Source organism: Methylobacterium sp. ARG-1 (assembly GCF_001262595.1).
Classification (GTDB): Bacteria; Pseudomonadota; Alphaproteobacteria; order Rhizobiales; family Beijerinckiaceae; genus Methylobacterium; species Methylobacterium brachiatum.
Genome location: NZ_LHCD01000006.1, coordinates 55595 through 110546, shown reverse-complemented (window position 1 = coordinate 110546; position 54952 = coordinate 55595). Strand labels below are relative to the sequence as shown.

Here is a 54952-nt window from a genome sequence, read left to right as displayed (position 1 = left end):
GCTCGGCAACGATCGAGCAATAACGCTCGCTCTGAAGTCCTGCGCGCCGAAGACCCGCGCGCCTGGGCCGACGACCGGCGCGGGACTGGCCGCGCCGTCAGACCGAGCAGTCCTGACGGCCTCAATGGCGACCCTCTACCACTTCCCCTTCTGCGCGAATTCCCGGTTCATCCGTCTCGTCCTGGCCGAGATGGGCCTGGAACCGACGCTGTTCGAGGAGCGCCCCTGGGAGCGCCGGGACGACTTCCTGCTGATCAATCCGGCCGGGTCGACGCCCGTTCTGCTGGAGCAGACCGGTCTCGTCGTGCCGGGCGCCGGGGTGATTGCCGAATATCTCGACGAGACGCGCGGGCTCGGCCTGTCCGGGCGGCGGATGCTGCCGGACGACACGGTGGAGCGGGTCGAGGTCCGGCGCCTGCTCGACTGGTTCCTGATCAAGTTCGACTCGGAGGTGACCGGCTACCTGGTCAACGAGAAGATCTCGAAGCGCTTCATGTCGGCCCACGAGGGCGGCGGCCCGCCGGACATGAACGCGATCCGGGCGGCGCGGACCAACGTGCGCTACCACCTCAAATATATCGGCTACCTGATCGCCCGCCGCCGCTGGCTTGCGGGCGACAACCTGACCTATGCCGATCTCGCGGCGGCGGCCCATCTCTCATGCGCCGATTATCTCGGTGACGTCCCGTGGGACGAGGACGAGATGGCCCGCAACTGGTATGCTCGGGTCAAGTCGCGGCCCTCCTTCCGGGGGCTGCTGGCCGACCGGGTGGCCGGCATGCCGCCGGCTGCCCATTACGCGGATCTGGATTTCTGAGCCCACGACGGACCTATTTCGGCGCCGACCTGCGTCGCCTCGTCGAGGCGCGGGCGCAGCATCTCGGCTTCTGCGGGCTGCGAATCACCTGGCCCGACCGCCTGCCGGACCTGCCCGACCGGCTGTCGCGCTGGCTGGAGGAGGGCGCCCACGGCACGATGGACTGGATGGCGGAGCGCGCCGACCAGCGCGCCAGCCCCGTCGGCCTGTGGCCCGGCCTGCGCAGCATCCTGGTCCTCGCCATGAGCTACCGCCCGGAGGACGACCCGCTCGAGCTCGTGGCCCGGACGGATCGCGGCGCGGTCGCGGCCTATGCGCGGCGCCGGGACTATCACGAAGTTTTGAAGGGGCGGCTCAAAGAGCTCGGCGGCTACCTCTCCGCCAAGGGCGATGCCCGGGTGAAGGTGTTCTGCGACACCGCCCCGGTGATGGAGAAGACGCTGGCCGAGGCGGCCGGGCTCGGCTGGCAGGGCAAGCACACGGTCCTGCTGTCGCGCGAGCACGGCAACTGGCTGCTCCTCGGGGCGATCTACACCAGCGCGGAGTTCGAGCCCGACGCGCCCGGCCGCGGGCATTGCGGCTCCTGCCGGGCCTGCCTCGACATCTGCCCGACCGACGCGTTCCCGGCGCCCTACCGCCTCGATGCCAGGCGCTGCATCTCGTACCTGACGATCGAGCATGCCGGGCCGATCGCCGACGAATTCCGGACAGCGATCGGCAACCGGGTCTTCGGATGCGACGACTGCCTCGCCGTCTGCCCCTGGAACAAGTTCGCCCGCCAAGCCGCCGATGCCCGGCTGGCGGCCCGTGCGGATCTCGAAGCGCCAGCGCTGGCCGATCTCGCCGAACTGGACGACGCGTCCTTCCGCAAACTCTTCGCCGGAACCCCGGTGAAGCGCACCGGCCGGGACCGGTTTCTGCGGAACGTGATGATCGCGGTCGGCAATTCCGGCGACCCGCGCCTGGCAGATTCGGCAATCGCGCGGCTGGACGACGCCTCGCCGCTCGTGCGCGGCATGGCGGTCTGGGCCTGCGGTCGGCTGCTGGAGCCGGACGCCGTGCGGGCGCTGCACCGGCGGCATGGGCTCGCCGAGACGGATTCGCATGTGCGCGACGAGTGGAGCGCCGCCACCGCCTTGACGGAACTTCGCCTCGGCGAGACACCCCCGGCATGAACCTCTTCATCTTCGGGCTTGGCTTCACCGGCCGCCGCTTCGCCGAGCGGGCGCGCGACCGCTTCCAGACCGTGCAGGCGACCGTCACCGATCCGGCGGCCGCGGCGCGCATCGCCGCCGAGACCGGCTTCACCATGCGGGGCTTCGGCCCGGAAGCCGACGATCCCCGCATCGCCGACGACCTCGCCGATACCGACGCGCTCCTCGTCTCGGCGCCGCCCTCCGAGCAGGGCGACCCGGTGCTGCGGCGCTACGAGGAGGCGATTGCGGCGAGCCGGATCGGCTGGATCGGCTACCTCTCGACCATCGGGGTCTACGGCGACCAGGGCGGGGCCTGGATCGAAGAGACGACGCCCCCCGCGCCGCGCAGCGCCCGATCCCGCATTCGGCTCGACGCCGAGGCGGCCTGGTTCGAGCTGGGTGCGCGCACCGGAAAGGCCGTGCAGGTGTTCCGGCTGGCTGGCATCTACGGCCCCGGGCGCAACCCGATCGTGAAGCTGCGCGAGGGCCGCTCGCAGCGCATCGTGAAGGCCGGCCAGGTCTTCAACCGCATCCATGTCGACGATATCGCGACCACGCTGCTGGCCTCGCTGAACCGTCCCCGTCCGGGCGCGGTCTACAACGTCACCGATGACGAGCCGGCCCCGCCGCAGATCGTCACCGAGCACGCCGCCGCACTCACCGGCCTGCCGCTGCCGCCCGAGATCGACTTCGAGACTGCCGACCTGTCGCCGATGGCGCGCAGCTTCTACGGCGAGAACAAGCGCGTGCGGAACCGGCTGATCCGGGACGAGCTCGGCGTCGCGCTGGCCTATCCGACCTACCGCGCGGGCCTCGCCGCGCTGAAGGACGAGGCCTGATCAGGCTTCGAGGTGGCGCGGCCGGATCAGGCGGCGGAGCAGGCCGCCGCGCGGGCCGGCCAGCATCGAGACGAGGTAGAGCGCTCCGGCGGCCAGCACGATGGCCGGGCCGCTCGGCAGATCGAGCTGGTAGGACAGGCTGAGCCCCGACACGCTCGCCACCACGGCGATCAGCATCGAGATCGGGATCAGGCCGCCGAGGTCGCGCGCCCAGAACCGGGCGGCCACTGCCGGCAGCAGCATCAGCCCGACCGCCAGAAGGGTCCCGAGCGCCTGGAACCCGCCGACGAGATTGACCACCACCAGCGCCAGGAAGGCAAGATGCACCGGCCCGCCGCTGCGGCTGACCGTGCGCAGGAACAGCGGATCGACGCATTCCATCACCAGCGGCCTGTAGATCGCGGCCAGCGCCACCAGCGTCAGCGTGCTGATGCCGCCGAGCAGGATCAGGGCGGCGTCATCCAGCGCCAGGACCGAGCCGAACAGGAAATGCATCAGGTCGATCTGCGAGCCGCGCAACGACACCAGCAGCACGCCGCCGGCCAGCGAGATCAGGTAGAAGGCCGCGAGGTTGGCATCCTCGCGCACCACCGTCGCCCGGGTGACGGCGCCGGCGAGCAGCGCCACCGCCAGGCCGGCCACCAGCCCGCCGATGGTCATGGCCGGCAGCGACAGACCGGCTACCAGGAATCCCGCCGCGGCGCCGGGCAGGATCGCGTGGCTCATCGCGTCGCTCATCAGGCTCATGCGACGCAAGGTCAGGAACACCCCGACCGGCGGCGCTGAGACCGACAGGGCGAGGCAGCCCGCCAGCGCCCGGCGCATGAACCCGAACTCGACGAACGGCGCGAGGATCGGCCCGAACGGATCGATCACGCGGCGTCCTCGTGGTGGTGATGGCTGTCCGGGCCGTGGTCGTGGCCCGATGCGACGGCCGGCTTCGGCCCGACGCACACCGCGGCATCCTCGTCCCAGGCTTCGGAGAGATTGCGCGCGCGCGCCAGATTCTCCGGCGTGAGCACCCGCGCGGTCGGCCCCCAGGCCACGGCTTCGCGGGCGAGCAGGAGTGTCGTCGGAAAATGCTCGCGCACCTGGGTGAGGTCGTGCAGGGCTGCGACGACGGTGCGGCCCTGGCCGTGCCAGAGCCGGATCAGGGCCAGCAGATCCTCGACGGTGCGGTTGTCGATGCCGGTGAACGGCTCGTCGAGGAGCATCACCGGGCAATCCTGCAGGATCAGCCGGGCGAACAGGGCGCGCCGGAACTGGCCGCCCGAGAGCGTGCTGATCGGGCGCGCCTCGAAGCCGCCGAGCCCGACCGCGTCGAGGGCCGCCCCGATCTCCGGCCGCCAGCGCTCCAGGCCACGCCAGGATCCGGCCTTCCGCCACAGACCCATGCCGGCGAGGTCCATCACGCTCAGCGGGAAGCTGCGATCGATCTCGTCGGCCTGCGGCATGTAGGCGAGGGCGCCGGAGCGATCGATATGACCCTCCAGGCAGCGGATCTCGCCGGCCATCCCTTTGAGCAGGGTCGACTTGCCGGCGCCGTTCGGCCCGACCAGGGCCAGCAGGTCGCCGGCGCGAACGGTCCCGGAGAGGTGGTGGACCGCCGGATGCCGGTCGTAGCCGAGGGTGATGCCGACCAGGCGGATCGATTCTCGTGTGGCGGGCCGGATGCTCATGCCGCGAGCGCCCAGGCGATCACGAGCCAGACCAGGGTGGAGAGCACCACGGCAAGGGCGAGGCGCGGGCCGATACCGCTGCGGAACAGGGATCGTGGGGCCGCTCGGCGTGGGGTGGCGATGGTCGGCAAGACGTCCTCGTCGCGCGCTCGGGCCGGCGCGGGGACCGTTCGGCTACTGGTGCGGTCCGGGGCGGCAGTGATACACTGTAACAAACCCGCTGGACAACCGGCGGTTTTGCGGTTGGAGCGAACATGCACCGTCACGAGGGCCACGACGCGTGCCACGGCGATGTCGCCGACATGCTCGCGCGGGCTGAGGCCGTCTGCCGCGAGCGCGGACTGCAATTCACGCCCCTGCGCCGGGAGGTGATGGAGGCGGTGGCCGAGGCCGGCAAGGCGCAGGGCGCCTACGACATTGCCGAGAAGCTCAGCGCACCGGGCAAGCGCGTGGCGCCGGTCTCCGTGTACCGCGCCCTCGATTTCCTGATGCAGCAGGGTTTGGTCCACCGGATCGCGAGCCGCAACGCCTTCATCCCCTGCGCCCACGGGCACGCTCCGGGGGAGGGCGTGGTGTTCTTGATCTGCCGCACCTGCGGCGGCGTGGACGAGGCCTCCTCGGAGGAGCTGGAGGACGGTCTCGACCGCACCCTGAAACGGGCGGGCTTCACGCCGGCCCACAGCATCCTCGAAGTCGAGGGCGATTGCGGCGCCTGCCGGGAGCGGCAGCAGGCCGGCTGACACGTCAGCGCGCGTTCTTGTAGGCCCGGCGCGACACGATCGTGAGCAGCATGATCTGGATGTCGAACCAGATCGACCAGTTGTCGATGTAGTGCAGGTCGCAGGCGACGCGCCGCTCCATGTCGAGGTCGGTCAGGGTCTCGCCGCGATAGCCGTTGACCTGCGCCCAGCCTGTGATGCCGGGGCGGACGTTGTGCCGCCGCGCGTAGAGCGCGATCCGCCGCTCGAAGCTGCGGTCATGCGCCAGGGCGTGCGGCCGGGGACCGACCAGCGACATCTCGCCCCGCAGGACGTTCAGGAGCTGCGGCAGCTCGTCGAGATTCGTCCGCCGCAGGATCGCGCCGACCTGGGTGATGCGGCTGTCGTTGCGGGTCGCCTGCTTGAACACCGCGCTGGCATCCGCCCGCATCGACCGGAACTTGAACACGCCGAAGGGCTGTTGATTGAAGCCGTAGCGCTTCTGTCGGAAGAAGACCGGGCCCGGGCTGTCGAGCTTGATCGCCACGGCGATCGCCGCCAGCAGCGGCGACAGGGACACCAGGGCGATCGCCGCCACGACCAGGTCGAGGGCGCGCTTCAGCACGATCTCGGCGATGTTGAGCGGCCGGCGGCCGATATTGATGCCGGAGACACCGCCGACCCGGGCGACCTGCATGTCGGGGAACCGGTCGAGCACGCTGCCGGGCCGGAGATGCAGGGCGGAGGGCACCCGCAGGAAGGCGTCGATACACCGCTCGACCTCGGCGGTGTCGGTCCATGGGACCAGCACGAAGACATCGTCCGGCCGCAGGAACCGCACCACCGACACGGCGAGGTCGAGATCCTCCTGCAGCTGGTCGTGCCGCGACACCGTGTCGGCGCCCGGATCGACCCGGCGCAGGTAGCTCGTGCCGACGATCCGGGAGCCGAGCTGGTCAGCCTCGTGGCTGGCATAGAAACGGGCGATGTCCTCCTCGTAGCCGACCAGGTGCACGCGGCTGGCGGAGGTGGATCCGGACGCGAGGCTGCGGCGCACCAGCCGGGTCGCCACGGTCCGGGTCATCACCAGGACGGGCAGGCCGATGACGAAGGAGGCGATCGAGACGAGGCGCGAGTAATCGTTCGTGGTCTTGGTCAGGAAGCCGACCAGCAGCACCGCCGCCCAGGCGACCAACCAGAGCGAGGCCATGCGCTGGACGTTGAGCTTCTGCGCCATGATGCCGTCGAGGCTGTAATCCTCCCGCAGCACGTTGGTCGCCACGATGATGGCGCCGAGCAGGGCGGCCAGCCGCAGGCCGCGCAGGGCCGTCACCCAAACGCTCTCGCCCCCGAAGGCCACCTGATAGCCGAATTCGACGCCCAAAATGACCGCGACGATCGCCACGATGTCGGCCACCGCCATCGACGACGACATGGCGATGCGCGCCAGCGCGCGACCGCGGCGCGGCAGGAGCGCCGACCATACGCTGCGACGGCGCTCGGCCGAGGTCGGCAAGGCCTGGAACGTCTCCGGAACCCGCTCGTGAAACATTTGGCCCGCCACGTCCCGGTTTGATCGGACTTTGTACCGGTCTGAAACACGTAAGTTTTCAGCGCCGGCATCTGCCGATGACGGAGCAAGGGGTGAGCCGCCACGGTGAGCGTTTCGGCGGCAGAAACGTGGCCGTTCATGTAGGCCAACGTCCGACGGTCGGCAATACATGGTAAATGCTGAGTTACCGGAATACAGACACGTGCGGCCTGGCGCAGCTCAACATCCGGATACCAGCAGTTGCGTTGGAATGTCAGATCATTGCTGACCGGTTGAATCCCCCGCCGGCGTGAAGCTTGGCGGATCTTACTGCCTTCGCGGAAATTCCGTCGCAGCGATTGCCATGCGGGGATACGGCAACCCTAAATTAAAGGGCGCCCGCCGCCGATCCGGCAGCGAGCGCCCTGAATACCGTTATAGGTCCCGTCAGACGGCGTCGGCGTGCTGCTTGGCGCCGTCCGCGCCGCCGACCGTCTGGACCATCTCGAACCCCTCGAATTGCGGATGACCGAGATAGAGCGGCTTGGTCGAGGGCGCCCGGCTATGGGCCTTGCGGAACTGCTCTGAGCGCGTCCAGGCCTCGAAATCGGCGCGCGAGCGCCAGACGGTGTGCGAGGCGTAGAGGACGTGGTCCTCCTGTTCCGGACCGCGGAGCAGATGAAACTCAACGAAGCCTTCCATCTCCCCGAGGTGGCTGTCACGGCCGAGCCAGACGGCCTCGAAGTCCTCGGTCGCATCCTTAACGACCTTGAAGCGATTCATCGCGATAAACATGGTGATCTCCGTTGCAGCACCGAATTTAGGCCCCGAACCCCGTCCGGGCGAGCCCTGCTGCGGCGACGCGGCGCGCGCCAAGGACTGCGCAGTCTTAACCCGTCGACATTTCAGCAACAATGTTTCGAAGATACGTCAGGTTAAACCACAAGATGTGGTCTTAGACTTGCGGAGCTTAACATCTTGGTGTCCAATTGCGGTACGGTTCGTATTGTGGCGCAGTCGGGGTATCGACCGACTGCTATAGGGCTCGTCGCTGACGCGGAATCTTATTCCGCGTTCGATAGCCGGGGGCAATAAGGGCCTAGAGACGCGGCCATTTGCAATGCAGTCGGCTGCTGCTCTAGCGTGTGACACAACACGTTAGGTATAGGCGCGATATGAGATTGAGGGTGTGACGGTGAAGCGGCGCGATGGCGAGGCCAGAACACCGGATCCGCAAGGGGACGTTGTTCAGAGTGTGGACAAGGACACGAACGGTCAGATGATGCCGAAACAGACCACGGACGTGGACCGTCTGGTCGGTATCCGCATCACCGCGTTGCGGAAGGCGCGAGGTCTCAGCCAGACGGCGCTCGGCAACGCCGTCGGCGTGACGTTCCAGCAGGTTCAGAAATACGAGAAGGGCCAGAACCGGGTCGGGGCTGGCCGGCTGCGCGAGATCGCGCGCCTGCTCGAGGTGCCGGTTTCCGCCTTCTTCGAGGAGAGCGAGCCGCGCGAGAACGCCCAGGAGGACGTGTTCGGCTTCCTCAGCGCCCACGGGGCGATCGAACTGCTGCGCGCTTATGCGCAGATCGAGGACGAGCAGATGCGCCGGGATGTCCTGGCGCTCGTGCGCAGCGCCGCCCGCCTCGCGCAGGCCCGCACGGCGCTGCCTGCAGCGGATCCCGCCTGAACGGCATTCCTTGTCAGACTGGTAACGCGTCTCTTGGTCCGGCCGACCGTGGGTTGTTCCGACGTATTCCGGATGCCGGTCGAGCCGAGGACTACCCCTCGTCCGCCGCGATGAGGTGGAAGAAGCTCCCACCCACCGACCCGACCCGGTGGCCGGCGAGGCCATGGTCCGTCCCCTCCGCGTCGGTAACGCGGGCCAAAGCGTTCGCCTCCGCAGCGGCGGGCGACAATTCGCTGGCATAGTGGAATTCGTGACCCACGACTCGCGCCCCGCGCCGGCCCAGCGGGCCGTCGCTGCAGAGCCGCGCGACGCGGTAGCCGAGATGCAGCTTGCGCTTCCGGTACGACGTGGCGACCGGCAGCAATCCCGCCATGGCGTGGGTGGTGCCGTCCGCATCCTCCAGCGTCTGACCGAGGACCATGTAGCCGCCGCACTCGCCATGGACCGGGCGCGTTGCCGCGAAGGCGCGCAGGCCGTCGAGGAAACGACTGGCGGCGGCGAGCTGGCCTGCATGCAGCTCGGGGTAGCCGCCCGGCAGCCAGCAGGCGTCGCAGGAATCCGGCGGCGCCTCGTCCAGGAGCGGCGAGAATGGCACGATCTCGGCTCCGGCCAGGCGCCATCCGGTCTCGAGATGCGGATAGAGGAAGCTGAACCCCGCATCCCGGGCGATTGCGACGCGCTGCCCGGGCGGGCGCGGCAGCACGCCGGCCGATGCGGGGGCCCCGCCGGCCGCGCAGGCGATCACGGCGTCGAGGTCGATGCCGGCCTCGGCGAGGTCGGCCAGGTGGTCCAGGCGTGCCTCGAGGTCAGCGGTCTCCCCGGCCTGGACGAGGCCGAGATGGCGCTCGGGTAGGACCGACGCGGCGTCGCGCATCAGCACGCCGAGGACCGGCAGCCCGACGCGCTCCATGCCGGCCTCCACTAGACGGCGGTGACGGGCGCTCGCGACCTTGTTGAGGATCACTCCGGCGATCCGGATCCGCGGATCGTAGACCTTGCAGCCCAGCGCCACCGCGGCGGCCGATTGTGCCGCGCCGGAGACGTCGACCACCAGCACCACCGGCCAGCCGTAGCGGGCGGCGATGTCGGCATTCGCGCCGGTGCGGCTTTCCGCCGCCCGGACGCCGTCGAACAGACCCATCGAGCCCTCGGCGATGACGATGTCGGCCTGCGCCGCCGTCTCGCCGGCCAGCGCGTCGAGGAGGCCGGGCGCCATGGCGAAGCTGTCGAGATTGAAGCTCGGCTGGCCGGTGGCTGCCCGGTGGAAGGCCGGATCGATGTAGTCCGGCCCGCATTTCGCGCCGCGGACGCGCAGGCCCCGCCGCCTCAACGCCCGCATCAGCGCCAGCGTGACGGTGGTCTTGCCGGAGCTCGAGCGCGGCGCGGCGACCAGAAGGCCGGGGGCGCTCAAACGGCGCTCCCCACAGTGCCGCCCGGCCGGTAGCGCCGGTCGTAATCGGGGGCGTAGAGCGCGCTCTCGCGGAAATCTGCGGCACCGAGGGCCGGCCCGACGAGGATCAGGGCGGTGCGTTCGAGCCCGGCCTCGGCGACGAGGGCCGGCAACCCGGCGAGGTCGCCGATCAGCGCCCGCTCGTCCGGCCAGGAGGCGCGGAACACCGCGGCTGCCGGGCAGGCGGCGCCGTAGAACGGGATCAGCTCGGCCGCGACTGTCTCGACCACGTGGATCGAGAGGTGGATCGCCAGCGTCGCGCCGGTGGCCGCGAAGGCCGCCAGGGTCTCCCGCTCGGGCATCGCGCTCGCCCGGCCGGAGGTACGGGTCAGCACGACGGATTGCGACACGCCCGGCGCGGTCAGCTCCCGGCGCAGCATCGCGGCGGCCGCCGCGAAGGCCGGTACACCCGGCGTCACCGTGTAGGCGATGCCGAGCCGGTCGAGCCGGCGCATCTGCTCGGCCAGCGCGCTCCAGATCGACAGGTCGCCCGAATGCAACCGCGCGACGTCCTGCCCTCGCGCATCCGCAGCCGCGATCTCCGCCATGATCGCGTCGAGGTCGAGGGGCGCTGTGTCGATGATGTGCGCGCCCGGCGGGCACCAGCCGAGGATCTCGGGCGCGACCAGGGATCCGGCATAGAGGCAAACCGGACAGGCCGCGATGCGGTCGCGGCCGCGCACCGTGATGAGGTCGGCAGCGCCGGGGCCGGCGCCGATGAAGTGGACGGTCATGGGTGCCGAGCGGTGTCGTGCGGGATCGCGAGGGCGCAGGTGGCGCCGCCGCTGGCGATGCGGGGGAGGGCGAGCCGGCTCTCGGGACCCGCCGCCGCCAGGGCCGCCGCCTCGGCCAGCGAGCCGACCCCACGCAGGCGCTCGATCCGGGCGGAGCGCGTGACCACGCGGGCGTCGCAGGCTTCCAGGGCCGGTCCCTCGACCGGGCAGGGCCACAGGCCGAATGCCGCGGCCGCTTGGCAGATGGAGGGGTCCGCTGCCCGGTCGGCAGCCGTCGCGACGGCGGCGAGATCGGTACGGCCGGCGCCGATAGTGCCGAGGGCACGGGCGATGAGCGCGGCGATCTCCTCGGCGCCCGTGCCGCGACGGAACCCGATCCCGGCGACGATCCGGTCGCTCATGGCTTGGTCCACGTCCATTGAGTGACCGGCATCGCCGGCCGCCAGCCGTGCAGGCTGCCCACCGGGCTCGCCCGATCGACCGAGAACCGGCGCAGGCTGCCGCCGTGCTCGGCGAAGGCCGCGAGCAGCGCGGCTTCGCCCTGGAGCGTCACCGCGTTGGCGACGCAGCGCCCGCCCGGCTTCAAGGCCGCGAGCGAGGCGGCCAGAATGCCCGGCTCGGAGACGCCGCCGCCGATGAAGATCGCATCCGGCGCATCCAGGCCGGCGAGTGCGTCCGGAGCCGCTCCGGTCACCACCGCCAAGTCCGGAACCCCCAGCGATTGCGCGTTCCGGAGGATCCGCTCGGCCCGCTCGGGGCGCGCCTCAATGGCGGTGGCTCGCAGGCTCGGGTGGCGCAGCATCCACTCGATGGCGATGGAGCCCGCGCCGGCCCCGACATCCCAGAGGTGCTGATCCGGATGCGGGCGGAGCGCCGCGAGCGTCAGCGCCCGGATCTCGGCCTTGGTGAGCTGCCCGTCATTCTCGAACCGGTCGTCGTCGAGGCCCGGCGCCAGCGGCAGCGCGCGTCCTCCACCTGCGACCGCGATCGCCACGGTGTTGAGCGGGTCGATCGCCGCGGGGTCGAAAGCTTCAGCCTGCGCCGTACGGATCCGCTCGCGCGGTCCGCCCATCGCTTCGAGGACCGTGATGGTCGAGGCGCCGAAGCCCCGCGCGGTGAGTACGTCCGCTAGGGCCGCCGGCGTCGTGCCGTCCCAGGACAGGACGAGGAGGCGCGCGCCCGGCTGGATATGCGGGACGATCCGGGCGAGCGCCCGGCCGTGCAGGGTGACGAGGCCGCACTCGGCCATGGGCCAGCCCAGTCGCGCGCAGGCGAGGCTGAAGGCCGAGGGTTGCGGGAAGGCCCGGATCTCGGCGGGCGGCACCAGTCGGGCGATCTCGGCGCCGATGCCGTAATGGAACGGGTCGCCGGTGGCGAGGATGCAGGTCGGCTGGCCGCGCCGGGCCAGGATCTCCGGGTAGGCCTCGTGGATCGGGCTGGGCCAGGGCCGCGTTTCGGCGTCGAGGGGCTTGGCCAGGGCGAAATGGCGCCGGCCGCCGTAGACGACCCGCGCGGCATCGAGCGCGGCGGCAGCCGCGGGCGCGAGCCCGGCCCGTCCATCCTCGCCGATGCCGACGATCGACAACCACGGGCCGCTCGACAGGGGCTCAGCGCTCATGGACAAGGCCCCGATGAGCGGCGGCGCGATGCGAATCCTGATCCTCGGCGGCACCGGCGAGGCGAGCGCCCTGGCGCGGGCCTTGGCCGGTCGGAATGAATGCGCTGTGACGCTGTCGCTGGCCGGGCGCACCGCCGCGCCGGCGCCTGAGCCGGTGCCGACGCGAATTGGCGGGTTCGGCGGTGCCAAGGGTCTCGCCGATTATCTGCACAGCGAGCGTATCGATCGCCTGATCGATGCGACGCATCCCTTCGCGGCGACCATCTCGGGCAATGCCGCCCGCGCCGCGGAGGCCGTTGGCGTGACGCTGCTCGCGATCCGCCGGCCGGTCTGGTGCCGCGCGCCGGGCGATCTCTGGACCGAGGTGGATGGCATGGAAGGAGCGGTCGCCGCTCTCGGGCCGGCGCCCCGGCGCGTGTTCCTGACCATCGGCCGCCAGGAAGCCGGCGCCTTCGCGGCGGCGCCGCACCACACCTATCTGGCGCGCACGGTCGAGCCGCTGGGCGGGGTGCTGCCGGTTCCACATCTCACCGCCCTCGAGGCGCGTGGTCCGTTCGACGCCGAAGCCGAGGCGGATTTGATGCGCGCCACCGGCACCGAGATCCTGGTCAGCAAGAATTCCGGCGGGGCGGCGACCTACGGCAAGATCGCGGCGGCTCGCGCCCTCGCGATCCCCGTCATCATGGTGCGCCGGCCCAGAAAACCCGACGTGCCGAGCGTCCCCGATGCCGCTGGCGCGCTGCGCTGGCTCGATGCCGGCGCTCATGCCGGCCCCGCGACTTTGCGCGACGTGTAGACGAAGGGCAGGCCATCGGTCCGCGGGATCAGCCGCGTGGTCGAGGCGCCGAGGATCACCATCGTGGCCATGTCGGCCGGCACGTCGCGCGCCTCGGCGAGGGTCGAGACGCGGATCGCCTCGTCCGGCCGGCTGATCGCCCGGGCGAACATCACCGGCGTCTCCGGCGCCCGGATCCCGGCGGCGAGTTCGAGGGCCGCGCCGAGCTGCCAGGGCCGCGCGGTGGAGATCGGATTGTAGAGCGCGATGACGAGATCGGCGCGCAGCACCGCTTCCAGCCGAGCGGTCACCACGGGCCAGGGTTTCAGGTTGTCCGAGAGCGACAGGGCGCAGAAATCCCCGCCGAGCGGCGCACCGAGCCGGGCCGCGGCGGCCAGCATCGCGGTGATGCCCGGCTCGACCGTGATGGCGAGGTCCCGCCAGGCGGGTTCGCCGTGCTCCACCGCCTCGAACACCGCCGAGGCCATGGCGAACACGCCGGGATCGCCCCCCGACACCACCGCCACGCGTCGGCCGGCGGCGGCGAGCTGCAGAGCATGCCGGGCACGGTCGACCTCCACGCGGTTGTCGCTGGCATGCCGGATCAGGCCTGGACGCTCGGGGACGCGGGCCACGTAAGGAAAATACCCGACCAAATCGTCCGCGGCGTCGAGGGCCCGGCGTGCGGATTCGGTCAGCAACCCGGCATCCCCGGGGCCGAGGCCGACCACCGTGAGGCTGCCAGTCACGGCCGCCGCCCCTCGCCAGGCAGGAGAACCATGGAGAAATAGGGCGCGTCGTCATCCGCCTTGTCGGCGAGCATCACCACGCGCTCGCCCGCCATGGTGCCGCGCTCGACATAGACCGCCCGGTCGATGAGCCCGGCGGCGGTGAGCGCCGCCCGGACCTTCGGCAGGTGACGGCCGAGCTTCATCAGCACGGCGGCGTCGGTGCCGCGCAGGCGTTCGGTGAGCGCGTCGAGCGGCAGCGTCGCCGGCAGGACCGTGAGGATATCGTCGCCCCACGTGATCGGCGTGCCGGCCCGGGTCCAGCAGCCGGACATGCCGGTCACGCCCGGGACCACCTCTACGGGGAAGCGGTCCTTGAGGCGCCGCCACAGATGCATGAACGAGCCGTAGAAGAACGGGTCGCCCTCCGACAGGATCGCGACGTCGCGGCCCGCGCCGAGATGGTCGGCGAGCTGTCCGGCCGCGTCGTCATAGAAGGACGCAAGGGCCGCAACGTAATCCGGGTGCTCCGGATGGATCTCGGTCGTGTAGGGATAGGCCAGCGGCATCTCGCGGGCCGGGTCGCGCAGGATCGCGTCCGCGATGGTGCGGGCGTTGCCGCGCCGGCCGCGCTTGCAGAAATGCACCAGCACAGGTGCGCGCATCAGGATGCGCTGCGCTTTTACGGTGAGCAGCTCGGGATCGCCCGGGCCCATGCCGACCCCATAAAGGGTGCCGGTCACGGCAACCGCGGGAATCTCCTCGATGGGTGCCTCGACGCGCTCGAACCCGTCCATCACTCAACCTCGCTGGCCAGCGCGTTGACCGCTGCGGCGGTCATGGCGCTGCCGCCGCGGCGGCCGTGGACGACGACGAAGGGTACGCGGCCGTCCCGGGCCAGCGCGTCCTTGGACTCGGCGGCGCCGACGAAGCCGACCGGGATGCCGATCACCGCGGCCGGGGGCGGCACGCCGGAATCGAGCAGTTCCAGCAGACGGAACAGCGCCGTCGGGGCGTTGCCCACCGCCACGATGCTGCCCGGAAGGTGCTCGCGCCATAGCTCCATGGCGGCGGCCGAGCGCGTGGTGCCGAGGCTCTTGGCGAGATCCGGCACCCGCGGATCGCCGAGGGTGCAGACGACGGGATTGTTGGCAGGCAGCCGCGTTCGGGTGACGCCGTCGGCGACCATCCGGACATCGCACAGGATCGGGGCCCCGGCCTGGAGCGCCGCGACACCGGCCTCGGCGAAGCCGTCCGACATTTCCACGTCGGCGGGGAGATCGGTCATGCCGCAGGCATGGATCATCCGGACGACCACGCGCTCGGCCGCGCCCGACCAGCGCGCGAGGTCGGCCTCGGCCCGGATCATCGCGAAGGAACGCGCGTAGATCGCGGCGCCGTCGCGGATATACTCGTAGCGAGAGGTGGCCTCCGGCTCCGAACCTGCCTGGCGCAGGGCATTCTGGCTCGCGCTCATGCCGGTCTCCTGGTCCTCCCAATCTCGGTCCTGGCGCGATCCGGCGCGAAAGCGGCGGCGAGCCCGATTGTCTCGGCCCTTCCTAACCGCTCCAGCACCGCCTCGATAGGGAGATGCATCGCCGGCTCATCGCCAGGCGCGCCGCCGATTACGGCGCCGTAAAGGCCATCCCGGCCGACGAGGGTGAGGTCCGCCGGGCCCGGCCGGGCGCAGCCCTTGGCGCAGCCGGAGACGTGGGCCGCGCTCCCGCCCACGGCGAACGGCCGGAACGCCTCCGCGACACTGGCAGCGTCCGAAAGTGTCGGCGTCGATCCGGAGGCGCAGGCGGGCGCACCGGTGCAGGCGGCGACGCTGCGCCGCGGATCGTCGGGTGCGACGATGAAGTCATCGGCCAGAGCCGCCGGATCCACCTGAGGCGCTGCCGGGAGCAGCAGCACGAAGCCGCGGGCCGGGGACAGACGGATCTCCTCCGCGCCGAGGCGGGCGGCGAGATCCACGAGGCGATCGAGGGCATCCGCCGTGCAGCGGCCGAACGGCGCATCGACGGTGAGCACTATCTGACTCGCCGCCAGCGGCGCGATGCCGGCCGGTGGAGAGAAAGGCGCAACGTCCGGAGTGACGCCACCGTGCCCCCTCTCCCATGCGGAAGAGGGGTGGGGTGAGGGGGGCGCGCTTTCCGGAGAGGTCGCATCACTCACCTTATCCCTCTCCCGCACGGGAGAGGGGACCCGCGCCTGCAACTCTTCGCGCACGGCATCCGCCAATGTGCTGAACGCATCGGACGACAGATCGCGCATCCGCCGCAAGCCGCTTCTGGCAAAGGCCTCCAGCACCGCCGCTGTCGCGGCCGGCGCCTCGTCCTCGGCACAGGTGGCCAGATCGTGAAAACCCCGCTCCGCGGCGACCGCGATCCCGAAACCGCCGGAGGCGCGGGAGAAGACGCAGGCATCGGCATCCGGCATCTGCGCACCCGGGCGGCCTTCGACCACCACCAGCGTCTTGGCCGGCAGACCCGGCACCGCGAGCCCCGCCGCCTCGATCGCGCGGGCAAGGGCCGGGACGTCGAACGTCTCAGCGGGATCGTGGCCGGCCAGGGGGCTGGTGAGCGTCAGGCGCTGCGGGCCACCGTCCGCGCGCGTGTCGCCGAGGCCGGCGGCCTCCAGCAGGCGGGCGAGCGGCGCGCGCGTCGCCTCCGAGACGCCCCGGATCTGAAGGTTGGCGCGGGCGGTGAGGTCAAGATGGCCGTTGCCGAAGCGACGCGCGCCCTCGGCCACCGCGCGGGCCTGCGGCAGGGTCAGGATCCCCAGCGGCGGATGCACCCGGGCGAGCAGGCCGTCCCCAGTAGGCATCGGCCGGCTGAGACCGGGGCACCAGCCCCGGCGCGCCGGCGCCGCGGGAAGAACGCGGCGATGGGCGGCGACGCTCATTCGGCGGCCTCCGGCATCAGCGCGTCAGCTGGCAGCGCGTTGCGCCGGCTGTGCCACAGGCCGCGGTCGCGGGCCTCGTCGAACCGCTCCAGGATCGCCCGGGTCGCTGCTGGGTTCGCCGCGCGCAGCCGGTCGAATACGTCGGGATCGGCGATCCAGGCGGCGTAGAGCCGGTCGAAGCCGGCATCGGTCACGGCATCGCTCGCGGCGGCGAGGACGAACACGGCGTCGAGACCCTGGGCCAGTTCTTGCGCGCCGCGGTATCCGTGGCGAAGCTGGGCGGTGATCCAGCGCGGATCGGCCAGGCGCGCGCGGATCAGCCGGGCGGCATCCTCCCGGGCGGTGCGGGTCTTAGGACGCTCGGGAACCGAGACGTCCAGGCTGTAGAGGGCGGGGCTGACGCCCTGGAGGGTCGCCGCGGCCGCGAAGCCGCCCATGGCATCCACCGCGGCGTCGCCGTCGAACAGGTCGCGCTCGGCCACGTCGAAGGCGTGCAGATAGGCATCCGCCGCCGCGACCCGGGTGCCGAAGTCTGCATCCGGTCCCTCGCGGTCGCCATAGGCATGGCCGCTCGCGGCGAGATAGGCCCGGCCGAGATCGGCCCGGTCGTCCCAGGCGCCGCCGAGGGCGGTGGCGGCCGTGCCGGCGCCGTAGCGGCCGGGCGCCGCGCCGTAGACCCGGGCGATGTCCTCGCCGCGGCGCCGAGCGGCGGCCAGGGGATTTTCGGCATCCTCCTCGTCCCGCTCGGCCACGGCGCGGGCGGCGCGATCCATTAGGGCGAGCGTATCCGGGAAAGTGTCGCGGAACGCGCCCGAGATGCGGACGGTCACGTCGATGCGCGGCCGGTCGAGCATGGCGAGCGGCAATACCTCGAAACCGGTGACCCGGGTGCTGGCATGGTCCCAGACCGGCCGCACGCCCATCAGCGCCAAGGCGTGGGCCACATCCTCGCCGCCGGTGCGCAGGGTCGGGGAGGCCCAGAGATCCATGACGATCCGGGCCGGGTACTCGCCCTCATCCTGCAGGTAGCGGGTCACCACCGAGGCGGCGGCCCGCTCACCCAGCAGCGCAGCGGCGCGGCTCGGGATCGCCCGCGGGTCGAGGGTCGCGAGATTGCGCCCGGTGGGCAGCACGTCGGTCCGGCCGCGCGACGGCGAGCCGGCGGGGCCCGGCGGCACGAAGCGGCCGTCGAGCGCGGCGAGCAGGCCCGCCCGCTCGCCCGCGGCGCTCGCGACGACGGCGTCCAGCGCACCGTCGCGGGCGCGTCCGAAGACGTGCAGGCCGTCGCGGAAGGTGGTCTCGCCGAGGTCGCAGAGATGGGCGTCGAGCCGGGTCAGCGCCTCCTCCATCGGTGTGTCCGGGCCAATGCCGGCGCCGTCGAGCAGCCCGGCGGCGTCCGCATCCTCCAGGATCGCGCGTGCGATCAGGCCGGCCCGGCGCGGATCGAGCACGCTGGCGGCCGAATACTCCTCCACCAGCTCGCGCAGGCGCGCGGCCTCCGGCGGCAGGGCGTGGAGGGTCGTGTCGGGGGTGAGGTGCCCGAGCGCGATCCCGCCCAGGCGGCGCTTGAGCGGCGCGGCCTCGCCCGGGTCATCGACGATGAACGGGTAGATTACCGGCAGCCCGCCGACGCAGAGCGCCGGGACGCAGTAAGGGGACAGGGCCACCGCTTTGCCGGGGAGCCACTCGGTGGTGCCGTGCGTGCCGAGCTGCACCAGCGCGTCGAAACGCCGGCGCAGGCCGAGGTGAAAGGCCAGGTAGGCGTGGGTCGGGACGCGATCCGGGTCGTGATAGCCGGCCTTGCGGTCGGAATCGCGGCCGCGGTCGGGCTGGAGGAAGAGGGCGATTTCTCCGCACGCTCCCGCGTCCGCTTCGGCATCCCTACCTTGGCCTGGGGAAGATGAGACATGTCCTCTCTCTCGTGCGGGAGTGGGGACCGGCCCTCCATCCGGCACCGGCTGGATGTGGCCGTCCGCATGAAGGCGCTGGTGCGCGGCACACGATGCAACCATCCGAAACCGGAACAGACCGTCGCGACATATCGGGTCGTCAGCTGGCTCGCCCCAGGCAGTTGCCAGGGCGTCACGCGACGCCGCGGGCAATCCGGAAAGCCAAGCAGCATAATCCGCCAGCGGGACCGTGAAGTCCGCCGCGCCCTCGGTGAGCGCCTGCATCAGCGCGGCCGGCTCCAGCGGCTCGCCGGTCGCGTAACCCGCCACGGCAAGATCGGACAGGATCGCGCGGGCGCTCTCGGGGGTGTCGAGGCCGACCGCGAAGCCAGCCCGGCCGCCCCGGGCCGGATAATCGGACAGGACGACGGCCACCCGCCGCTCGGCCCGGGGGAGGGCGGCGAGGCGCAGCCAGCCCGCCGCGCGCTCGGCCAGGGCTTCGATGCCGGCGGGATAGGAGACGGCCCGGCGCTCGGCGAAGCCGGCGACTTCCGGGGCCTCCTCCTTGAACGAGATCGGAAAGCCGGAAAGCCGGCCATCGAATTCCGGCAGTGCGACCTGCATGGCGAGGTCGGCGGCGCCGAGACCCCGGGCCGAGCCCTCCCAGGCCGCCCGGGGGGCGCCGACCGTGAAGGCCTGGAGCACCGGGCAATCGGCGCCGTCGAGGACGAAATCGATCCCGTCCTCCCGTGCCGAGAAGGCGGTGGCGGCGATGACGAGATCCGGCTTGCGGGCACGCACGGCCTCGGCGACCGCCCGGGCGGCCACCGGCTCCTTGAGGCTTGAAACCGCCATCGGCAGGACGCCGATGCCGCGGGCGCGCAGGGACGCGGCCAGGGCGACGAACGGCGCGGTATCGCCACCGAGCACCGCGGAGCGGTAGACCAGAAGCAGGGCGAGCGGGGTCGCGGTCACACGCGGGTCCGAGAGCGGCACCGCCGTCTCGGCCGCCTCGATCGCCGTATCCAGCGCGAGCACGCCGCAACCGGGACACCAGGGGAAGCCCCGTGGCAGCGGCTGCGGCGGCTCGATGGCACCGCCCGCGCCGATCCGGGCGGCGAGCAGGCGCAGCATCCGCCGCAGATTCTCCGGGCCGCCGGCACGAAAATACGCGTCGAGCTGCTGCGCGAAATCCGGATCGGTGGAGAAGCCGGCCAGCCGCGGGTCCGGCCGGTCGTCGCCTGCTAGCACCGCCAGCACGACGCCGTGCGCCCGTGCCGCGGCGGCGCAGCTTTCGATCCCGTAGCGCCAGTAATCCAGGCCGCCGAGGCAGCGGATCACCACGAGCTTCGCCCGCGACACCACGCGCTCGACATAGAGATCGACCGACATCGGATGCCGGAGCTTGGCGAGCTTGGCGAGCCGCAGGCTCGGCAGACCCGGCTCGGCGGCCTGGGCCTGCCCGATCCCGGCGAGGTCGCTGTCGGTGAACGATAGCACGACGAGGTCCCCGGGCTCCTGCCCGAGATCCACGGCCGCCTCGCCGTCATCGAGGGAGACGGTATCGATGCGAACGAGATGCATGGCGCGCCTCCTAGGCCGCGCCGAAATGGGCGCGCGCGCAGCGTCTCGGCGAGGGACCGCGCGCGACCGGCTTCATCCCGCGAGCGCCGCGGCGACGGCGCCCTGATCGAACCCCTTCAAGCCGATCACCACGAGGCGCCCGTCACGGCTCTCGCCCGCCCGCCAGGGCCGATCGAAATGGTGGACGACGCGCCGGCCAACGCCCTGCACCACGAGGCGCATGGCCTTGCCCTCGACCTCGGCGAACCCCTTGATGCGCAGGACGCCCGGAGCTTCGGCGGCTTTCTCCACGCGGGCCGCCAGGTCGCCGGCGGTGATGGCCGGGCGCACCGGGAGGGCCACGGTCTCGAAATCGTCGTGGTCGTGATCCTCGCCGTCGCCGTGATGCGAGGGGCGGGCGTCGAGATCGTTCTCGGCGGCCGCGCCGAGCCCGAGCAGGACCAGCGGGTCGATGGCGCCGTTGGCGGTCTCGACCACCTTCACGGCCCGGGGCAGATGCGCCTCGACCTCGGCGCGCACCCGCGCCCGGGTCTCGGCATCGAGCAGGTCGGACTTGTTGAGCACGACGAGGTCGGCGCAGAGGAGCTGGTCCTCGAACACTTCCTCGAGCGGGTTGTCGTGATCGACCGCCGTGTCGGCAGCGCGCTGGGCGGCCAGCGCCTCGGGATCCTCCGCGAAGGCTCCGGCGGCCACGGCCGGCCCATCGACCACCGCCACCACGCCGTCCACAGTGACCCGCGAGCGGATCGCCGGCCACTGGAACGCCTGGACCAGGGGCTTCGGTAGGGCCAGGCCGGAGGTCTCGATCAGGATGTGCTCCGGCGGCTCGGCGCGGCCGAGCAGGGTCTCGAGAGCCGGCACGAAATCGTCGGCCACGGTGCAGCAGATGCAGCCATTCGGCAGCTCGACGATGGAGTCCTCGGTACAGCCCTCGACGCCGCAGGCGGCCAGGAACGACTTGTCGAAGCCGACATCGCCGAATTCGTTCACCAGGATCGCCAAGCGGCGGCCCTTCGCGTTCTCGACGACGTGGCGGACCAGCGTAGTCTTTCCGGCGCCGAGGAAGCCGGTAACGATGGTGCAGGGGATCTTGGCGACGATGGTCATTCCGCAGCCTCCAGGGTGCCGGCCGGAAGCGGGCGGGGATCGGGAAAGGGCGGGATCCGGGCGATCACGCCGGTCTTGAAGGCGGCGGGCCGTTCCCGCCACGGTACGATGCCGTCCTGCGTCGCCGCGTAGGACGCGAGGCCGCCGAGGATAATGGCGGCGGACTCGATCGGATCCATGTCGCCGTAGACGTAGGTCCAGCGGTTCGCGGAGGCGACCGCCACCGAGCAGGGCCGCTTGCAGACCGAGAGGCACTCGACCCCCTCGATCCGCAGGTCCGGCGCCGCGTTGCCCGCGCGCAAAGCGTCCAGCAGGCGCGCTCCGGCCCGCGGGCCGTCCGGGTCGTCGCCCGGGCGGCGGCAGGTGGTGCAGACGTAGAGGACGGTCTCAGGCATGGGCCGTCCCGCGTGCCGGGCCCCGGGCGAAAGCCTGCCAGGCCCAGCCGAAGCCGAGGCCGATCAGCAGCCAGAAGACGAAGCTGATCGCCAACGACCGGGCCGCAAACTGTGCCGCCAGCGCCGCCGGAAGCTCGGAGGCGGCCTCGGGGGCCTGCGGTGCGCCGGCCACGTGCGGGGCGATGATCAGAACGAGCCCACCCAGGATCGCGATCAGCGAGCGCCGGATCGTGATCAGGTACAGGCCCATGCCGGTGGCGGCGGCGGTCATCACCCACCAGGCTTGGCGCGTGGCGAGCGGTGCCGCCTCGCTGCCCGGCAGCTCCGGCGGCAGGCCGAGGCCCGGGGCGAGGGCGACGCTGGCGAAGCCCGCAATCGCAAAGGCGACGCCGACCTGGCGGGTCGGCTCGCGCCCGCAGGCGAGGATCGCCGCACCGAGCAGCAGGGCATAGCCCACCGCGCCCACGAGGGTCGCCAGGGCCGTGAACGCCATGCGTGGCAGGCCCTCACCGGGCTGCCATTCGAGCGCAGCATCCGGCGCGGCATGATCGTGCCCGGCATGCGCCAGGATGATCGGGAGGCCGCGCTCGGCCTGCTGCGTCTGATGATGTTCGTAACGCTCGGCCGCCACGATCAACGGCGAGGTCAGCGTCAGCTCGAGGCCTGTCACGACGACGGCCGCGAGGAAGCCGGCGGCCAGAGCCGCCGACAGAAGCCGGATGATCATCCCTGGCGCAGGGGCGTCAGTGGCAGGGGAAGTTCTGGGTGTGCCGGAAATCGTGCGCCGCGTTGTGCAGCGCGATCGCCGGCGAGAAGCCCGCCATGAACAGCAGGCCGAGGCCGAGGAAAGCCGCGATCGCGACGGCGATCGGGCGCTCAGCAGCGCGGGTGCCGGTTGCGACGGGTGCGAGGGTCGAGGTAATCATCAGCGTGTCTCCAGCCGCCCCACCGGCGGCATTGCGGGATCTCAGCGTGACGGCAGGTCTCCTGGCTCGCGGCTCGGCGCGCCTGCCGCCTTCCCGGATCGCTCCGGTGGCCTACTGGCAGACGCTCGCCGCTCACAGTTGCGGGGGCAGCCGCGGATTCGGAACTCGCGCTCCTCACCGCATTCCCTTTTCACCCCGTTGCCGGGGCACCGTCACGGGATCGTTGTAGACGCATGACAGCTCTCGCACAACGGAGGCGCGGCGGAATCATCTCCGACTCTTCGGGTACGACGTGGTTCAGTGGTGTGGTTGGTTGCTGTGAAGCTTTTGCCGCGTCCGGGCGACGATCTTCGCGGCCAAACCGTCTCGCTCCGACTTGCCGAACGCGACCAGCCCCGATCACCCGGACTGCCGGCGGACGGCTCCCGCAGCGGCCGCGCAGGCCGCCGCTTCCCGAGCATATTGAGTGTGATACCGATGCGAACCTTGTGGCTGGCCTGCGCCCTTGCGGCAACGGCGTCCTTGCCCGCCCGGGCGGATGACAGCAGCGCCGCGCTCGCCGCGGGCGGTCTGGTCCTCGAGAAGACCGACAAGATCGCGCTCGCCTCCGAGGAGCTGTACCTGTCCGAGAAGGCCGTGCGGATCGACTACCGGTTCCGCAACCTCACCGACGCCGATATCGAGACCACCATCGCGTTTCCGATGCCCGACATCACCGGGGATCGCGAGATGCTGACCGCGATTCCCGATCCGGCCCACGACAACTTCCTCAAGTTCGCGACCGAGGTCGATGGACGGCCGGTCGAATCGCAAGTCGAGCAAAGGGCGTTCCTGATCCGGAACGGTGCGCCGCCGGTCGAGATCACCGATCGCCTCAAGGGCCTGGGCATTCCCCTGATGCCGACCGTCGAGGCGACGGAAGAGGCCCTGCGCCGTCTGGGCGAGAGCCGACGCCTCGCTCTGGCCGCTGCCGGCATCCTGGAGCGGCAGGTGCACACGGATGGCACGATCGCGGATGTCCCGCTCTGGACGCTGAAATCGAAGTTCTGGCGCCGGCAGGTCTTCCCGGCCGGTCGGGAGATCACGGTCCGCCAGAGCTACGTGCCGAGCCTGGGCAGCCTGTCCTACGGCGCTCCGAACGTGGACCCGGCGCAGAAGGCGCAATACGCAACCCGCTACTGCACGGAGCCCGCGTTCGAGAAGGCGGCCAAGGCTCTGTACCGCCGGGCGAGCGCGGATGGCAGCCGGTCGTTCCAGGCCTATGAGCAGTACCTCTCCTACGTGATCACGTCCGGGGGGAACTGGGCGGGACCGATCGGCACGTTCAAGTTGGTCGTGGACAAGGGCGACCCCGCGACCCTCATTGCGTTCTGCGGTACCAACGTGAAGAAGACCGGGCCGACCACGTTCGAAATGGTCGTGAAGGATTACGTCCCCCAGAGCGACATCGACGTCCTCCTCCTGAAGTCCGGGACTAACGGCTGAGGCGGCGACTGGGCTCGATGGCTTCAGCGGGCGGGCTTGACGGGCCGGTGTCGATGCGGGCACCGCCGGTCGCGCCGTCCGGCTGCGCCCCGGCGCGACCGGCCCAGATCCGCCCCGGAGACATGATGGCCCCGGCAGACGACTCGAATCCCGCCCTCGTCGACCTCGCCGACGGCCGCACGCCGCAAGCGGTCGCGGATACGACCTGGCTGGAGATCGATCTCGGCGGCCGCTTCCCGATCCATTCCATCGTCGTCGTCTGGAATGGGGCGGATCCGGCACCCGTCGCGGATGTCGCGATCCTCGTGCTGCAGGACGGCGCGTCCTGGTCGGAGCCCGGCCTTGCGTCCCGGCAGAGCGAGGCGGGTTCCAGCGCCGCATTCATCGAGGCCGATGAGCGCGCCTGGACGCGGTCCGTGCGCATCGCGGTGCCGGATCCCGACCGGGTGGCCGCCGTGCAGGTCCGCGCCGAGGAGGCCGCGATCGACCTGATCGCACTGCGGGCAATGCTCGACCTCGACGTGACGCTCCTCAACGAGAAGCCGGGGGCCAACCGCTACCTCGCCTACAGCCTGGAGAGCGGACCGGATCGGGCGAGCCGCACCCTCGTCGGCCTGTCGCTGTTCGAGAACGGCGCGTTCGGCAATTGCCTGGTCCAGTACATCATCGCGCTCTCGGTCGCGAAGGCGCTGAACCTCAAATACGTCAAGGTCCCGAAGGTCGACCGCAGCAAGGTGATCTTCCTGACCGAGCGGCTCACCCGCGACGGCATCACCTTCATCCCGCCGGATGAGGCGCTGCCGGCGGACGGCTACTTCCTGTCCGGCCTGTATTTCGACCCGACGCAGTTCCAGCGTCTGGTGGGGCTCGAGACGCCGCCGGATTCGCGGGCGATCATCCAGGAGATCATCCGCCCGCTGTTCAACGGGCTGCCGGCGACGTTTCCCCCCAAGCCCGACGACCAGCTCCTGATCCATATCCGCTCGGGCGACATCTTCAGCACCTGGGTCGATCCGCACTACCCGCAGCCGCCCTTCGCCTTCTACCGCATGGTCATCGACCGGCTGCGCGGCGAGGGGCGGATCCGCTCGGTCAAGCTGGTCTTCGAGAACCGGCTGAACCCGGTGATCGCCGAGGTGGAGGCCTACGCGAAAGGTCTCGGCCTGCCGGTGGAGACGCAGAGCGAGTCGCTTGTGGCCGATGTCGCGGCCCTGGTGAACGGTCGCTACCTCGTCTTCGGCCTGGGCACTTTCGGTCCGGCGATCTGCCACCTGTCGGAGCGGGTCGAGCAGGTGTTCTACTTCGCGTCCAATTGGCCGCAGGCGTTCCAGGGCATCGAGACCATCCGCAAGCTGGTCGAGGTCAGGGACATCGCGGGAGGCTACATGAAGGTCGGCGAGTGGCAGAACACCGACGCCCAGCGCCGGATGATGATCGATTACCCGGCTGAGGCGCTCGCATTCGACGACGCGGCGTGACCGTCAGGGCGCGTCCTTGAGCCGTTCGGCCGGTGCCCCGGCCGAAGGCGCCGAGCCGCCATCGCGAGCCTTGAGGGCCTCCTGGTAGAGCCGCTGGACATCGCGCTTGAACGCGGCCCGGGAATCGTCGCGCGAATAGAACATGTGCCCCCCGGGATAGACCGCGAGGCTGAGACGCCCGGCGCCGTAGGCCGGGACCTGCGCCAGCAGCAACTTCGAGGCGTAATACGGGGTCACGAGATCGGTGAAGCCGTGGGCGACGAGCACGCGCAGCTGGCCATCGAGAGCCAGGACGCCCTTGAGGTTCGAGAGCACTTCCGGCGCCTGCCGGCCCGCGCCCCAGCTCCAGCCGCGATTCACCGCGTTGCTCAGAAGCTCGTAGCGCAGGTTCGGCACCGGCCATTTCAGGGTGCGCGCATAGAGATCGAGCATGGCGCTGGTCAGCGGCGCCTGGAGTGCGGTGAGCTGGGGATCCTCGAAGCTCGGCTGCGCGGCATCCGGGTTCGGGTCCCAGCCGGTGATGCCGGTGTCGTAGGCACTGGTGACGCGGCCCTCCGTCCGGTCGATTTCGCGCTGGATGCTGCGGGTGGAGAGACGCGCGGCCTGGGCGCGGACGAAGGCCGGGTCGAAGCCGGTGAGCGGCGCGACCTTTTCTGTCATGCGGGCGACCGCGGCGGTGTCGCTCGGGCCCTTGAGCAGGTCGGTCAGATACGGCCCCGCCGCGTAGGCCTCGGCGTCGCTTAGCAGCGCCGGATTCGGCATGGTGCCGGCCCGTTCCAAGGCGCCGGCCGCCAGAGAGGGCAGCTTCAGCACGTAGCCCCAAGGATTAGCCCGCGGCGTCTCGAGCCAGCCGAAATCGAGCACCGACGAGAGCAGCACCATCCCGGACAGGCCGATTCCGATCTCCTCCTGCAGCTTCTCGGTGATCAGCGGCCCGCGGAAGCCGCCGTAGCTCTCGCCGACATAGAATTTCGGGCTCGCCATCCGGTCGTTGACCCGCAGGTAGCGGGCGATGACGGCGGCGAGCGTCGCGGCATCGCTGTCGATGCTCCAGTAGGTCTTGCCGTTGCCGTCGCTGGCCCGGCTGTAGCCGGTGCCCACGGGATCGATGAAGACGAGGTCGGTGAAGTCGAGCCAGGTGCCGTCGTTGGGTGTGAGTGCCACCGCTTGCGACGGGCTGATGCTGGCGCCCCCCGTCGGCAGCCGCCAGGGACCGATCGCGCCGAGATTCAGGTAGGCCGAGGCCGCGCCCGGTCCGCCGTTGATCGCGAAGGTGACCGGCCGCTCGCGGCCGGCCTCCGGGGCCATCGTGTAGGCGACATAGGCGATCTCGGCCTGGAGCTTCCCGGCCTCGTCGACCAGCGGCAGGCTGCCGGCCGTGGCGGTGAAGTCGAGGCTGCGCCCGTCGGGGAGCTTGATGCTCTGGCGGGTGGTGGAATCCGGCGGCAGGCGTCGCCCTTCTGGGCCGCGCGGGGCCGGCTTCGCCTCGGCCTGAGGGCCGGGATGGTGGGCGTCCTGCGCGTGAATCGGCAGCGGCGCCGCCACGAGGGTGAGGGCGAGCGCGGCATGTGCGAGACGCTTGCTGAGGGGCACGGTCAAGCCTTCTTGTTCCAGCGGCCCGAATCGTCCTGCTGCCAGTAGGCGACGGCGTGACCCGCCTCCTTGGCCTGGCGCCACTGCTCGCGGGCGCGCAGCAGGGCGTCCTGGTCGGTCCCGTCGAAGAGGATGCAGATCCGCTCGTAGCTCTCTGCGTCCGGCGGCAGGTCGGCGCCCTCGACCAGGAACCGGATCGAGGCGGTGTTGGGGTTCACGTCGCGGAGCGTGAGCACCACCGGCTGGCCGGCCGCATCGGGGTCACGGTCGGTGCCGTGCGGCAGGAAGCTCTCGTCGGAATAGGTCCAGAGGTGGTCGTCGAGGGCCTGCAGCCGCTCCTCGGTGGCCGCTTGGATCGCGGCCTGCCAGCCCCGGCCGAGCGAGCGCTCGACGAGGTTCGGCAGCACCTTCTCGAGGGGCTGGCGCTGCATGTGGTAGAACAGGATCTCGGTCACGGTCAGACCGATATAGGGTTCGGGCGCCCGGAGCGAGCAGCGGCGCGCGGCCGCGGCTCCGGTGTTCTAGACCAGCCGGCTCTGCTCGATCGCCGCGCCGACGAAACCCTTGAACAGCGGGTGTGGCTCGAACGGGCGCGACTTCAGCTCCGGGTGGAACTGCACGCCGATGAAGAACGGGTGCCCGACATGCTCCACCGTCTCGGGCAGGAGCCCGTCCGGCGAGAGCCCGGAGAAGCGCAGGCCCTTGGCCTCCAGCCGCTCGCGATAGGCCATGTTGACCTCGTAGCGGTGGCGGTGGCGCTCGGAGATCCGGTCGGACCCGTAGATCTGGGCGATCTTCGAATCGGGGTCGAGCTGCGCGTCGTAGGCGCCGAGCCGCATCGTGCCGCCGAGATCGCCGACCGCGGCGCGCCGCTCTAGCTCGTTGCCGCGCAGCCACTCGGTGAGTAGGCCGACCACCGGCTCCGAGGTCTCCCCAAACTCGGTCGAGTTGGCATCCGGCACGCCGGCCAGGGACCGGGCAGCCTCGATCACCGCCATCTGCATGCCGAAGCAGATGCCGAGATAGGGAATGCGCTTCTCGCGGGCGTAGCGGGCCGCGCGGATCTTGCCCTCGGCGCCGCGCTGGCCGAAGCCGCCGGGCACCAGGATGCCGTTCAGGCCTTCGAGGAACGGCGCGGGGTCCTCGCGCTCGAACACCTCGGCCTCGATCCATTCGAGGTTGACCTTGACCCGGTGGCTGATGCCGCCGTGGATCAGCGCCTCGGTCAGCGACTTGTAGGCGTCCTTCAGCCCCGTGTACTTGCCCACGATGGCGATCGAGACCTCGCCCTCGGGGTTGCGCACCCGGTCGGAGATCGTCGTCCAGCGGCCGAGATCCGGCTCCTCGCCGTGCTCCAGGCCGAAATGGCCGAGCACCTCCCGGTCGAGCCCGGCCTTTCGGTAGGAGAGCGGCACCTCGTAGATCGAGGCGACGTCCAGCGCCTCGATCACCGCGGTCTCGCGGACGTTGCAGAACAGGGCGAGCTTGCGCCGCTCCTCGACTGGGATCGGCCGGTCGCAGCGGCAGAGCAGGATATCGGGCTGGATGCCGATCGAGCGCAGCTCCTTCACGGAGTGCTGGGTCGGCTTGGTCTTCAGCTCGCCCGCCGATGGAATGTAAGGCAGCAGCGTCAGGTGGACGTAGCAGCAGGTGCCGCGGGGCAGTTCCTGGCCGAGCTGGCGGATCGCCTCGAAGAACGGCAGACCCTCGATGTCGCCGACGGTGCCGCCGATCTCGACCAGCACGAAGTCGAACGTGTCGTTGCCGTCGAGGACGAAATCCTTGATCGCGTTGGTGACGTGCGGGATCACCTGGATCGTGGCGCCGAGATAGTCGCCCCGCCGCTCCTTGGCGATGATGTCCTGGTAGATCCGGCCGGTGGTGATGTTGTCGGCTCGGCTCGCCGGCACGCCGGTGAAGCGCTCGTAATGACCCAGATCCAAATCGGTCTCGGCGCCGTCGTCGGTGACGAACACCTCGCCGTGCTGGGTCGGGCTCATCGTGCCCGGATCGACGTTCAGGTAGGGGTCGAGCTTGCGCATCCGGACCCGATAGCCCCGTGCCTGAAGCACGGCGGCGAGCGCTGCGGAGGCGAGTCCCTTACCGAGAGAGGAAACCACGCCGCCGGTGATGAAAACGTACCGCGTCATGGGCCTCGGTCCATAAAGAAGGCGCTGGCATTTGCCAAACGGCAAGCCGGCCGGCGATGGAATGGCTGGGGATCGTGCAGGCGCGGGAAACGGCCTGGGCGTACGGGCCGGAGCCGAGCCGAATCGTCGGCCCCATGCTCATCCGCCGCCCGTCCTCTTGCGGCGCCCGGACCCGGATGTCACGCGCGCCCCGCGCAGACCCTGGATGCTTGACCCACGGCTCGCACTGGATTCCAGATCGGCATCCGTTCCGGCACTGCGCGCTCGATGCCGGTCAGGTGGGCGTCAGCGCGATTGCGGCGCCTCGGGCACGGCCGGCTGGGCCGGGGCGGTGGCGGGCGCCCGGTCCTGCTGCTGGCGGAGGGTGTCAAGCAGGTTGTCGGCGCCGGTGGGCTGCTTGGCCGGCTGGCCGGCAGGTGTCGACGCGCCCGTGTCGAGGATCGACTTCGGCGCCGCCGAACGGTGCGACATCACGGCGAGCAGCATGCTGGTGGTGAAGAACAGGGCGGCCAGGATCGCGGTCGCGCGCGTCAAGGCGTTGGCCTGGCCGCGGCCGGTCATGAAGCCCGCGACGCCACCACCACCACCACCGCCGAGGCCCAGCCCGCCTTCGGAGCGCTGGAGCAGCACGACGCCAATCAGCGCCAGCACGATGATGAGGTGGACGACGATCAGGACGGTCTGCATCGGTGTTCCGGAATCTGGTTCGGCCTTGCGCGCCGGTCCCGAGAGACCGGTCCGGCGGCGGGCGCGGCGACCGGTGCCAAACGTTAGACTTGGCGCGCCGGTCGCAAATCTGTGCCGGCCATACACCACTCGCCGGCCGCCGCCAACTTGACGATCGGCCTCGCGGTGTCGCCCGCAGCTCTCGCGCCGCGCCGGCCGTCGTGCTCTGTCGGGCAGGAAGGGCGGCTCACGCAACACGCCGCCCCGCCCGGGAGGCCCGCCATGACCCTATCTCGCCGTTCGGCGCTCGCTGTCGCGTTCGCCATCGCCGCCGCCGCGCCCATCCTGATCCACCCGACGCCGGGCTTCGCCGCCGGGACGACCAACGCCGCGCAGGCCGCCGAGGTCGAGGCGGCCGTGGATTCCCTGACCCAGGCCCTGCTCGCGGCGGACGGCGCCGCCCTCGACACCCTGACGCTCGACGGCTTGAGCTACGGCCATTCGAGCGGCGTGGTTCAGGACAAGGCGGCCTTCATCGCGGCGCTGACCAGCGGCGCTTCGCGCTTCCCGAGCATCACCCTGTCGGACCGTTCGGCCTCGCTGATCGGGGAGGACGCGATCGTCCGGCACGTCTTCTCCGGGGAGGCCGTCTCGAACGGCAAGACCGCCTCGGTCCATATCGGGGTCCTGCAGGTCTGGCGCCGGGACGGCGGCCGCTGGCGGCTGATGGCGCGCCAGGCGTTCAAGCTCTGACGCGCGTCGAGTCCGGTCAGTAGCGGGAGGGGACGAGCATCTCCGGCGGGGTCGGCGTGCGGAGGTAATCCGCGTGGCGTACCCGCTCGGGCAGGTGAACCGGCGGATGCTCGACGGTCTCGTAGGGGATCTGCTCGAGCAGGTGGCTGATGCAGTTCAGCCGCGCGCGCTTCTTGTCCACAGCCTCGACGACCCACCAGGGCGCCTCCGGGATGTGGGTGCGGGCCAGCATGTCCTCCTTGGCGCGGGTGTAATCCTCCCACCGCCGGCGGGATTCGACATCCATCGGCGAGAGCTTCCACTGCTTCAGCGGATCGGTGATGCGCATGTGGAAGCGCAGGGCCTGCTCCTCGTCGGTGATCGAGAACCAGTATTTCAACAGGATGATGCCCGAGCGTACGAGCATGCGCTCGAACTCGGGCACGGAGCGGAAGAACTCCTCCACCTCGGCCTCGGAGCAGAAGCCCATGACCCGCTCGACGCCGGCGCGGTTGTACCAGGACCGATCGAACAGCACGATCTCGCCGCCCGCGGGCAGGTGGGTGACGTAGCGCTGGAAGTACCATTGCGTGCGCTCGCGCTCGCTCGGCGCAGGCAGGGCCACGACGCGGCAGACGCGCGGGTTCAGGCGCTGGGTAATCCGCTTGATCACGCCGCCCTTGCCGGCCGAATCGCGTCCCTCGAACAGGACGACGACGCGCAGCTTCTTGTGCTGGACCCAGTCCTGGAGACGGACCAGCTCGTGCTGGAGGTGCAGGAGGTCGCGGAAGTAGCGCCTGCGGTCGAGGCCCGAATCCGATCCGCCTTCGAGGCTGTCGAGGCGGTCATCCTCGAAGCCGAGTTCCATCTCCTCGTCGTAGCTGTCGAGGATTTCGCGGCGGATCATCTCCACAATCGTGGGATCCGCGGAGGCATGGTCGATCGTCATGTCGGGCTTCTTGGTCGGATGTCGTCACGCCCCTCAAAGCAGGATCGTGTGACAGCTCCGAGAACCCCGGCGCCTCACGCGTAGGCGGCGCAAATCCCCAGGAAGTCCTCGGCCACGAGGCTCGCGCCGCCGACCAGGGCGCCGTCGACATTCTCCACCGCCATCAGCTCGCGGGCGTTGCTGGGCTTCACCGAGCCGCCGTAGAGGATGCGAATCCGTTGGGCCTCATCGCCGACGAGCTTGTCGAGCATCTCGCGGAGGGAGGCGTGGACCTCGGCGATGTCGCGCGGCGTCGGGGTGCGGCCGGAGCCGATCGCCCAGACCGGCTCGTAGGCGATCACCGTGTCGGCCGCGGTCGCGCCCTTCGGCAGCCCGATGGCGAGCTGGGCGCGAACGATGTCGAGGGCGCGACCCTGCTCGCGCTCCTCGATGGTCTCGCCGACGCAGATGATCCCGCACAGGCCGGCCCGGCGGGCGCCCAGTGCCTTGGCGTGGACGCCGTCATCGGTCTCGTGGTGGTAGGCCCGGCGCTCGGAATGGCCGACGATCACGTACTTGGCGCCGAGATCGGCGAGCATCTCCGCCGAGATCGAGCCGGTGAAGGCGCCGCTCGGCCGCGCATGCAGGTTCTGACCGCCGATGGCGATCGGCGATCCGGCGGTCGCCGCCACGCAGGAGCCGATCAGCGTCGCGGGCGGGCAGATCAAAACGTCGACCCGGGCGGCAAGCTCCGGCGTGATCCCGTCGCGGATCGCCTCGACCACTTTGATCGATGCCCGCGTCCCGTTCATCTTCCAGTTGCCGGCGACCAGCGGTTTCCGCCCCGTCTGCGTCATCCCTAGCCCTCGCCTCACCCCCGTGCCGCCTCGGCTTTTCCGGGGTCGGCGGGGCCTACCAGAGCGAGCTTGAGCGCGCAAACCGTCCGATAGGCTGAGCCTTTGCCTGTGGACGCGAATGGTCTATCGCGGACGCCTTTCAGGGATGGCACCGGCCCGGCGACGGGTCGAAGGCCGAAGGTATCCGATCACAGATCATGCTTCAGGGCATCCGCAACGCCAGCCAGCATTGGCTCGGCAAGATCGTCTTGACGATCATCTTCGCGCTGCTGATCGCGGGCGTGGGCATCTTCGGCGTGGAGGAGTTCTTCCGCGGCGGCTCGAGCAACAACGTCGCCACGGTGGGCAGCACGCCGATCACCGCCGAGCAGGTGCGCCAGGCCTACCAGAACCAGCTACAGCGCTATCAGGCCCAGCTGAAGCGCGCGCTCACCCCCGATCAGGCGCGCATGCTCGGCCTCGACCGGGCGGTGATGTCGCAGCTGGTCACCGAGGCGGCGCTCGACCAGAAGACGCATGATCTCGGCCTCGGCGTGCCGGACGCGTCTGTGATCCGGGCGATCCATGACGAGAAGAGCTTCCAGAACGCCCAGGGCCAATTCGACCCGACGCTGTTCTACCAGACCCTTCAGCGCGCCGGCCTGAACGAGAACCTGTTCGTGCGCGAGCAGCGCGCCGTCATCGCCCGTCTGCAGCTGGCCGAAGCCGTGTCGTCCGACCTTCATGTCCCGGCGGCGATGCGCGAGGCGGTCCACCGCTACTCGACCGAGCGCCGCTCGGCCGCCTATCTGATGCTGACGCCCTCCGTGGCCGGGGAGATCCCGGCCCCGACCGAGGACGAGCTGAAGACCTGGTACGATGCCAACAAGTCGGGCTTCCGGGCGCCGGAATTCCGCGCCGCCACCCTGCTGGTGGTCGATCCCGAGGCGATGGCGAAGCCCGAGTCGATTACCGATGCGGATGCCAAGGCCGCCTACGAGCTGAACAAGGGCCGGTACGGCAGCCCGGAGAAGCGCACGATCCAGCAGATCGTGTTCCCGGACGCCGCCGCCGCGGAGGCCGCCCGCAAGGCGATCGAGGACGGCTCGAAGACTTTCGAGGCCGTCGCCGAGGAGCGCCGCACCGGCGGCACCGACCTGACCCTGGGCACGCTGACCAAGGCCGAATTGTTCGACAAGGTCGTGGCCGATGCCGCCTTCGCGTTGCCCGAGGGCGGCGTGAGCCAGCCGGTCCAGGGCCGGTTCGGCACGGTGCTGCTGAGGGTGACCAAGATCGAGCCCGGCACGGTCAAGCCGCTTGAGGAGGTCGAGGGCGAGATCCGCAAGAACCTAGCACTCAGCCGCGCCCGGGACGCCATGGAGACGACCCGCGACGCGATCGAGGATCAGCGCGCCGGCGCCAAGCCGCTCGCCGACATCGCCACCGAGCGCGGGCTGAAGCTCGTGACCGTCAAGGCGGTCGATCCCCAGGGCAAGGGCCCGGACGGCCAGCGCGTCGCCGACATCCCGGACCCGGACACGACCCTGCCGGCCCTGTTCCGCGCCGAGATCGGCGGCGACAACGAGCCCCTGCGCACGAAGTCGGGCGGCTATGTCTGGTACGACGTCACCGGCATCGACGCCGCGCACGACAAGCCCCTCGACGAGGTCCGGGACGGCGTGAAGGCCGGCTGGACCGCCGCGGAGATCGCCAAGCGCCTCCAGGCCAAGGGGCGTGAGCTGGTCGAGAAGCTCAACGGCGGCGCGACCATCGAGGCGGTCGCCCAAGAGGTCGGGGTCAACACCCAGGAGGCGCAGGACCTCGCCCGCAACCAGGCCAAGGACATGCTCACAGCCGACGACGTGAACCTGATCTTCGCGACCCCGGTCGGCAAGGCCGGCACTGCGGCGGCGGGCGATTCGCGGGCGGTGTTCAAGGTCACGGCGGCGACGATGCCGGCCTTCGTGGTCGACACCCAGGCCGACAAGACCATCACCAAGAACTTCCAGGCCGCGCTCGCCGACGACGTGCTGTCCCAGTACATCTCAGAGGTCCAGAAGAACGCCGGCGTGAAGATCGACCAGGCGGCCCTGCGCCGCGCCATCGGCGGAGAGTATTGAGGGCCATGGCCGAGGCGCCTGACTACGCGGCGTTTGCCGGACGCTACGAGGCCGGCCAGCCGAGCCTCGTCGAGCTGAACCTCGTGGCGGATCTCGAGACGCCCGTGGCGGCGTTCCTCAAGCTGCGCGCCCGGCATTTCGGCCCGGCCTTCCTGCTCGAATCGGTGGAGGGCGGCGCGGTGCGCGGCCGCTACTCGATGATCGGGCTCGATCCGGACCTGATCTGGCGCTGCCGCGACGGCGCCCCCGCCATCGCCCGGGGCGCCGACCTCGACGCGTTCGAGCCGGACGACCGGACGCCGCTCGCGAGCCTCCGGGCCCTGATCGCCGAGAGCGCAATCGGCGGATCCGACGAGCAGGACCTGCCCCCGATGGCTGCCGGCCTGTTCGGTTATCTCGGCTACGACATGGTCCGTGCCATGGAGCGGCTGCCCGAGCCGAACCCGGATCCCCTGGGCGTGCCGGACGCGATCCTGATGCGCCCGCGCGTGATGGTGGTGTTCGATTCGATCCGCGACCAGATCACCGTCATCTCACCCGTCCGCCCGGCGCCCGGCGTCACTGCTCGTGCCGCCTACGAGGCCGCGCTCGCGCGCCTCGACCGGGTGGCGGAAGCCCTGGAAGGGCCGCTGCCGGTGGACGCCCGAGTGGACTTGTCCACGGTGGCGCATCCCGAGCCGGTCTCGAACACGTCGCCGCAGGCCTTCGCCGCCATGGTGGCGCGGGCCAAGGAGTACATCGTCGCGGGCGACGTGTTCCAGGTGGTGCTGTCCCAGCGCTTCTCGGCGCCGTTCACGCTGCCCGCCTACAGCCTGTACCGGTCGCTGCGTCGGACCAACCCGGCCCCGTTCCTCTGCTACCTCGACTTCGAGGCCTTCCAGATCGTCTGCTCGTCGCCGGAGATCCTAGTGCGGGTGCGCGAGGGCACCGTCACGGTCCGGCCGATCGCGGGAACGCGCCGTCGCGGCGCGACCCCGGCCGAGGACGTGGCCCTGGCCGCCGAGCTGCTGGCCGACCCGAAGGAATGCGCCGAGCACCTGATGCTGCTCGATCTCGGCCGCAACGATGCCGGCAGGGTCTCGAAGATCGGCACCGTGCGGGTCACCGATTCGTTCTTCATCGAGCGCTACAGCCAGGTCATGCACATCGTGTCGAATGTCGAGGGCGACCTCGACCCACGCCATGATTCCCTCGACGCTTTGGCGGCAGGCTTCCCGGCCGGCACGGTCTCCGGCGCCCCGAAGGTGCGGGCCATGGAGATCATCGACGAATTGGAGCACGAGAAGCGCGGGCCCTATGCCGGCTGCATCGGCTATTTCGGCGCCCGCGGCGAGATGGACACCTGCATCGTCCTGCGCACCGCCGTGGTAAAGGACGGGCGGATGCACGTCCAGGCCGGCGCCGGCATCGTCTACGATTCCGACCCGGCCTCCGAGCAGCAGGAATGCGTCAACAAGGCTAAGGCCCTGTTCCGGGCCGCCGAGGAGGCGGTGCGGTTCGCCGCGCAGGCCAAGCGTGGGCAATAGGGCAGGTTGACCCCGCGGGTGAGAGGGCTCACATCGCGAAAATGCCCGAGCGTGCCGCCGCGATGTCCAACGTCCTCGTCATCGACAACTACGATTCCTTCACATGGAATCTCGTGCACCTGATCGGCCCGCTCTGCGGCGCCGTCGAGGTCGCCCGCAACGATGCGCTGACCGTTACCGACATCCGCGCCAAGGCGCCGGACGCGATCGTGCTGTCGCCCGGCCCGTGCACGCCGAACGAAGCGGGCATCTGCCTCGACGTGGTGCGCGATCTCTCCGACGAGATCCCGATCTTCGGCGTCTGCCTCGGCCTCCAGGCGATCGGGCAGGCCTTCGGCGGCGACGTGATCCGCGCGCCGCTGCCGCTCCACGGCAAGGTCTCGACCATCCAGCATGGCGCCAGCGGCCTGTTCCGGGGGCTGAACGACAGTTTTGAGGCGACGCGCTACCATTCCCTGGTGGTCGACCGCGTGAGCTGCCCCAAGACCCTGCGGGTCACTGCCGAGGCGGACGGCCTGATCATGGGATTGGAGCATGCCGAGCGGCCGCTTCACGGGGTGCAGTTCCACCCCGAGAGCATCCGGTCGCAGCACGGCACAGAGATCGTGAAGAACTTCCTGGATCTCGCCGCCGCGTGGAACGCGGCGCGTGACAGAGCCCGCCCCGACGTGCATTGACGCCGGACGGCCGGGGCGGCCTTCCGACAGAGCGCATGGACAGTTTCAGACCCCATCTCGCCAAGGTCGCCGGGGGCCTGGCCCTCGACCGTGCGGAAGCGCGCGCGGCCTTCGACGACCTGTTGTCGGGCGAGGTCACGCCCGTCCAGGCCGGCGCGTTCCTGGCCGCCCTCAAGGTGCGCGGCGAGACCATCGAGGAGATCGTCGGCGCGGCCGAGGCAATGCGTGCGCGCATGACCCGGATCGCCGCGCCCGACAACGCCGTCGATGTGGTCGGAACCGGCGGCGATCATTCCGGCAGCGTCAACGTCTCGACGCTCGCCGCCATCCTAGTCGCGGCCTGTGGCGTGCCGGTGGCCAAGCACGGCAACCGCGCCGCGACCTCGCGCTCCGGCGCCGCCGACGTGCTGGCGGCGCTCGGCGTGAAGCTCGGCCTCGATGCGGAGGGGCAGGCACGGTGCCTCGCCGAGGCCAATCTGTGCTTCCTGTTCGCCCAGGCCCATCACCGCGCCATGCGTCATGTTGCGTCGGTGCGCTCCGAGCTTCCGGTCCGGACGATCTTCAACCTGCTGGGTCCCCTGTGCAATCCGGCGGGCGTCGCCTACCAGCTGTTCGGCGTCGCCCAGGAGGCACTGGCCGAGCCGCTGACCCGGGTGCTCGCCGAGCTCGGCAGCCGCCGGGTCTGGACCGTCCACGGCTTGGACGGGCTCGACGAGATCACCGTCACCGGGCCGACCCGGGTGGTCGCCCTCGAGAACGGCCACCTGAGCCGCTTCACCATCGACCCGCGCGAACTTGGCCTGACGCTCCGGGCGCCGGAAGAGCTGCGCGGCGGCGATCCCGCCGATAATGCCCGGGCGCTGCAAGCCGTCCTGGCGGGCGCACGCAACGCCTACCGGGACATCGCCGTTCTCAATGCAGGCGCGGCTCTCGTCGTCGCGGGGGCCGTTCCGACCCTGGTGGACGGGCTCGCGCGGACTCAGGATGCTGTCGATTCCGGGGCGGCGCGCGAAACCCTTGCCCGCCTGGTCCGGGCCTCGAACGATCGCTCGAACGGGCAGGAGTGCCGATGAGCACGCTCACGCAGGAATCGGTGCCCCAGGCGGGGTCTGCCGAGGCGCCGCCCGAGCGGCCCAACGTGCTGGCCCGGATCGAGGCCTACAAGCGCCGCGAGATCGCCGAGGCGAAATTGCGCGTGCCGCTGGCCAAGCTGGAGCGCCGCGCCGCCCAGGCTGAGCCGGTGCGCGGCTTCGCGGCGGCGATCCGGACCCATCTCGCCGCCGGGCGCCCGGCCCTGATCGCCGAAGTGAAGAAGGCCTCGCCCTCCAAGGGGTTGATCCGGGAGGATTTTGCCCCAGCGACGCTGGCCGCCGCCTACGAGGCCGGCGGCGCCACCTGCCTGTCGGTGCTGACCGACGAGCCCTCGTTCCAGGGCCGGCCGGAATACCTCACCGAGGCGCGGGCGGCCTGCGGGCTGCCTGTCCTGCGCAAGGACTTCCTGTTCGAGCCCTACCAAGTCTACGAGGCGCGGGCCTGGGGCGCCGATTGCATCCTCGCGATCATGGCCTGCCTCGACGACGAAGAGGCCGAGGCGCTGGTCGCCACCGCGCACGAGCTTGGCATGGACGTGCTGGTCGAGGTGCATGACGAGGCTGAGCTGACCCGAGCGCTGCCGCTGGGCACGGCCCTGATCGGGATCAACAACCGCAACCTCAAGACCTTCGAGGTCTCGTTCGACACCGCCATTCGCCTGAGCCCTGGCATTCCCAGGGACCGGATCGCCGTGGCCGAGAGCGGCATCGGTGGCCATGCCGATGTCGAGCGGCTCCGCCAGCACGGCCTCGGCGTCGTGCTGGTCGGCGAGAGCCTGATGCGGCAGGCGGACGTGACCGCGGCGACCCGGACGCTGCTGTTCGGCGCGGCCGGCGGACCGGAGCCGGACGCCAAGGCCGGCAAGGCCAAGAAGCAAGACGACAAGAAGAAGGGCTGAGCATGGAGCCCGGTTCGACGCTCACCCATCTCGACACCACGGGCGCGGCCAACATGGTCGACGTCACCGACAAGCCCGCCACCGACCGGACCGCCCGGGCTGAGGGCAGCGTGGTGATGCGACCGGAGACCCTGGCGCTCATCCGGGAGGGCGATGCCAAGAAGGGCGATGTCGTCGGCACCGCCCGGCTCGCCGGGATCATGGCGGCCAAGCGCACCCACGAACTGATCCCACTCTGTCACCCGCTGCTGCTCTCGAAGGTCCGGGTGGAGTGCGAGCTGGACGATGCGCTGCCGGGCCTGCGCATCACCGCCGAGGTGCGGGTTCAGGGGCCGACCGGCGTCGAGATGGAGGCGCTGACCGCCGTTTCGGTGGCCTGCCTCACGGTCTACGACATGGTGAAGGCGGTGGATCGCGGCATGCGGATCGAAGGCATTCGGCTTGTCGCCAAGGACGGCGGGCGCTCCGGGTCCTACCGGGCGCCCGACGCATGAGTGGCCTGATCCCGGTCGCCGAGGCGCTGGCGCGGGTCCTGGCGAGCGTGTCCGGCCCGGTCGAGGCGGAGACCGTTTCCCTGGCCCAGGCCGCTAACCGGACGCTGGCGGCCGATGTCGCCGCCTCCCGCACGCAGCCGCCGTTTCCGGCCTCCGCCATGGACGGCTACGCTGTCCGCTTCGCCGACGCTTCTGCGGCCGGCGCGAGCCTGAAGCTGATCGGGACCAGCGCGGCGGGACACGGCTTCTCCGGCGGCATCGGCCCCGGCGAGGCGGTGCGGATCTTCACCGGCGCCCCCGTGCCCGAGGGCGCCGACGCGATCCTGATCCAGGAGGACGCCCAGGCCGAGGGTGAGACCGTCCGGGTCGTCGAGCCCGTCGAACAGAACCGCTTCATCCGCCGGGCGGGCCTCGACTTCACTGCCGGGGAGACCCTGCTGGTCGCTGGCATGACTCTCGACGCTAGGCGTCTCGCGCTGGCGGCGGCGGCCGGTCATCCGCGCCTGTCGGTCCGGCGTCGGCCGCGCGTGGGGATTCTCGCCACCGGCGACGAGCTGGTCGAGCCCGGCGCCGAGCCGGCCTGGGACCAGATCGTCGCCTCGAACAGCTTGGCGCTAGCCGCGCTCGCGTCTGACGCGGGCGCCGAGATCATCGATCTCGGGATCGCCGCGGACGATCACGGCGCTCTGGAGAACGCCTTCCGTCGGGCCCGCGAAGCCCGGGCAGACCTGCTGATCACGCTCGGCGGCGCCTCGGTGGGTGATCACGACCTCGTCCAGGCGGCGCTCGCCAAGGAAGGGCTGGAACTGGGGTTCTGGCGGGTGGCGCTCCGGCCCGGCAAGCCGCTGATGCACGGGCGCCTCGGTGACATGCTGGTGATCGGCCTGCCGGGAAATCCGGTCTCGTCGATCGTCTGCGGCCTGCTGTTCGTCGTGCCGGCGATCCGCGCCCTGCAGGGCGACCCCCAGGCCGGGGCCGACCGCAGCGAGCCGGCCACGCTCGGCCGCGACCTGCCGGCCAATGACGGCCGCGCCGACTACATGCGCGCGAGCCTCGCCATCGAGCCCGGCCGGCTGCCCGTGGCCTCGCCCGAGCAGCGCCAGGATTCCTCGATGCTGGCGGTCCTCGGCCGCGCCGAGGCGTTGCTGTTTCGCGCGCCGCACGAGCCGGCGGCCAAGGCCGGCGACCCGTGCCGGATCATCCGGCTGGACCGCCGGCTGCTCTGACGGCTCACCGCGCCACGCGCCAGACCTTCAGCGGGCCCGGCAGGGCGATCGGCTCCAGCCGGTCGGAGCCAACCTCCCCGCGGGCAAGCCGAGTGGCGAAGGCCGGCTCAGGCTGGAGGTCCTCGGCCGGCCGGCCCGGGCAGGCCACCAGGTAGCGAACCCGGAAGCCGTCGAGCACGCGGTCGAGATCGGCTTGCGTCCCGCCCAGCCCCTCGATCGCGGCGGTGAGGCCCGGGATCGCCCGGTGATAGGGCGCAGCGACGATGGTGTGCGGCGTCCGCAGCAGAATCGATGGACCCAGCGCGATCGGCGCCAGGACGGTCCCGACTGGCAGACCCGCCAGGGATCGCACGGCGGCATCGCCCTGGCATGCGAGAGTGGCCGCCGGATCGGGCGCGGTCCGGGCGGGCGGCACGAGCCGTTCCGCGAGCGCCATCGGAGCCAGCCACAGCGCGCTGACCAAGCTCCCGCCGAGCAGGGCCGCGCCCCAGCGACGGAAGCCGGCTTGCGAGGCCAGCGTCAGGGCGCGGTCGATCACCGGCCCCGCCACCAGCGGCACGAAGCCCGAGGCGATGTAGAGGCCACGAAACTGGGCGTAGCCGAGGAGCAGCCCCGGCCACAGGAACAGGGCCGCTACCGACCAAGCGCGACACTGCGGGCCGCGCCAGGCCATCCCGGTGGCGGTCAGAGTCGCGAGCAGCACCACCGGATAGAAGACCAGCATCTCCCACCGCCCCTGCGCAACGGATTTCGGCAGCGAGGCCATCTCGTTGACGGCGAGCAGCCAATGCTCCCTGACCAGGGGCGTCATTCCGGGGAACGGTCCGTCCAGGCAGACCGGAAAGGCGAGGGCGAAGCCGCCGATCAGAAGGATCCCGCACAGGGTCGCCAGGGCGATGCGCCGTCCAGCTGTGGTCAAATGGCGACGGAAGACGGTCGCCGCCATCGCGAAGCCGAGGCCGCCGGCGGCAAGCCACAGCCACGGCGCGGAAAGCGCGTCGCAGCGCGTCGCGGTCCAGAGGGCGGGGGCTGTCTGCGCGGCGAACGGAAGCGGCGCGGCGACGCCGAGCCCGAGGCCGAATCCCGCAAGGCAGGGGAGGGCGGGGCGGCCGCGCCAGCACCAATCGCCGGCGCAGGCCAGGGCGCCGAGCGCCAGGACGGGCAATCCCTCCAGGCCCACCGCCAGCGACAGGGCCGCGAGCCCGCCACCGGCGAGGCCCGCGCGAAAACCGCCGCGGATCAGGCAGAACGCCAAGCCCAGCATCGCCAGGATCTGCACGTTGTGATGGTCGACCCGGCCCGGCTGGAACTGGCTCACGATCCCGAAGGTCTGCGACGCCACGAGCAGCGCCAAAATCGCAGCCCGGTCGCCGAAGGTCTTGCGGACGCCGCGATACATCACGGCGCAGAACAGTCCGAACAGCAGCAGCGGCCAGAACGCGGCCGTCAGCCCCTCGGCGAGGGGCCGTCCCGCAAGCGGCGTGAGAACCCGGATCAGCCCGGCGATCGGCGCATCCACGAGGCGCGACCAGTGGCTCGCCACGCCCTCGGGCGGGAGGAATCGGTACTGAACGTTGTCGTACCAGCCCTGGCCGCTCAGGAGGTCGCGCACCGCGACGAGCCGCATGGCGTCGTCGGTATCGGGCACGCGCAGGTGCCGGATCGTGTCCCAGATGTCCTGCGGCGCGTGCATCGTCGCGAGCGACAGGGCGACGAGCAGCCACAGGAAGGCGCGGGTGTCGATCCGTGCCGGCGAGGCGGCGGCCGCGGGCGGCATCTGTGCGGGTTCCCGGACGCGCCGAGCTCGAGCGCGGGATGGAGCCTGCGCGAACCGGCTTAATGGCCGGTCAATCGACCGTGGGTCGGTTCCTTAACCATCCGCGCCCAATCTCCGCGCGAGCCGGCCGAGATCCGGCCGCGACGGCAGCCGGAGCAGGGGATGAGCCACCACACCGAGACGCTGGTGATCGGCGCGGGCCCGGCCGGCCTTACCGCCGCTTACCTGCTGTCGAAGCAGGGGCGGTCGGTCACCGTGCTGGAGCGCGACCCGGCGCAGGTCGGCGGCATCTCGCGCACAGTCTCGCATAACGGCTACCTGTTCGACATCGGCGGCCACCGCTTCTTCTCGAAGTCCCAGGCCGTGGTCGATCTGTGGGACGAGATCCTGCCCAACGACTTCATTGAGCGGCCGCGGCTGTCGCGGATCTACTATCGCGGCAAATACTACGCCTACCCGCTCAAGGCGTTCGAGGCGCTGCGCAATCTCGGCGTGGCGACCAGCGCGGCCTGCGTGGCCTCCTACCTGTATGCTCGCATGAGGCCGGTGCGCGACCCCAAGAACTTCCACGCCTGGGTGCGCAACCAGTTCGGCGAACGCCTGTTCGCGATCTTTTTCAAGACCTACACCGAGAAGGTGTGGGGCATGTCCTGCGACGCGATTTCGGCGGATTGGGCGGCCCAGCGGATCAAAGGGCTCGATCTCGGCGCGGCGATACGCGACGGCATCAAGCGCTCGCTCGGCCTGCGCAAGGCGCCGAAGGCCGGCGGCCCGGTGATCAAGACCCTGATCGAGTCCTTCCGCTATCCGCGCCGCGGGCCCGGCATGATGTGGGAGGCGGCCGCTGCCAAGATCCAGGCGCAGGGCGGCCGCGTGCGTCTCGACCGCGGCGTCGATTCCCTCAGCTACGATGCCGGAACCGGAATCTGGACGGTGGCGGCTCGCAGCGCCGATGGCAGCCGCGAGACCTTCACGGCCCGGCACGTGATCTCCTCCGCACCGGTGCGCGAACTGGTGGATTCGATCCGCCCGCGCCCGCTCAGCACCTTCAACGCACGCTCCCTCAAGTACCGCGACTTCCTCACCGTCGCGCTCATCGCGAAATCCCGGACGAACTTCCCGGATAACTGGATCTACATCCACGATCCGTCGGTGCAGGTCGGGCGGGTACAGAACTTCCGCTCCTGGTCACCCGAGATGGTCCCGGACGCGGACCACACCTGCCTCGGCCTCGAATATTTCTGCTTTGAAGGCGACGGGCTCTGGACCGCCTCGGACGACGAGCTGGTGGCCCTCGCCAAGCGCGAGATCGGCCAGATCGGCCTGATCGACCCGGCCGACGTCGTCGATGCCTGCGTGGTCCGCCAGCCCAAGGCCTATCCGGTCTACGACGAGGATTATGCCGGTCACGTCGTCACCGTGCGGCGCGAGTTGGAGCGGGATTTCCCAAGCCTGCACCTCGTCGGCCGCAACGGCATGCACAAGTACAACAACCAGGACCACGCGATGATGACCGCGATGCTGACCGTGGAGAACATCCTCTGCGGCCGACGCCGGCACGATGTCTGGCAGGTCAACGAGGACGCGGAATACACCGAGTCCGGCGTGTCGGGGGCCCGGGCCGCCCTGGGGAGTGAGCGCCTCGTCCCCCGCAAGGTCGCCTGACACGGGACAGGGGCGGAGCCGCGTCACCGATGCGGCTTGCCGGCCCAAGGTGAAACTCTATCGTTTCCTCCGACAACGCCCGTATCCAAGGGCGGCGGGAGGACGAATAAAGATGCGCTCTGTGATCATCGCCGCGCTCTGGGCGGGTGTCGCCCTGCCCGTCGTCGCCCTGTCGGCTCTCGCACAGGGTGCGGCGCCGGCCGAGACGAAGACCAAGGCCGACGACCTCGAGAAGCTCCAGAGCTTCCGCAGCACCGACACCCAGGCCGCTCCCGAGATCCCGCAGAGCGGCCGCCGGGCCGACGCGATCCGCAAGACGCTTGGCAAGATCAAGCTGCCCGAGGGCTTCAAGATCGACCTCTACGCCGTGGTGCCGGATGCCCGCGCCATCGCGGTCGGCCCCAATGCCGGCGTGCTGTTCGTCGGCACCCGCAAGACCAAGGTCTACACGGTCACCGACCGCGACAAGGACCGGGTCGCCGACGAGGTCCGCGCCTTCGCGCCCGGCATCGCGTTCAAGATCCCCAACGGCGTCTGCTTCTCGAAGGACGGCGTGCTGACCGTGGTCGAGCAGAACCGGGTGCTCGCTTTCCCGGCCGCCGAGTTCTTCTATGAAAATCCGGACGTCGCCGCGGGCATCTTGGTCAAGGAAGGCGCCCTGATCCCGGCTGCAGAGGAGAGCTTCAACCACACCGCCCGGGTCTGCCGGGTCGGGGCGGACGGCAAGACCTACATCGCGCTCGGCCAGCCCTACAACGTGCCCCCGGCCGAGAAGATGGACCTGTACAAGAAGGTCGGCATCGGCGGCATCATCCGCATCGACGCCGACGGCAAGAACCGCGAGGTCTTCGCCACCGGTATCCGCAACTCGGTGGGCATGGATTTCGCCGCCGACAAGTCGCTGTGGTTCACCGACAACCAGGTCGACGGGATGGGCGACGACAAGCCGCCGGGCGAGCTGAACCACGCCACCAAGGCCGGCGAGAATTTCGGGTTCCCCTGGTACGGCGGCGGCGCGGTCCGCACCGTCGAGTACAAGGACCAGACCCCGCCCGCCGACGCCGTCCCCCCGGTCGCCGAATTGCCGCCCCACGCCGCCGATCTCGGCATGACCTTCTACAACGGCAAGCAATTCCCGGCCTCGTACAAGGGCGGGATCTTCATCGCCGAGCACGGTTCCTGGAACCGCACCGAGCCGGTGGGCGCCCGGGTGATGTTCGCCCCCATGGGCGCGGACGGGAAGCTCGGCGCGGTCAAGCCGTTCGCGGAGGGCTGGCTCACCGGTGACGGCGAGTATCTCGGCCGCCCAGTGGACGTAGCGGTGATGCTCGACGGCTCGCTGCTGGTCTCGGACGATTCCGCCGGGGCGATCTACCGGATCTCCTACGAGAAGTAGGTTCTGGGACTTGGCGCCTCTATTCGTGAGAGGCGCCACCGCCACCAAACGACGCGACAGACCCCCTCTCCCGTTCGGGAGAGGGTTGGGGTGAGGGATCAGGTCTCTCCGGAGAGGTCGCACCCCGCACCCTGTCCCTCTCCCGCACGGGAGAGGGGCCCTACGGCTCTTGCGCCGATCGTTCGCGACAGCGTCACCTGTTCCTCAACCCGAGCCCATTCGATGATCCGCCCGCTTCTCCTCCTCGCCGCTACGCTGGTCCCGCTCTCGGTCCAGGCCGGCGACGCCGCCCTCGGGCGCAAGAAGGCCAGCGCCTGCCAGACCTGCCACGGGATGGACGGGCTCTCGAAGCTGCCGGAGGCGCCGAACCTCGCCGGGCAGGTGGAGCCCTACCTGGTCAAGGCGCTCACCGAGTACCGCGACGGCAAGCGGCAGAACGAGATCATGAACGTGGTCGCCAAGGAGCTGTCGGACTCGGACATCGCGAATCTGGCGGCGTATTATGCCGGCATCCAGATCGACGTGTTGCCCCCGGGGTAGAGGCCCTTTCCGCGCCCCACCCCGTCATTGCGAGCGGAGCGAAGCAACCCAGGGAAACGCCACGTTCCGCTACCGCGCGCCGCCCAAGGTTGCCTCACTCCGCTCGCAATGACGGGAGAGGCGTTTTTCCAGTTTTAGAACCGGGTGGAGCGTCCGAAGGCGGAGTCTAGAGCCCGCCCGCAGATGGGAGAGGGCGCTTCAGGGCACAGTGCCTCAATCGTCCATCTTCAGCGCCGCGATGAACGCCTCCTGCGGGATCTCCACGCGTCCAAACTGGCGCATCTTCTTCTTGCCTTCCTTCTGCTTGTCCAGAAGCTTGCGCTTGCGCGAGATGTCGCCGCCGTAGCACTTGGCAGTGACGTCCTTGGACAGGGCCTTGATCGTTTCGCGGGCAATGATCTTGCCGCCGATCGCCGCCTGGACCGGGATCTGGAACAGGTGGCGGGGGATCAGGTCCTTCAGCTTCTCGCACATGGCCCGGCCGCGCGATTCGGCCCGGGTGCGGTGGACCAGCATCGACAGGGCGTCCACGGGCTCGGCGTTGACCAGCAGCGACATCTTCACGAGGTCGCCCTCGCGGTAGTCGGAGACGTGGTAGTCGAAGGAGGCGTAGCCTTTCGAGATCGATTTCAGCCGATCGTAGAAATCGAACACGACCTCGTTCAGCGGCAGGTCGTAGACCACCATGGCGCGCTTGCCGACGTAGTTGAGGTCGATCTGGACGCCGCGGCGGTCCTGGCAGAGCTTGAGCACGCCGCCGAGATACTCGTCGGGGGTCAGGATCGTGGCGCGGATCCAGGGCTCCTCGATCAGCTCGATCTTCATCACGTCCGGCATGTCGGCCGGGTTGTGCAGCTCCTTGACGGTGCCGTCGCGCATCTTCAGCCGGTAGACCACCGAGGGCGCGGTGGAGATCAGGTCGAGGTTGAACTCGCGCTCCAGCCGCTCCTGGATGATCTCCAGGTGGAGGAGGCCGAGGAAGCCGCAGCGGAAGCCGAAGCCCAGCGCAGCCGAGCTCTCCATCTCGTAGGAGAACGAGGCGTCGTTGAGCCGGAGCCGGCCCATGGCCGAGCGCAGGTTCTCGAACTCGGCGGCGTCCACCGGGAACAACCCGCAGAACACGACCGCCTGCACCTCCTTGAAGCCCGGCAGCATCGAGCTGGTCTGGCGCTTGTCCTCAGTGATCGTGTCGCCGACGCGGGTATCGGCGACTTCCTTGATCGAGCCGGTGAAGAAGCCGACCTCACCAGGGCCGAGCTCACCGATCTCGGCCATCTTCGGCCGGAACACGCCGATCCGGTCGACGCCGTGGACCGCGTCGGCGCCCATCATCCGGATGGTCATGCCCTTCTTGAGCACGCCGTCGATGATCCGCACGAGCACGACGACGCCGAGATAGGCGTCGTACCAGCTGTCCACCAGCAGGGCCTTGAGCGGCGCGCTTCGGTCGCCCTTGGGCGGGGGCAGGCGGGTGACGATCGCCTCGAGCACAGCCTCGATGTTGAGGCCGGTCTTGGCTGAGATCGGCACCGCGTTGGAGGCGTCGAGGCCGATCACCTCCTCGATCTGCTCCTTCACCCGGTCGGGCTCGGCGGCCGGCAGGTCGACCTTGTTGAGGACCGGGACGATCTCGTGGTTGGCGTCGAGCGCCTGGTAGACGTTGGCGAGCGTCTGCGCCTCGACTCCCTGGGAGGCGTCCACAACCAGCAGCGAGCCCTCGCAGGCGGCCAGCGAGCGCGACACCTCGTAGGCGAAGTCCACGTGGCCGGGCGTGTCCATCAGGTTGAGCACGTAATCCTTGCCGTCCTCGGCCCGGTATTCCAGGCGCACGGTCTGCGCCTTGATGGTGATGCCGCGCTCCTTCTCGATATCCATCGAGTCGAGCATCTGCTCGCTCATGTCGCGCAACGCTACCGTGCCGGTGGCCTGGATCAGCCGGTCCGCCAAGGTCGATTTGCCGTGGTCGATATGCGCGACGATCGAGAAGTTGCGGATGTTGTCGATCGGGGTTGTCATCGGCATTCCGTTCGGGCGCGCGACGGCGCGCACCGTCTGACGTCTGGGCGTGTTCGGATAGGTCGGCTCACGCGCGAGATAGCAGCGCGGCGGGAACGCGCCAAGCGGCGGGCCGGCGCGGCACGTTCAGGCCGGGACGCGCCTGGAGCGAGAGCCGGCGCGATCCGGCCCCCGCGTCTTCTTCGGTCTGTTTCTGCGATCAGCGACCGCGGTCGCGGATCAGGCGCTCGATTTCGGCCTCGCCATGGGTCCGAGCCTTCGACTCGGTCGGGTGCTTCCGGTCGGAGCGCTGATGCAGCTTGCCGTGCTTGCGGATGCTCCACTGGAACATCGAGCCGCTCTCGCCGACCGGCTGCACATCGAGGCTGAATGGGTAGGTGTCTGTCTGTGTGTCGCTCATCGCGCGGATATGGTGCACCACGCCGCGCTTCGCCATGCCTGAAGGCGATCTCGGGCGTTACGCTTCGGCCGTTCCGACACCCCCGCGCGCCTGCGCCGCCATCGCGACCAGACTCTTGCGCAGGCCGCCCATATCGGTGACCCGCTCCGGATAGACCACCCGCGCGGTCCGCTCTCCGGCGATCAGGTCCATGCCCTCCGGATCGAGCCCGGTCAGGCGCCAGGGCAAACCGGCTTCCGCGCCGGCCGCGGCCGCGTAGAGCGCCAGCGCGTCGGCATGGTCGGCATTCATGTGCTCAACCGCGCCGCGCTCACCCGCCACCACCGCTTCAGCTCCGGTCAGGTCGAGGAGCAATTCTTCGCGGGTCAGCGTCGCGGCCTTCGCGAAACCGCCGTTGAGATGGCCGGCCTTCGGATCCAACGCGAAGAACTCGAAATCCGGGAAGTCGGCATAGAGCTTCGCCTTCGGGTGGCGCGCCAGGAACCGCTCCCGCGCGCGCGGCTCGGCGGTCTGGACAGCGCTTCCGACCACGGTGAGCCGGGGATGCGCCAGCGGATCACCCTTGCCGCCCTGCGCGAACAGCAGCGAGCAGCGCGGGTCGGCCAGGAGGTTGCGGGTATGCGCCGAGAGCCGCGACAGCAGCATCAGCGGCGTGCCGTCTTGGTCGGTGGCGATGGTGACCAGGGAGGCGAAGGGCGTCCCTTCAGGGTCCAGGGTCGCCAGCGCACCGGAGCGGATGCTTCGCAGCAGCATCCGGGACAACCCGATGGCGTCGAAAGGCGCGTCGGCGGCAGGAAGCGGGCGGGCCGGCTCGCGCTGTTCCGACGCACCCGTGCTCACATCCGCCATCGAATCCCCCGGTTTCGAACCGCCGCCACAATTGCGGGCCATGGTAGCGATGCGTTAGCCGGCGCACGAGCGCCGCGGCCCGCGTCAGATCGGCCTTTATGGCCAAGCTATGACCGCCGCTCGCTTTTTCCGATCGACCGTACTAAAGCACCTGTCCCGTTGCGCGAACCGGGCGGCGTCGAAACCGGCCCGGTTCGCACTTCCGCCTGCCCCTCGGGGGCCGGGATGAAGCGCGGCCCGTGCGAAGAGCCGGGACCGCGCTTGAGCCCGTTCAGTCAGGGACCGCGCATGCCAACCATCGCCCTCGTCGACGACGACCGGAATATTCTGACCTCCGTGTCGATCGCGCTTGAGACCGAAGGCTACCGCATCCAGACCTATACCGACGGCGCCTCCGCCCTCGACGGTCTGCGGCATTCCCCGCCGGACCTCGCGATCTTCGACATCAAGATGCCGCGCATGGACGGGATGGAGCTTCTCCGACGCCTGCGGCAGAAATCCGACCTTCCGGTGATCTTTCTGACCTCGAAGGACGAGGAGATCGACGAATTGTTCGGTCTCAAGATGGGCGCGGACGACTTCATCCATAAGCCGTTCTCGCAGCGCCTGCTGGTCGAGCGCGTGAAGGCGGTGCTGCGGCGCTTCGCCAAGGAGGCCCCCGGCTCGACACCGCGCGGCGAGGCCGAGGTCGCGGCCCGCTCGCTTGAGCGGGGCTCGCTGATGATGGATCCCGAGCGCCATACCTGCACCTGGAAGGGCGAGCCGGTGACGCTCACCGTCACGGAATTCCTGATCCTCCAGGCCCTCGCCCACCGCCCCGGCGTCGTGAAGAGCCGCAACGCCCTGATGGATGCGGCCTACGACGATCAGGTCTATGTCGACGACCGCACCATCGACAGCCACATCAAGCGCCTGCGCAAGAAATTCAAAGTGACCGACCAAAGCTTCGACATGATCGAGACGCTGTACGGCGTCGGCTACCGGTTCAAGGAGGCGTGATCCAAGGATCCGCTCCGTGACTGGCCGTACCCCCGCCCAGGCCGAGGACGCTGAGCCTCGCGCCTCGCTCACCCAGCTTCTCTCCCGACCGTTGACTTGGCCGCGTGCCCTCTGGGACGCGGTGGGTCAGCGCGCGTCGTCGAGCCTGACGCGCCGCATCGTCGTGCTCAACCTCGTCGGGCTGATCGCGCTGCTCGTCGGCTTCCTCTACCTGAACCAGTTCCGGCAGGGCCTGATCCAGGCCCGGATCCAGAGCCTGGCGATCCAGGGCGAGATCATCGCCGGCGCCATCGCGGCCTCCGCCTCGGTCGATACGGACACGATCCAGATCGACCCGGACAAGCTGCTCCAGCAGCAGGCGGGCGAGGCCGCCGAGGAGGAATCGCAGCCGCTCGCCTTCTCGCTCAACCCCGAGAAGGTGGCGCCGCTTCTGTCGCGCCTGGTGACACCCACCGGCAACCGCGCCCGGGTCTACGACCAGGAAGGCGGCCTGCTGTTTGACACCCGGACCCTGTTCAAGCGCGGCGATGCCGGCCGCGGTGATCCGATTGCCACCAAGCCGCACAAGGCGGGCATGCTCGAATCCGCCTTCCAGGTGGTGCAGACGAAGCTGAGTGCCCTGTTTGGGAGCCGCTCCGCCCAGCTGGAGGAGACCGGGCCGGTGAACGGCCATTCGCTGCGCGAGGTTCAGGCGGCGCTCAACGGCAATCGCGGCAGCCTGGTTCGCCGCAACGCGCTGGGCGAGACCACCGTCTCGGTGGCTGTGCCGATCCATCGCGCCGGCTCGGTGCGCGGCGCGCTGCTGATCTCGACGCAGGGCGACGCCATCGACCGGGTCATCGCGTCCGAGCGATTCGGCCTGCTCCAGGTGTTCCTCGTCGCTTCGGCCGTGATGGTGGTGCTCTCGGCGCTGCTCGCCGGCGCCATCGCGGGCCCGGTGCGCCGCCTCGCCGAGGCCGCCGAAAAGGTGCGTATGGGGATCAAGACCCGGGAAGAGATCCCGGACTTCACCCAGCGTACCGACGAGATCGGTCACCTGTCCGGCGCGCTGCGGGACATGACCCAGGCGCTCTACCGGCGCATCGACGCGATCGAGAGCTTCGCCGCGGATGTGAGCCACGAACTGAAGAACCCGCTGACCTCGCTGCGCAGCGCGGTCGAGACCCTGCCACTCGCGAAGTCCGACGATTCGCGCGGTCGGCTGATGGCGATCATCCAGCACGACGTGAAGCGTCTCGACCGGCTGATCAGCGACATCGCCGATGCCTCGCGGCTCGACGCGGAGCTCGCCCGGGCCGAAGCGCGCCGGGTCGATCTCAAGAAGCTGCTGACCACGGTGGTCTCGGTGGCCAACGAGCGGCGCCGGCCGAAGGATTGCCTGATCCAGCTCGACGTCGAGGCGATCGCGGACCACGATGCGCCGTTCACGGTGATCGGCCACGACAGCCGGCTGGGGCAGGTGGTCAACAACCTGCTGGACAATGCCCGGTCATTCTCGCCCACCGACGCCAAGGTGCGGGTCGCCCTGCGCCGGGTCCGTGGCGAGGTCGAGATGGTCTGCGAGGACGAGGGGCCGGGCATCCCCGAGCACGCCCTGGAGCGGATCTTCGAGCGCTTCTACACGGACCGGCCCGAGCAGGGCTTCGGACAAAATTCGGGCCTCGGCCTGTCGATCTCCCGGCAGATCGTCCAGGCCCATCGCGGCACGATCCGCGCCGAGAATCGCCCCGGCGCGCCCGACGAGGATGGTGAGCCCACAGTGCGCGGCGCCCGCTTCACCGTCCGGCTGCCGGCTGCGCCGCGCCAGCTCCACGCCTGATGCCGAGCCTTCACGCCGCCTGCGTCGCCCTGGGTGATGCCGGCATCCTGATTCGGGGCCCGGCCGGCTCGGGCAAATCGAGCCTTGCGGTGCTCCTCGCCGCCGAGCCGGACGGAGCGCTCGTTGCGGATGACCGGGTGATCTGCGAACGGCACGCCGATTCGCTGGTCGCCCGACCTCACGAGGCCTTGGCGGGCCAGGTCGAGATCCGTGGTCAGGGCATCCTGTCCGCCGCCGATCTCGGCCTCACGCTCCGTCCCGATACGGTCCTGTATCTCGTGGCCGATCTGGTCACGGACACGCCGCGCCTGCCGGAGCCACCGGAGGCCGCTGAAATCCTGGGCCTTCGTCTGCCCCGCCTAGTGCTCGATCGAGGCGTGCGGCGGGCCGGATTAGCAACGTTGCTGATTCGTGCGGCATTGCGAAAGGGCAAGCCGTGACTTCGCAGCCGCACAGGCCGTTGATTCGCGCCACGGTGGTAAGACCCCATAGCGCGCGCCGAGCCCGCATGGCATGATCGCGGTAATGTCCGAGCAAAAACGTCGCGATCGCCTTGTTGGGGCCTGTGCATTGCACAACATGGCGGCAGACAGAGGACGTTGGAACACGTGTCGATGATTGGCATGGTGCTCGTCACTCACGGGCTATTGGCGACCGAATTCAAGGCTGCCCTGGAGCACGTGGTCGGCCCGCAGGATCAGATCGAGACGATCACGATCGGGCCGGAAGACGATATGGAATTGCGACGCCGGGACATCATGTCTGCGGTCTGTCGCGTGAACACCGGTGACGGTGTGGTGGTGCTGACCGACATGTTCGGCGGCACGCCCTCGAACCTTGCGCTGTCGTGTATGAACGGCGGCTCGGTCGAGGTGGTGGCGGGGATCAACCTGCCGATGCTGATCAAGCTGGCGAGCGTCCGCGACGAGGAGAATCTCGGCGACGCCGTCCTTCATGCCCAGGAAGCCGGCCGCAAGTACATCAACGTCGCTTCGCGCGTCCTCGCCGGCAAATAACGTTTCTCAGACCTCCTCGATCACCCGTTCCTGCGCTGGCCTGCGGCTTGTGGCCGTGACGCCCGCGGAGGCGGCGATCACCAGCCCGATGGCGAGCCATTGGACGGCGCCGAGCCGTTCGCCTAGCAGGGCGAAGCCCGCGCAGGCCGCGACCGCCGGCTCCAGGCTCATCAGCACACCAAAACTCTTCCGGTCGAGGCGGCGTAGGGCGGCCATCTCCAGCGAGTAGGGCAGGGCGCTCGACAGGAGCGCCACGAGGAGGCCAGCCATCAGGACGCCTGGAGCCAGCAACTCCGCGCCAGCCTCGGCCAGGCCGAACGGTGCCACCACGACGGCGGCCACCAGCATCCCCAGCGACACCGCCTGACCGCCGTCGATCCGCCCTGCGCGCTGACCAAACAAAATATAAAGTGCCCAAGCCAGGGCCGCCCCGAGGGCGAGGGCGACGCCGAGCGGGTCCAGCGGGCTCGTGGGCGCGATGGGCAGGAGCAGGCCGAGCCCAACCACCGCGACGCCGATCCACAGGAAGTCCGTGGTGCAGCGCGACGCGATCAGCGCGATGGCGAGCGGCCCAGCGAACTCGATCGCCACGGCCGGCCCCAGCGGCAGCCGCGCGATCGCTAGGTAGAACAGCAAATTCATCAACCCCAGGGTGATCCCGTAGAGCGCGATCCACCCCGCTTCACGCCGCGCCAGGCTCCGCCGCCACGGACGCCAAACGGCGATCAGGATCAGCGCCGAGAAACCCACCCGCAGGGCCGACGTCCCGGTCGCGCCGACGACCGGGAACAGGTTCTTCGCGATGGTCGCGCCGTATTGCAGCGAGACCATGCCAGTCACCAGCGCGGCGACCGGGAGGAGGACCGAAACGGGCCCTCGCTCCGTAAAGGTGGTCACAGAATGAACCGGCTCAGATCCGCGTTGGCCGCCAGATCCTCGACCCGGGCCCGCACATAGGCGGCGTCGATCGGAACCGTCTCGCCGGAGCGGTCGGTGGCCGTGAACGAGATCTCGTCGATCACCCGCTCCAGCACCGTCTGCAGGCGGCGGGCGCCAATATTCTCCACGGAGGAGTTCACCTCGACGGCGACGCGGGCGAGCGCGTCCACGGCGTCGTCCGTGAAGGTCAGGGTCACGCCCTCGGTCTCCATCAGGGCGACGGTCTGCTTGAGCAGGCTGGCCTCGGTGGAGGTCAGGATCTGGCGGAAATCGTCCACCGTCAGCGGCTGCAGCTCGACGCGGATCGGTAGGCGGCCCTGGAGCTCGGGGAGCAGGTCGGACGGCTTCGAGACGTGGAAGGCGCCCGAGGCGATGAACAGCACGTGGTCGGTCTTCACCGGGCCATGCTTGGTCGCCACCGTCGTGCCCTCGATCAGCGGCAGCAGGTCGCGCTGCACACCCTCGCGAGAGACGTCGCCGGAGGAGCGGCCCTCGCGGGCGCAGATCTTGTCGATCTCGTCGAGGAAGACGATGCCGTTGTTCTCGACCTCGCGGATCGCCTCGCGAATCAGGGCGTCGTCGTCGACCAGCTTGTCGGATTCCTCGGCGAGCAGCGGCGCGTAGGCGTCCCGGACCAGGATCCGGCGGGGCTTGCCGCGCTGGCCGCCCAGGGCCTTGCCGAGCACGTCGCCGATATTGATCGCGCCCATGGAGGCGCCCGGCATGCCGGGAATCTCGAACATCGGCAGGCCAGCGGGGGCACCGGAGGCCAGTTCCAGCTCGACCTCCTTGTCGTCGAGCTCGCTGTCGCGCAGCTTGCGGCGGAAGCTGTCGCGGGTCGCCTGGCTTGCGGTCGGTCCGACCAGGGCGTCGAGGATCCGGTTCTCGGCGGCCGCCTCGGCCTTGGCCTTCACGGCCTCCCGCTTCACCTGCCGGGTCAGGCCGATCGCCACCTCCACGAGGTCGCGCACGATCTGCTCCACGTCGCGGCCAACATAGCCGACCTCGGTGAATTTGGTCGCCTCGATCTTCAGGAACGGGGCGTTGGCGAGCCGCGCGAGGCGCCGGGCGATCT

General features: G+C 70.2%; 53 protein-coding genes and 1 riboswitch (1 of these 54 only partly in view). Of the genes, 23 read left to right on the top strand and 30 right to left on the bottom strand.

Going from position 1 to position 54952, the window contains the following annotated elements; translation table 11 throughout:
* The first annotated feature begins 124 nt into the window (after nt 1-124).
* The 3 genes from AKJ13_RS09010 to AKJ13_RS09000 are packed head-to-tail and all read left to right on the top strand — an operon-like array spanning nt 125 to nt 2852.
* Nucleotides 125-817, top strand: a complete 693-nt coding sequence (locus AKJ13_RS09010; RefSeq protein ID WP_007561448.1) for a glutathione S-transferase family protein — start codon at nt 125-127, stop codon at nt 815-817.
* 29 nt (nt 818-846) lie between these two features.
* Nucleotides 847-1992 (top strand): tRNA epoxyqueuosine(34) reductase QueG, encoded by a 1146-nt coding sequence (gene queG / locus AKJ13_RS09005; RefSeq protein ID WP_082316901.1) that lies wholly within the window; start codon nt 847-849, stop codon nt 1990-1992.
* Nucleotides 1989-2852: an SDR family oxidoreductase gene (locus AKJ13_RS09000; protein ID WP_050733029.1), complete on the top strand. Its 864-nt coding sequence runs from the start codon at nt 1989-1991 to the stop codon at nt 2850-2852. The genes queG and AKJ13_RS09000 overlap by 4 nt, the downstream gene beginning before the upstream one ends.
* On the opposite strand, the gene AKJ13_RS08995 is transcribed toward AKJ13_RS09000, so the two are convergent.
* The 3 genes from AKJ13_RS08995 to AKJ13_RS33065 are packed head-to-tail and all read right to left on the bottom strand — an operon-like array spanning nt 2853 to nt 4662.
* Entirely contained in the window at nt 2853-3677 is an 825-nt protein-coding gene (locus tag AKJ13_RS08995) for a metal ABC transporter permease (protein WP_144426218.1), read from the bottom strand.
* A gap of 47 nt (nt 3678-3724) precedes the next feature.
* Nucleotides 3725-4531 (bottom strand): ABC transporter ATP-binding protein, encoded by an 807-nt coding sequence (locus AKJ13_RS08990; protein ID WP_050733027.1) that lies wholly within the window; start codon nt 4529-4531, stop codon nt 3725-3727.
* A complete protein-coding gene (locus AKJ13_RS33065; RefSeq protein ID WP_268868448.1) occupies nt 4528-4662 on the bottom strand; it encodes a hypothetical protein in 135 nt (44 codons plus the stop codon). Before AKJ13_RS33065 ends, AKJ13_RS08990 begins: the two co-directional genes overlap by 4 nt.
* 123 nt (nt 4663-4785) lie before the next feature.
* On the opposite strand from AKJ13_RS33065, the gene AKJ13_RS08985 reads away from it, so the two are divergent.
* Nucleotides 4786-5271, top strand: a complete 486-nt coding sequence (locus AKJ13_RS08985) for a transcriptional repressor (RefSeq protein ID WP_050733026.1) — start codon at nt 4786-4788, stop codon at nt 5269-5271.
* A gap of 4 nt (nt 5272-5275) precedes the next feature.
* On the opposite strand, the gene AKJ13_RS08980 is transcribed toward AKJ13_RS08985, so the two are convergent.
* Together AKJ13_RS08980 and AKJ13_RS08975 are read right to left on the bottom strand one after the other, a co-directional pair.
* Nucleotides 5276-6781 (bottom strand): undecaprenyl-phosphate glucose phosphotransferase, encoded by a 1506-nt coding sequence (locus AKJ13_RS08980; RefSeq protein ID WP_050733025.1) that lies wholly within the window; start codon nt 6779-6781, stop codon nt 5276-5278.
* Between the two features lie 426 nt (nt 6782-7207).
* Nucleotides 7208-7555: an antibiotic biosynthesis monooxygenase gene (locus AKJ13_RS08975; RefSeq protein WP_007561461.1), complete on the bottom strand. Its 348-nt coding sequence runs from the start codon at nt 7553-7555 to the stop codon at nt 7208-7210.
* Nucleotides 7556-8039: 484 nt separating this feature from the next.
* Here AKJ13_RS08975 and AKJ13_RS08970 point away from each other — a divergent pair, with 484 nt between their 5' ends.
* Nucleotides 8040-8450 (top strand): helix-turn-helix transcriptional regulator, encoded by a 411-nt coding sequence (locus tag AKJ13_RS08970; protein ID WP_050733088.1) that lies wholly within the window; start codon nt 8040-8042, stop codon nt 8448-8450.
* 91 nt (nt 8451-8541) lie between these two features.
* On the opposite strand, the gene AKJ13_RS08965 is transcribed toward AKJ13_RS08970, so the two are convergent.
* From AKJ13_RS08965 to AKJ13_RS08950, 4 genes are read right to left on the bottom strand one after another with little or no spacing between them, the layout of a single operon-like run.
* Nucleotides 8542-9861: a cobyrinate a,c-diamide synthase gene (locus AKJ13_RS08965; protein ID WP_050733024.1), complete on the bottom strand. Its 1320-nt coding sequence runs from the start codon at nt 9859-9861 to the stop codon at nt 8542-8544.
* Complete coding sequence (gene cobM / locus AKJ13_RS08960; RefSeq protein ID WP_050733023.1) at nt 9858-10634, bottom strand: precorrin-4 C(11)-methyltransferase; 777 nt, start codon at nt 10632-10634, stop codon at nt 9858-9860. The genes AKJ13_RS08965 and cobM overlap by 4 nt, the downstream gene beginning before the upstream one ends.
* The gene (locus tag AKJ13_RS08955) at nt 10631-11035 is read right to left on the bottom strand and encodes a cobalamin biosynthesis protein (RefSeq protein ID WP_244471558.1); all 405 of its coding nucleotides are present in this window, start codon (nt 11033-11035) and stop codon (nt 10631-10633) included. Before AKJ13_RS08955 ends, cobM begins: the two co-directional genes overlap by 4 nt.
* A complete protein-coding gene (locus AKJ13_RS08950) occupies nt 11032-12252 on the bottom strand; it encodes a bifunctional cobalt-precorrin-7 (C(5))-methyltransferase/cobalt-precorrin-6B (C(15))-methyltransferase (RefSeq protein ID WP_050733021.1) in 1221 nt (406 codons plus the stop codon). The genes AKJ13_RS08955 and AKJ13_RS08950 overlap by 4 nt, the downstream gene beginning before the upstream one ends.
* Between AKJ13_RS08950 and AKJ13_RS08945 the strand changes: the two genes are divergently transcribed.
* Nucleotides 12251-13048, top strand: a complete 798-nt coding sequence (locus tag AKJ13_RS08945) for a cobalt-precorrin-6A reductase (RefSeq protein ID WP_050733020.1) — start codon at nt 12251-12253, stop codon at nt 13046-13048. The two genes, AKJ13_RS08950 and AKJ13_RS08945, sit on opposite strands and share 2 nt — an antisense overlap.
* Here AKJ13_RS08945 and cobJ read toward each other — a convergent pair.
* The 9 genes from cobJ to AKJ13_RS08900 form a co-directional block, all read right to left on the bottom strand.
* Nucleotides 13015-13776, bottom strand: coding sequence for a precorrin-3B C(17)-methyltransferase (gene cobJ / locus AKJ13_RS08940; RefSeq protein ID WP_050733019.1), 762 nt, complete (start codon nt 13774-13776; stop codon nt 13015-13017). The genes AKJ13_RS08945 and cobJ overlap by 34 nt on opposite strands.
* On the bottom strand, nt 13773-14552 hold the full coding sequence (locus tag AKJ13_RS08935) for a precorrin-2 C(20)-methyltransferase (protein WP_050733018.1): 780 nt from the start codon (nt 14550-14552) through the stop codon (nt 13773-13775). Before AKJ13_RS08935 ends, cobJ begins: the two co-directional genes overlap by 4 nt.
* Nucleotides 14552-15232 (bottom strand): precorrin-8X methylmutase, encoded by a 681-nt coding sequence (locus AKJ13_RS08930; RefSeq protein WP_050733017.1) that lies wholly within the window; start codon nt 15230-15232, stop codon nt 14552-14554. The genes AKJ13_RS08935 and AKJ13_RS08930 overlap by 1 nt, the downstream gene beginning before the upstream one ends.
* Nucleotides 15229-16659 carry a precorrin-3B synthase gene (gene cobG / locus AKJ13_RS08925; protein WP_050733016.1) on the bottom strand — a complete coding sequence of 477 codons (1431 nt, stop codon included), beginning with the start codon at nt 16657-16659 and terminating at the stop codon, nt 15229-15231. Before cobG ends, AKJ13_RS08930 begins: the two co-directional genes overlap by 4 nt.
* Nucleotides 16656-20132: a cobaltochelatase subunit CobN gene (gene cobN, locus AKJ13_RS08920; protein WP_050733015.1), complete on the bottom strand. Its 3477-nt coding sequence runs from the start codon at nt 20130-20132 to the stop codon at nt 16656-16658. The genes cobG and cobN overlap by 4 nt, the downstream gene beginning before the upstream one ends.
* A gap of 72 nt (nt 20133-20204) precedes the next feature.
* The gene (gene cobW / locus AKJ13_RS08915; protein ID WP_050733014.1) at nt 20205-21239 is read right to left on the bottom strand and encodes a cobalamin biosynthesis protein CobW; all 1035 of its coding nucleotides are present in this window, start codon (nt 21237-21239) and stop codon (nt 20205-20207) included.
* Nucleotides 21236-21634, bottom strand: a complete 399-nt coding sequence (locus AKJ13_RS08910; RefSeq protein WP_007561491.1) for a DUF1636 domain-containing protein — start codon at nt 21632-21634, stop codon at nt 21236-21238. The genes cobW and AKJ13_RS08910 overlap by 4 nt, the downstream gene beginning before the upstream one ends.
* The gene (locus AKJ13_RS08905; RefSeq protein WP_050733013.1) at nt 21627-22361 is read right to left on the bottom strand and encodes a CbtA family protein; all 735 of its coding nucleotides are present in this window, start codon (nt 22359-22361) and stop codon (nt 21627-21629) included. The genes AKJ13_RS08910 and AKJ13_RS08905 overlap by 8 nt, the downstream gene beginning before the upstream one ends.
* A 16-nt stretch (nt 22362-22377) precedes the next feature.
* A complete protein-coding gene (locus AKJ13_RS08900) occupies nt 22378-22560 on the bottom strand; it encodes a CbtB-domain containing protein (protein WP_050733012.1) in 183 nt (60 codons plus the stop codon).
* A gap of 33 nt (nt 22561-22593) precedes the next feature.
* Nucleotides 22594-22789: riboswitch (cobalamin riboswitch) on the bottom strand.
* Between the two features lie 248 nt (nt 22790-23037).
* Here AKJ13_RS08900 and AKJ13_RS08895 point away from each other — a divergent pair.
* Both AKJ13_RS08895 and AKJ13_RS08890 read left to right on the top strand, forming a co-directional pair.
* Nucleotides 23038-24045, top strand: a complete 1008-nt coding sequence (locus AKJ13_RS08895; RefSeq protein WP_050733011.1) for a DUF4424 domain-containing protein — start codon at nt 23038-23040, stop codon at nt 24043-24045.
* 122 nt (nt 24046-24167) lie between these two features.
* Complete coding sequence (locus AKJ13_RS08890; RefSeq protein WP_244471557.1) at nt 24168-25523, top strand: discoidin domain-containing protein; 1356 nt, start codon at nt 24168-24170, stop codon at nt 25521-25523.
* A gap of 3 nt (nt 25524-25526) precedes the next feature.
* Here the strand turns inward: AKJ13_RS08890 and AKJ13_RS08885 are convergent, their stop codons facing one another.
* The 4 genes from AKJ13_RS08885 to secG all read right to left on the bottom strand — a co-directional run bounded on the left by AKJ13_RS08885 (nt 25527) and on the right by secG (nt 29953).
* Entirely contained in the window at nt 25527-27116 is a 1590-nt protein-coding gene (locus AKJ13_RS08885; RefSeq protein WP_050733086.1) for a peptidase S10, read from the bottom strand.
* 2 nt (nt 27117-27118) lie between these two features.
* Entirely contained in the window at nt 27119-27571 is a 453-nt protein-coding gene (locus AKJ13_RS08880) for a DNA polymerase III subunit chi (protein ID WP_007561502.1), read from the bottom strand.
* Between the two features lie 66 nt (nt 27572-27637).
* Nucleotides 27638-29266 (bottom strand): CTP synthase, encoded by a 1629-nt coding sequence (locus AKJ13_RS08875; RefSeq protein ID WP_007561505.1) that lies wholly within the window; start codon nt 29264-29266, stop codon nt 27638-27640.
* Nucleotides 29267-29551: 285 nt separating this feature from the next.
* The gene (gene secG, locus AKJ13_RS08870) at nt 29552-29953 is read right to left on the bottom strand and encodes a preprotein translocase subunit SecG (protein ID WP_050733010.1); all 402 of its coding nucleotides are present in this window, start codon (nt 29951-29953) and stop codon (nt 29552-29554) included.
* A 261-nt stretch (nt 29954-30214) separates the two neighbouring features.
* Between secG and AKJ13_RS08865 the strand changes: the two genes are divergently transcribed.
* Nucleotides 30215-30685: a nuclear transport factor 2 family protein gene (locus tag AKJ13_RS08865; protein WP_050733009.1), complete on the top strand. Its 471-nt coding sequence runs from the start codon at nt 30215-30217 to the stop codon at nt 30683-30685.
* Between the two features lie 16 nt (nt 30686-30701).
* Here AKJ13_RS08865 and ppk2 read toward each other — a convergent pair whose 3' ends face one another.
* The gene (gene ppk2 / locus AKJ13_RS08860; protein WP_082316897.1) at nt 30702-31613 is read right to left on the bottom strand and encodes a polyphosphate kinase 2; all 912 of its coding nucleotides are present in this window, start codon (nt 31611-31613) and stop codon (nt 30702-30704) included.
* Nucleotides 31614-31687: 74 nt separating this feature from the next.
* Nucleotides 31688-32449 carry a triose-phosphate isomerase gene (tpiA, locus tag AKJ13_RS08855; RefSeq protein ID WP_050733008.1) on the bottom strand — a complete coding sequence of 254 codons (762 nt, stop codon included), beginning with the start codon at nt 32447-32449 and terminating at the stop codon, nt 31688-31690.
* Between the two features lie 197 nt (nt 32450-32646).
* On the opposite strand from tpiA, the gene AKJ13_RS08850 reads away from it, so the two are divergent.
* The 7 genes from AKJ13_RS08850 to glp all read left to right on the top strand — a co-directional run bounded on the left by AKJ13_RS08850 (nt 32647) and on the right by glp (nt 40461).
* Nucleotides 32647-34548, top strand: coding sequence for a peptidylprolyl isomerase (locus AKJ13_RS08850; protein ID WP_050733007.1), 1902 nt, complete (start codon nt 32647-32649; stop codon nt 34546-34548).
* 5 nt (nt 34549-34553) lie between these two features.
* Complete coding sequence (trpE, locus tag AKJ13_RS08845) at nt 34554-36074, top strand: anthranilate synthase component I (protein ID WP_050733006.1); 1521 nt, start codon at nt 34554-34556, stop codon at nt 36072-36074.
* A gap of 62 nt (nt 36075-36136) precedes the next feature.
* Entirely contained in the window at nt 36137-36751 is a 615-nt protein-coding gene (locus tag AKJ13_RS08840) for an aminodeoxychorismate/anthranilate synthase component II (RefSeq protein ID WP_050733084.1), read from the top strand.
* Nucleotides 36752-36786: 35 nt separating this feature from the next.
* Complete coding sequence (gene trpD / locus AKJ13_RS08835) at nt 36787-37824, top strand: anthranilate phosphoribosyltransferase (RefSeq protein WP_050733005.1); 1038 nt, start codon at nt 36787-36789, stop codon at nt 37822-37824.
* Nucleotides 37821-38741 (top strand): indole-3-glycerol phosphate synthase TrpC, encoded by a 921-nt coding sequence (trpC, locus tag AKJ13_RS08830; protein ID WP_050733004.1) that lies wholly within the window; start codon nt 37821-37823, stop codon nt 38739-38741. The genes trpD and trpC overlap by 4 nt, the downstream gene beginning before the upstream one ends.
* 2 nt (nt 38742-38743) lie before the next feature.
* Entirely contained in the window at nt 38744-39235 is a 492-nt protein-coding gene (gene moaC / locus AKJ13_RS08825) for a cyclic pyranopterin monophosphate synthase MoaC (protein ID WP_050733003.1), read from the top strand.
* Nucleotides 39232-40461 carry a gephyrin-like molybdotransferase Glp gene (glp, locus tag AKJ13_RS08820; protein ID WP_050733002.1) on the top strand — a complete coding sequence of 410 codons (1230 nt, stop codon included), beginning with the start codon at nt 39232-39234 and terminating at the stop codon, nt 40459-40461. The genes moaC and glp overlap by 4 nt, the downstream gene beginning before the upstream one ends.
* Before the next feature lie 4 nt (nt 40462-40465).
* On the opposite strand, the gene AKJ13_RS08815 is transcribed toward glp, so the two are convergent.
* Entirely contained in the window at nt 40466-42238 is a 1773-nt protein-coding gene (locus AKJ13_RS08815) for a hypothetical protein (protein ID WP_050733001.1), read from the bottom strand.
* A gap of 162 nt (nt 42239-42400) precedes the next feature.
* Between AKJ13_RS08815 and AKJ13_RS08810 the strand changes: the two genes are divergently transcribed.
* From AKJ13_RS08810 to AKJ13_RS08800, 3 genes are all read left to right on the top strand, one after another.
* Nucleotides 42401-43903 (top strand): NAD(P)/FAD-dependent oxidoreductase, encoded by a 1503-nt coding sequence (locus tag AKJ13_RS08810; protein WP_050733000.1) that lies wholly within the window; start codon nt 42401-42403, stop codon nt 43901-43903.
* A 112-nt stretch (nt 43904-44015) separates the two neighbouring features.
* Nucleotides 44016-45299, top strand: coding sequence for a PQQ-dependent sugar dehydrogenase (locus tag AKJ13_RS08805; RefSeq protein WP_050732999.1), 1284 nt, complete (start codon nt 44016-44018; stop codon nt 45297-45299).
* A 222-nt stretch (nt 45300-45521) separates the two neighbouring features.
* Nucleotides 45522-45839 (top strand): cytochrome c, encoded by a 318-nt coding sequence (locus tag AKJ13_RS08800; RefSeq protein WP_050732998.1) that lies wholly within the window; start codon nt 45522-45524, stop codon nt 45837-45839.
* A gap of 213 nt (nt 45840-46052) precedes the next feature.
* Here the strand turns inward: AKJ13_RS08800 and lepA are convergent, their stop codons facing one another.
* From lepA to AKJ13_RS08785, 3 genes are all read right to left on the bottom strand, one after another.
* The gene (lepA, locus tag AKJ13_RS08795) at nt 46053-47855 is read right to left on the bottom strand and encodes a translation elongation factor 4 (RefSeq protein WP_007561536.1); all 1803 of its coding nucleotides are present in this window, start codon (nt 47853-47855) and stop codon (nt 46053-46055) included.
* A gap of 199 nt (nt 47856-48054) precedes the next feature.
* Nucleotides 48055-48291 (bottom strand): hypothetical protein, encoded by a 237-nt coding sequence (locus tag AKJ13_RS08790; protein ID WP_244471556.1) that lies wholly within the window; start codon nt 48289-48291, stop codon nt 48055-48057.
* A 21-nt stretch (nt 48292-48312) separates the two neighbouring features.
* Nucleotides 48313-49104 carry a DUF2470 domain-containing protein gene (locus AKJ13_RS08785; protein WP_050732997.1) on the bottom strand — a complete coding sequence of 264 codons (792 nt, stop codon included), beginning with the start codon at nt 49102-49104 and terminating at the stop codon, nt 48313-48315.
* Between the two features lie 288 nt (nt 49105-49392).
* Here AKJ13_RS08785 and AKJ13_RS08780 point away from each other — a divergent pair, with 288 nt between their 5' ends.
* From AKJ13_RS08780 to AKJ13_RS08765, 4 genes are all read left to right on the top strand, one after another.
* On the top strand, nt 49393-50103 hold the full coding sequence (locus AKJ13_RS08780) for a response regulator transcription factor (protein ID WP_007561543.1): 711 nt from the start codon (nt 49393-49395) through the stop codon (nt 50101-50103).
* Between the two features lie 91 nt (nt 50104-50194).
* Nucleotides 50195-51922 (top strand): sensor histidine kinase, encoded by a 1728-nt coding sequence (locus AKJ13_RS08775; protein WP_244471565.1) that lies wholly within the window; start codon nt 50195-50197, stop codon nt 51920-51922.
* Entirely contained in the window at nt 51922-52362 is a 441-nt protein-coding gene (locus AKJ13_RS08770) for an HPr kinase/phosphatase C-terminal domain-containing protein (RefSeq protein WP_050732995.1), read from the top strand. Before AKJ13_RS08775 ends, AKJ13_RS08770 begins: the two co-directional genes overlap by 1 nt.
* A 174-nt stretch (nt 52363-52536) precedes the next feature.
* Nucleotides 52537-52938 (top strand): PTS sugar transporter subunit IIA, encoded by a 402-nt coding sequence (locus AKJ13_RS08765; protein ID WP_007561549.1) that lies wholly within the window; start codon nt 52537-52539, stop codon nt 52936-52938.
* Between the two features lie 6 nt (nt 52939-52944).
* Here the strand turns inward: AKJ13_RS08765 and AKJ13_RS08760 are convergent, their stop codons facing one another.
* Both AKJ13_RS08760 and hslU read right to left on the bottom strand, forming a co-directional pair.
* A complete protein-coding gene (locus AKJ13_RS08760; protein ID WP_244471555.1) occupies nt 52945-53769 on the bottom strand; it encodes a DMT family transporter in 825 nt (274 codons plus the stop codon).
* Nucleotides 53770-53831: 62 nt separating this feature from the next.
* Nucleotides 53832-54952, bottom strand: the 3' portion of a protein-coding gene (gene hslU, locus AKJ13_RS08755; RefSeq protein ID WP_050732993.1) for an ATP-dependent protease ATPase subunit HslU. Its footprint extends 193 nt past the window's final position; 1121 of the gene's 1314 nt are visible here — the last part of the coding sequence; its start codon lies off the right edge, out of view — the gene reads right to left on this strand; the stop codon is at nt 53832-53834.

What these genes read in the sequence shown, in the direction of transcription:
- AKJ13_RS09010 (WP_007561448.1), top strand. Translation starts at nt 125, where the DNA reads ATGGCGACCCTCTACCACTTCCCCTTCTGCGCGAATTCCCGGTTCATC.
- AKJ13_RS09000 (WP_050733029.1), top strand. Translation starts at nt 1,989, where the DNA reads ATGAACCTCTTCATCTTCGGGCTTGGCTTCACCGGCCGCCGCTTCGCC.
- AKJ13_RS08995 (WP_144426218.1), bottom strand. Translation starts at nt 3,677, where the DNA reads ATGCGCCGGGCGCTGGCGGGCTGCCTCGCCCTGTCGGTCTCAGCGCCG.
- AKJ13_RS08990 (WP_050733027.1), bottom strand. Translation starts at nt 4,531, where the DNA reads ATGAGCATCCGGCCCGCCACACGAGAATCGATCCGCCTGGTCGGCATC.
- AKJ13_RS08985 (WP_050733026.1), top strand. Translation starts at nt 4,786, where the DNA reads ATGCACCGTCACGAGGGCCACGACGCGTGCCACGGCGATGTCGCCGAC.
- AKJ13_RS08980 (WP_050733025.1), bottom strand. Translation starts at nt 6,781, where the DNA reads ATGTTTCACGAGCGGGTTCCGGAGACGTTCCAGGCCTTGCCGACCTCG.
- AKJ13_RS08975 (WP_007561461.1), bottom strand. Translation starts at nt 7,555, where the DNA reads ATGTTTATCGCGATGAATCGCTTCAAGGTCGTTAAGGATGCGACCGAG.
- AKJ13_RS08970 (WP_050733088.1), top strand. Translation starts at nt 8,040, where the DNA reads ATGATGCCGAAACAGACCACGGACGTGGACCGTCTGGTCGGTATCCGC.
- cobM (WP_050733023.1), bottom strand. Translation starts at nt 10,634, where the DNA reads ATGACCGTCCACTTCATCGGCGCCGGCCCCGGCGCTGCCGACCTCATC.
- AKJ13_RS08955 (WP_244471558.1), bottom strand. Translation starts at nt 11,035, where the DNA reads ATGAGCGACCGGATCGTCGCCGGGATCGGGTTCCGTCGCGGCACGGGC.
- AKJ13_RS08945 (WP_050733020.1), top strand. Translation starts at nt 12,251, where the DNA reads ATGGACAAGGCCCCGATGAGCGGCGGCGCGATGCGAATCCTGATCCTC.
- AKJ13_RS08950 (WP_050733021.1), bottom strand. Translation starts at nt 12,252, where the DNA reads ATGAGCGCTGAGCCCCTGTCGAGCGGCCCGTGGTTGTCGATCGTCGGC.
- AKJ13_RS08935 (WP_050733018.1), bottom strand. Translation starts at nt 14,552, where the DNA reads ATGGACGGGTTCGAGCGCGTCGAGGCACCCATCGAGGAGATTCCCGCG.
- AKJ13_RS08930 (WP_050733017.1), bottom strand. Translation starts at nt 15,232, where the DNA reads ATGAGCGCGAGCCAGAATGCCCTGCGCCAGGCAGGTTCGGAGCCGGAG.
- cobG (WP_050733016.1), bottom strand. Translation starts at nt 16,659, where the DNA reads ATGAGCGTCGCCGCCCATCGCCGCGTTCTTCCCGCGGCGCCGGCGCGC.
- cobN (WP_050733015.1), bottom strand. Translation starts at nt 20,132, where the DNA reads ATGCATCTCGTTCGCATCGATACCGTCTCCCTCGATGACGGCGAGGCG.
- cobW (WP_050733014.1), bottom strand. Translation starts at nt 21,239, where the DNA reads ATGACCATCGTCGCCAAGATCCCCTGCACCATCGTTACCGGCTTCCTC.
- AKJ13_RS08910 (WP_007561491.1), bottom strand. Translation starts at nt 21,634, where the DNA reads ATGCCTGAGACCGTCCTCTACGTCTGCACCACCTGCCGCCGCCCGGGC.
- AKJ13_RS08905 (WP_050733013.1), bottom strand. Translation starts at nt 22,361, where the DNA reads ATGATCATCCGGCTTCTGTCGGCGGCTCTGGCCGCCGGCTTCCTCGCG.
- AKJ13_RS08900 (WP_050733012.1), bottom strand. Translation starts at nt 22,560, where the DNA reads ATGATTACCTCGACCCTCGCACCCGTCGCAACCGGCACCCGCGCTGCT.
- AKJ13_RS08895 (WP_050733011.1), top strand. Translation starts at nt 23,038, where the DNA reads ATGCGAACCTTGTGGCTGGCCTGCGCCCTTGCGGCAACGGCGTCCTTG.
- AKJ13_RS08890 (WP_244471557.1), top strand. Translation starts at nt 24,168, where the DNA reads ATGATGGCCCCGGCAGACGACTCGAATCCCGCCCTCGTCGACCTCGCC.
- AKJ13_RS08875 (WP_007561505.1), bottom strand. Translation starts at nt 29,266, where the DNA reads ATGACGCGGTACGTTTTCATCACCGGCGGCGTGGTTTCCTCTCTCGGT.
- secG (WP_050733010.1), bottom strand. Translation starts at nt 29,953, where the DNA reads ATGCAGACCGTCCTGATCGTCGTCCACCTCATCATCGTGCTGGCGCTG.
- AKJ13_RS08865 (WP_050733009.1), top strand. Translation starts at nt 30,215, where the DNA reads ATGACCCTATCTCGCCGTTCGGCGCTCGCTGTCGCGTTCGCCATCGCC.
- ppk2 (WP_082316897.1), bottom strand. Translation starts at nt 31,613, where the DNA reads ATGACGATCGACCATGCCTCCGCGGATCCCACGATTGTGGAGATGATC.
- tpiA (WP_050733008.1), bottom strand. Translation starts at nt 32,449, where the DNA reads ATGACGCAGACGGGGCGGAAACCGCTGGTCGCCGGCAACTGGAAGATG.
- AKJ13_RS08850 (WP_050733007.1), top strand. Translation starts at nt 32,647, where the DNA reads ATGCTTCAGGGCATCCGCAACGCCAGCCAGCATTGGCTCGGCAAGATC.
- trpE (WP_050733006.1), top strand. Translation starts at nt 34,554, where the DNA reads ATGGCCGAGGCGCCTGACTACGCGGCGTTTGCCGGACGCTACGAGGCC.
- AKJ13_RS08840 (WP_050733084.1), top strand. Translation starts at nt 36,137, where the DNA reads ATGTCCAACGTCCTCGTCATCGACAACTACGATTCCTTCACATGGAAT.
- trpD (WP_050733005.1), top strand. Translation starts at nt 36,787, where the DNA reads ATGGACAGTTTCAGACCCCATCTCGCCAAGGTCGCCGGGGGCCTGGCC.
- trpC (WP_050733004.1), top strand. Translation starts at nt 37,821, where the DNA reads ATGAGCACGCTCACGCAGGAATCGGTGCCCCAGGCGGGGTCTGCCGAG.
- moaC (WP_050733003.1), top strand. Translation starts at nt 38,744, where the DNA reads ATGGAGCCCGGTTCGACGCTCACCCATCTCGACACCACGGGCGCGGCC.
- glp (WP_050733002.1), top strand. Translation starts at nt 39,232, where the DNA reads ATGAGTGGCCTGATCCCGGTCGCCGAGGCGCTGGCGCGGGTCCTGGCG.
- AKJ13_RS08815 (WP_050733001.1), bottom strand. Translation starts at nt 42,238, where the DNA reads ATGCCGCCCGCGGCCGCCGCCTCGCCGGCACGGATCGACACCCGCGCC.
- AKJ13_RS08810 (WP_050733000.1), top strand. Translation starts at nt 42,401, where the DNA reads ATGAGCCACCACACCGAGACGCTGGTGATCGGCGCGGGCCCGGCCGGC.
- AKJ13_RS08805 (WP_050732999.1), top strand. Translation starts at nt 44,016, where the DNA reads ATGCGCTCTGTGATCATCGCCGCGCTCTGGGCGGGTGTCGCCCTGCCC.
- AKJ13_RS08800 (WP_050732998.1), top strand. Translation starts at nt 45,522, where the DNA reads ATGATCCGCCCGCTTCTCCTCCTCGCCGCTACGCTGGTCCCGCTCTCG.
- lepA (WP_007561536.1), bottom strand. Translation starts at nt 47,855, where the DNA reads ATGACAACCCCGATCGACAACATCCGCAACTTCTCGATCGTCGCGCAT.
- AKJ13_RS08790 (WP_244471556.1), bottom strand. Translation starts at nt 48,291, where the DNA reads ATGGCGAAGCGCGGCGTGGTGCACCATATCCGCGCGATGAGCGACACA.
- AKJ13_RS08785 (WP_050732997.1), bottom strand. Translation starts at nt 49,104, where the DNA reads ATGGCGGATGTGAGCACGGGTGCGTCGGAACAGCGCGAGCCGGCCCGC.
- AKJ13_RS08780 (WP_007561543.1), top strand. Translation starts at nt 49,393, where the DNA reads ATGCCAACCATCGCCCTCGTCGACGACGACCGGAATATTCTGACCTCC.
- AKJ13_RS08770 (WP_050732995.1), top strand. Translation starts at nt 51,922, where the DNA reads ATGCCGAGCCTTCACGCCGCCTGCGTCGCCCTGGGTGATGCCGGCATC.
- AKJ13_RS08765 (WP_007561549.1), top strand. Translation starts at nt 52,537, where the DNA reads ATGATTGGCATGGTGCTCGTCACTCACGGGCTATTGGCGACCGAATTC.
- AKJ13_RS08760 (WP_244471555.1), bottom strand. Translation starts at nt 53,769, where the DNA reads ATGGTCTCGCTGCAATACGGCGCGACCATCGCGAAGAACCTGTTCCCG.